Source organism: Bordetella genomosp. 5, from assembly GCF_002261475.1.
GTDB lineage: Bacteria > Pseudomonadota > Gammaproteobacteria > Burkholderiales > Burkholderiaceae_B > Bordetella.
Map to the genome: position 1 here is coordinate 1 of NZ_NEVN01000003.1, position 56,918 is coordinate 56,918.

Below are 56,918 nucleotides of genomic sequence, written 5' to 3' on the forward strand. Positions count from 1 at the left end.
GCCGGCGAGCGCTGGCGCGCCGGGCGCCGACGCGCCGGGCGCCGGCGCGCCGATCGTGGTGCCGCCGGTGGCCGAGGCCGCGCCGGACGCTGCCGCCTCCGTTGCCGTGGCACCCGCGCCCGCCGCTGGCGCCGCGGCGTCCGCTACCGAGCGACCGCGCATTCCCGTGCGCAGCGGTCCGCCGCCCAAACCGGCGCCCGTCGAAGCCAGCTCGAAAGAGGCGGAGCCGACCCCGGCCGAGCGTGCCCGCGAGGTGGCGGCCCGCGCCGGCCGCGCCGACTTCGCCGAGCTCGAAGGTCTGGTGTCCGCCTGCACGGCCTGTGGTCTGTGCGAGGGCCGCAAGCACGCGGTGTTCGGCACCGGCGCTCAGCAGCAGGTGCGCTGGCTCGTGGTGGGCGAAGCCCCGGGCGAACAAGAGGATCGCCAGGGGCTGCCGTTCGTCGGCCGTTCGGGGCAGTTGCTCGATGCGATGCTGGCGTCGGTGGGCATGAGCCGTGAGCAGGACGTGTTCATCGCCAACGTGATCAAGTGCCGTCCGCCCGGCAACCGCAATCCCAAGCCCGAAGAAGTGGCCGCCTGCAGTCCGTACCTGATGCGCCAGATCGCGCTGCTCAAGCCGGAGCGCATCCTGGTGCTGGGCCGCTTCGCCGCGCAGACCCTGCTCGGGACGGAAGCCACCATCGGCAGCCTGCGGGGCCGGGTTCATACCCTCAAGACCGACGAAGGCGTCGAGATCCCGCTGGTGGTGAGTTATCACCCCGCCTATCTGCTGCGCAGTCCGGTCGAGAAGGCGCGCGCCTGGCAGGATCTGCAGCTCGCGGTCCAGCCCTGAGGCAGGGCGGGGGCGGGTCGATGGCCCCGGCCGCTCGCGCCTGACGGCCCGGCCGCCCTGGCCGCCTCGCCCGTTCGCGCCTGCCCCCCGAGCGCCCCGGCGTGACCGCGGGACTGGCCTCGTGTCCGTATCGCGATCGCACGGGCCTGAATGGCATTGGCGGCCCCGAGGGGCCGCCAATGCATTGATTCTGTTGAAGAAAGTGGTGGTTCGCCTGGCGCTCAGTGCCGCACGGAATCGAGCGCCTGGCCGTGGCCTTCCTGGCCGATCTGCTCCTGCAGCTCGGGGTCGCGGGCCAGGTTGCGGCGGCTCCAGCGCATGAAAACCAGCATCAGCACGGTCACCAGCAGGCCGAACACGACGATCACGGCATTGATGGGCATGTTGAGCCAGAGCATCAGCGTGTACATCGCGACCATCAGCAGGATGTTGAGCTGCTCGTTGAAGTTCTGCACGGCGATGGAGTGTCCGGCGGACAGCAGCACATGGCCGCGATGCTGGAGCAGGGCATTCATGGGCACCACGAAGAAGCCGGCCAGGCCGCCCGTGATGAGCAGCAGCAGATAGACGCTCCAGGGCGAATAGACCAGCGGCATCAGCAGCACCACCAGGCCCATGCCCGCGCCCACCGGCAGCACGCTCAGCGCGCGGCGCAGCGGAATACGGCCGGCGAGAATCGAACCGATCACGGTGCCCAGCGCGGCCACGCCCATCAGGATGGAGGCCTGGTCGAGGCGATAGCCCAGGTGGCTGCGGCCCCACTCGATCACGATCAGCTGCAGCGTGGCGCCGGCACCCCAGAAGAGGGTGGTGACGGCCAGGGAGATCTGGCCCAGCTTGTCACGCCACAGCACCCGGACGTAGCCGCCGAACGTGCGGATCAGCTTGATGGGGTTTTTCTGTTGCGGCGGATAGCGCACGTGCGTGTTCGGGATCATCAGATTGCACAGCGCGGCCAGCAGGTAGACCACCGCGATCACCAGGATGGCGGCTTCGGCCGGCGTGTGCACCAGCGTGCCGATCGTCGGATGCGACAGCAGCAGCTGCGACACCTTGGGCGAAATCAGCGCGCCACCCAGCACCGTGCCGATGATGATGGACAGCACGGTCAGGCCTTCGATCCAGCTGTTGCCCTTGACCAGCATATGGGGCGGCAGCATCTCGGTGACGATGCCATATTTGGCCGGCGAGTAAGCGGCCGCGCCGATGCCGACCAGGGCGTAGGCGCCGACGACGAGGTAGATCTGGTATTCGTGGGGCACGCCGATGCTGGCGTACGAGAACATCAGCAGACAGCCGGCGACCTTGAGCGCGTTGGTGACGAACATCACCCGGCCCTTGGGGTAGGAATCCGCGAAGGCGCCGACGAAGGCCGCCAGCACCACGTAGGCGAGCGCGAATGACCATTTCATCATCGGCGCCATCCAGTCGGGTCCACTCAGTTCCAGTATCAACGCGATTGCTGCAATGAACAATGCGTTGTCTGCCATCGACGAGAAGGCCTGAGCGGCCATGACCAGATAAAACCCGCGTTTCAAGAATATCCCCGCTGGTGCCGGTGCCGGCGTTGTATGGATTTGGGACTGATCGCCAAATTTGTCAGGGAGTATAGCGTCCGCTCACGCCCGGTGGAGACGCAATGGCGCTCTCGAGCGCCGTTGGTCATGCCGCCGACGCGGCTGGGGTATCATACGACCCATATCCAGACCGGCCTTTCGAGGCCGGTTTGCCAATTTGCGCGGCAGGTCCGTTCAACGCCTCTTCGTTCAACCTACCCGGTCCGTCACCGTACTGTGCGCCTTACCCAGCTCAAACTCGCCGGCTTCAAGTCCTTCGTCGATCCCACCGTCATCCCCGTGCCCAGCCAGTTGGTGGGGGTCGTGGGGCCGAACGGTTGCGGCAAGTCGAACATCATCGACGCCGTACGCTGGGTGCTGGGCGAGGCCAAGGCCTCCGAGCTGCGCGGCGAATCCATGCAGGACGTCATCTTCAACGGCTCGGGCAACCGCAAGCCGGCGGCCCGGGCGTCGGTCGAGATGGTGTTCGACAACAGCGAAGGCAGGGCGGCCGGGCAGTGGAGCACCTACGCCGAAATCGCCGTGCGCCGCGTCCTGACCCGCGACGGCACCAGCAGCTACTACGTCAACAACCAGCAGGTGCGCCGGCGCGACATCCACGACATCTTCCTGGGCACCGGCCTGGGCGCGCGTGGCTACGCCATCATCGGCCAGGGCATGATCAACCGCCTGATCGAGGCGCGTCCCGAAGAGCTGCGGGTGTTCCTCGAAGAGGCGGCCGGGGTGTCGCGCTATAAAGAGCGCCGCCGCGAGACCGAAAACCGCCTGTCCGACACGCGCGAAAACCTCACCCGCGTCGAAGACATCCTGCGCGAGCTGAACAGCCAGCTCGAGAAGCTCGAGGCCCAGGCCGAGGTGGCGCGCCAGTACCGCGAGCTGCAGGCCGACGGCGAGAAAAAGCAGTTTGCGCTGTGGTTCCTGAAAGAATCCGGCGCGCGCATCGAGCGCGACAAAAAAACCCAGGAGATGGCGCAGGCCCAGAACAATCTGGAAGCCGCCATCGCCGGTCTGCGTTCCGGTGAGGCAGCGCTCGAATCCCGGCGCCAGGCCCACTACGCCGCGAGCGACGCCGTGCATGCGGCCCAGGGCCAGCTCTACGAGGCCAACGCCCAGGTCAGCCGGCTGGAGGCCGAGATCCGCCACGTGGTGGACTCGCGCAACCGCCTGACCGCACGCCGCGAGCAGTTGCTGGCGCAGATCGACGAATGGAACGCGCAGCAGGAACACTGCACCGAACAGATCGCCCAGGCCGAGGACGACCTCGCCACCGGCGCCGCCCGCACCGAAGAGGCGCGCGCGGTGGCCGAAGAGGCGCAGGCCACGCTGCCCGCCATCGAGGCACGGGTGCGCGAGGCCGCCAGCGGCCGCGACGAGATGCGCGCCGCGCTGGCCCGCGTCGAACAAAACCTCGCGCTGGCCGCCCAGACCCAACGCGAGTCCGATCGCCAACTGCAGGTCCTGGAGCAGCGCCGCGAGCGCCTGCAGCAGGATCTGCGTGAACTGCACACGCCCGATCCGCAAAAGCTCGAAGAGCTGGCCGGCGCCCGCTATGCGGGCGAAGAGCAGCTCGAGACGGCTCAGGCCGAGCTCGCCGAGCTCGAAGGCCGTGTGCCCGAAGCCGACGCCGAGCGCAGCCGCGCCCAGTCGTCCGCTCAGCAGGACGCCCAGGCGCTCGCGCGCCTGGAAGCCCGGCTGGCGGCGCTGGTCAAGCTGCAGGAAGACGTCCAGAAGCAGGGCGCGCTCGAGCCCTGGCTCGCCAAGCACGAGCTCGCGGGCCTGGGCCGCCTGTGGCAGAAGCTGCACATCGAACCGGGCTGGGAGCCCGCGCTCGAGGCCGCGCTGCGCGAACGCATGGCGGCGCTCGAGGTTCGCAACCTCGACTGGGCGCGAGCCTTCGCCGACGACGCGCCGCCCGCGCGTCTGGCCTTCTACCAGACCCCGGCCGCGGGTCCGGCGCCGGCCGCGCCGGCGGGCCTGACCCCGCTGGCGAGCCTGCTGCGCATCACCGATCCCGATCTGCGCACGCTGCTCAACGACTGGCTGCGCGGCATCTATACCGCCACCGACGTGACCCAGGCGCTCAACGGACGCTCGACGCTGCCCGAGGGCAGCGCCTATGTGGTGCGCGCGGGCCATCTGATCGACGCGCACAGCGTGCGCTTCTATGCGCCCGATTCCGAGCAGGCGGGCCTGTTGGCACGCCAACAGGAAATCGAAAACCTGCAGCGCGAGATCAAGGCCCAGCAGCTCATCGCCGACCAGGCGCTGGGCAACGTGGCGCGGGCCGAGGCCGCCTGGCAGCAGGTGAGCCAGGCGCTCGCGCCGGCGCGCCAGCGCGTCGCCGAGGTCACCCGCCGCGTGCACGACATCCAGCTCGAGCATTCCCGCCTGCAGCAGCAGGCCGAGCAGTCCGGTGAGCGCGCCACGCGGCTGCGCCAGGACCTCGAAGAGCTGGCCGTCCAGGAAGAAGACCTGCGCGCCACCCGCGAAGACGCCGAGGCGCGTTTCGAAACGCTCGACGCCGAGCTGGCCGAACATCAATCCCGCTTCGCCGACGCCGAAATCGACGGCGAAGGCCTGGCGGCGCAGGCCGAGGCGGCCCGCACCCGCCTGCGCGAGCTCGAACGCGCGGCGCAAGAGGCCGAGTTCGCCGAGCGCGGCGTGCAGGTGCGCATCACCGATCTGCAGCGCAACCGCCAGCTCGCCGCCGATCAAAGCCAGCGCGCCACCGTCGAGCTGCAGCAGCTCGAAGGCGAGCTAGTCGACCTCGATGCGTCCGCGACCCAGGCCGGCCTCCAGGACGCGCTCGAAGCGCGCGCCGAGCGCGAGGAAGCCCTGACGCGCGCGCGCCAGGAGCTCGACAATCTGGCGGCGCTGCTGCGCGGCGCCGACGAAGACCGTCTGGCCCAAGAGCGCAACATCGAACCGCTGCGTGCCCGCATCACCGAGCTGCAGCTGCAGGAACAGGCCGCGCGCCTGGCCGAAGAGCAGTTCACCGAGCAACTGAACGCCCGCGAAGTCGATCGCGACACGCTGGCCCAGGAGCTCTCGACGCTGCCGGACGAATGGCGCCGCGCCAACTGGCTGCAGTCCGAGGTGGGCCGCATCTCGCGCCAGATCGACGCGCTCGGCTCGGTCAACCTGGCCGCGCTCGACGAGCTGAGCACCTCGCGCGAACGCAAGACCTTCCTCGATTCGCAGCAGGAAGACCTGCTCACCGCGATCGAGACGCTCGAAGACGCGATCCGCAAGATCGACCGCGAAACGCGCGAGCTGCTGCAGGAAACCTTCAATACCGTGAACGGCCACTTCGGCGAGCTGTTCCCGAAACTATTTGGCGGCGGCGAAGCCAAACTCACCATGACCGGCGACGAGATCCTCGACGCGGGCGTGCAGGTGATGGCTCAGCCGCCGGGCAAACGCAACAGCACGATTCATCTGCTGTCCGGTGGCGAAAAGGCGCTCACCGCGACCGCGCTGGTGTTCGCGCTGTTCAAGCTCAACCCGGCGCCGTTCTGCCTGCTCGACGAGGTGGACGCGCCGCTGGACGACGCCAATACCGAGCGTTATGCCAATCTGGTGCGCAACATGAGCGACCAGACGCAGTTCCTGTTCATCTCGCACAATAAGATCGCGATGCAGATGGCCAAGCAACTGGTGGGTGTGACGATGCAGGAGCAGGGCGTTTCGCGTATCGTTGCCGTAGACATCGATTCGGCCGTGCAGATGGCCGCCGAAGCCGCATAAACCGACTGAACGAAAGGCGCCCCAACCGGGCGTGGGATTGATACATGAGTGATTTGCAGATCGGGTTGATTGCCCTGGGCGTGCTGCTCATCCTGCTGGTGCTGGGATTCAACTGGTGGCAGGACCGCCGCGTGCGCCGCAAGATGCAGGTGCATTTTCCTTCGACCGAACAGGATCCGCTCCTGGGCGCGGGCGAAACGCCGCCGGCGCGCGCGCACGCCGCGCCCACGCCGGCGCAGCGCCGTGAGCCCGGCATGGGCGTCGGCGAAAGCGCGTCCGCGGCGCCGGGCGGCATGCCCGCCGGCGCGGTGGCGGCGGGCGCCGTGCACGCCAGTGCCGCGCAGGCGGCCGCCGAGCCGGAGCGCGACGACGCGGAAGAACCCGATCCCGCCTGCGAAGTGGTCATCGAGATCCACTTCGCCGAACCCGTGCGCGGCGCCGATCTGCTGCCGTACACCCAGTCCTTGCGCCAGATCGGTCGCAAACCGGTGCGTGTCTTCGCCGGCACGGATCGCGGCCGCCATCGTGCCCGCATCCACGGCGACGAATCCTACGCCTCGCTGCAGCTGGCCGTGCTGCTCGCCAATCGCAGCGGCCCGCTGACCGCCATCGAGTGGTCGCAGGCCTGGGCGCGCGCCCAGGATCTGGCCGAACGCTTCGAGGCGACCATCGAGGGCCCCGATCAGCAACAGGTGGTCGAACAGGCCGGGCGCCTCGACGCCGCCTGCGCCGCGCTGGATACCCAGGTCGGCCTGACGCTGTTGCTCGGCACGGCCCAGCCGGCCGCCGAAGTCATGAACGTCGCGCGTGAGCTGGGCTTTGCCTCGGATGGCCCGCGTCTGGCGTGGCTGACCGATACCGGTGCCGTGCGCTTCACCCTCTCGCGTACCGACGGCGCGCCGTTCGACGCCGGCATGGGCGGCATCGAACGCCTCACGCTGCTGCTCGACGTGCCGTGCAGCCCCGCCGATCCGCGCGCCTTCGGCCGCATGGTCGACGTGGGCCGTGATCTGGCCGCGCGTCTGCGCGCCGAGCTGGTCGACGATTCCGGCCGCGGGTTGATCGAAGGGGCCGACAAGGTCATCGACGAACGCCTGCAGGTGCTGTTCGCGCAGCTCGACGAGGCCGGCCTGCCGGCCGGCAGCGAGCGCTCGCAACGGGTCTTTGCGTAATGAGCAAGGCGTCGTCCCCCCCGCCCGCCGAGGCGGCGGCGCGCCTGCGCGCCGAGATCGAACAGCACAACGTCCGTTATTACGTCCACGACGAGCCCTCGATCACCGACGCCGAGTACGACGCGCTGATGCGCGAGCTGCAGGCGCTCGAAGACGAGCACCCCGAGCTCGTCACGCCGGATTCGCCCACGCAGCGGGTCGGCGCCGCGCCGCTGGCCGAGTTCGGCAGTGTGCGTCATGCCGTGCCCATGCTCTCGCTGGGCAACGCCTTCGCCGAAGACGACGTCACCGATTTCGACAAACGCGTGAGCGACACGCTGCGTGGCGCGGGCCTGCTGGGTCCCGCCGAAGCGCCGCGCTATTTCTGTGAGCTCAAGCTCGACGGCCTGGCCATCAGCCTGCGCTACGAAGACGGCGTGCTGGTGCAGGCCGCGACGCGAGGCGACGGCCAGACCGGCGAAGACGTCACCGCCAACATCCGCACGATCAAGGCCATTCCGCTCAAGCTGAAGGGCGACGTGCCGCGCGTGCTCGAGGTGCGGGGCGAGGTCTTGATGAATCGCGCCGAGTTCGAAAAGCTCAACACCCGGCAGGCGGCGCGCGGCGAGAAGGTCTTCGTGAATCCGCGCAACGCCGCGGCCGGCAGTCTGCGTCAGCTCGATCCGCGCATCACCGCACAGCGGCCGCTGCGCTTCTTCGCCTATAGCTGGGGCGAGGTCCAGGGCCTGGCCCGTACCACCAGCGATCGGTTCGACGAGCCGGTGCCGGGGGCGGCGCGCGAGGTGTCGACGCTGCCGCACGATACCCACGGCGAGATGCTGGACTGGCTGGCGAGCCTGGGGCTGCCGGTCAACGTCAGGTACAACCACAAGGCCGAGGGCGCCGCGGGCCTGATGGCGTTCTACGAACGCATCGGCGCGCTGCGCGCCGATCTGCCCTACGACATCGACGGGGTGGTGTACAAGGTCGATTCGCTGCCGGCCCAGCGCGTGCTCGGCTTCGTCTCGCGCGCGCCACGCTGGGCACTGGCGCACAAGTTTCCGGCCGAAGAGGCCACCACCGAGTTGCTCGACATCGAGGTGCAGGTGGGACGCACGGGCGCCATCACGCCGGTCGCCCGGCTCAAGCCCGTGTTCGTCGGCGGTGTCACGGTCACCAACGCCACGCTGCACAACGAAGACGAGATTCGCCGCAAGGACGTGCGCATCGGCGATACGGTCGTCGTGCGGCGTGCCGGTGATGTGATTCCCGAAGTGGTCGGTCCTGTCCTCGAAAAGCGTCCCGAAGGCGCGGCACATTTCGTGATGCCCAAAGCCTGTCCCGTCTGCGGCTCGGCCATCGAGAAGCTCGAGGACGAGGCCATCGCGCGTTGCACAGGCGGGCTGTTCTGCGGCGCGCAGCGCAAGCAGACCCTGCTGCACGCCGCGGGGCGCAAGGCGCTCGACATCGAAGGGCTGGGCGAGAAGGTCGTCGATCAGCTCGTGGACAACGGCTGGGTCAAGTCGCTTGCCGACCTGTACGGCCTGAATGCCATCAAGCTCGCGACCCTGGACCGCATGGGCCAGAAGTCCGCCGAAAATCTGGTGGCGGCCATCCAGGCCGCGCGCAAGCCGGCGCTCGGCCGCCTGCTGTTCGCGCTGGGCATCCGGCACGTGGGCGAGACCACGGCGCGCGATATCGCGCGGCATTTCGGCGATATCCAACGCATCATGGATGCCGACGAAGAGGCCTTGCTGGCCGTGCCGGACGTCGGCCCGGTCGTGGCGGGTTCGATCCATCGTTTCTTTGCCGAGCCGCACAATCGCGAGATCATCGCGGCGCTGGCCGAGAAGGGCGTGCATCCCGAGGCGGAGGCGGCCGCCGAAGGCACCGAGCTCGCGGGCAAGACCTTCGTCCTGACCGGCACCATGCCGACCTGGACGCGCGAGGAGGCCACGCGTCACATCCAGGCGGCGGGTGGCAAGGTGAGCGGTTCGGTGTCCAAGAAAACGGCCTATGTCGTGGCCGGCGACGACGCGGGCAGCAAGCTCACCAAGGCCCAGGAACTGGGCGTGGCGATCCTCGATGAAGACGGCTTGAAGGCGCTGCTGGGGATGGCCTGATGCATCCGTGATCGGCGGGCCGGGGTGGCTCCGCCGCTCTCACTGCCGCTGAGACATCGGCACCCGAACATGCCGTCCGCACAAACAAAAACGCCCGCGATCCGAAGATCGCGGGCGTTTTTGCGTGAGGGCGAGGGGCTTACTGCACCTTGGCCTTTTCACGCAGTTCTTTCTGGTAGTTGGCCAGGGTTTGCTGGCGCAGCATCTCTTCGATCTGCGGGCGCACCTGATCCATCGGCGGGAACTCGACCGGGCGGGTATCTTCGACCTGGATGACGTGCCAGCCGAACTGGGTTTGCACCGGCTTGTCGACCAGTTGGCCCTTCTTCAGCTTGGTGACCGCTTCGGCGAAGGGGGCGACGTAGTTGGTGGGAGGTGCCCAACCCAGATCGCCGCCGCGCTCGGCGCTGCCGGGATCCTTGGAGTTTTTCTTGGCCAGATCTTCGAACTTGCCCTTCTTGCTCTTCAGCTGAGCCAGCAGGTCGTTGGCGGTCTTTTCGTCTTCGACCAGGATGTGGCGAACCTTGTATTCGTTCTTGCCGGCCTGCTCTTTCTTGACGTTGTCGTACTCGGCCTTGACCTGGGCATCCGTGACCGGGTGCTTTGCCAGGTAGTCGGCCATCAGGGCGCGAACCAGGATGCCCTGACGAGCGAGTTCGATCTCGGTCTTGACGTCGGACTTCTTGGCGATGCCTTGCTGTTCGGCGGCCTGGACGAATACCTGGCGGTTGATCATCTCTTGCTTGACCTGCTCGCGCAGCTGGGGCGAGTCGGTGGCACCCTGGCTCACCAGCAGCTTGACGAATTCGTCGAGGTTTTCCTGCGGGATGGCCTTGCCGTTGACCGTGGCCACGTTTTGGGCAAAAGCGGGCACGGCGATGACGCAGGCCGCGGCCAGCATGACGATGCGTTTCATGTATTTCCTTTGGGGTTTACTTGGAAGAGGGTGCCTGGGCATCGAGTGCCAGCGCATGTATGGGAAAGGGCATGAGATCTTGCAGACGATCATACACCAGCCGATGGCGCGCCACGGGGCGCAAACCGGTGAACTGGTCGGACACGATGACGACGCGATAATGGGCCGCGCCGCCCTTCGCGCCGGCATGACCGGCGTGCAGGTGCGACTCGTCTTCGATGTCCAGCCGCAACGGCGCCAGCGGCGCGAGGCGGGCCCGGATGATCTCGAGTCGGTCGAGCGGATCCAGCGGATCGAGCGGGGTCTGGGAGGTATCGGAGGTCATGGAATCAGCGCGGCTTGTCGTTGTCGATGGCCGGCGTCTGGCCGGCGGTTTCGGCGGGCTCGACCAGGTGCCGGCCGAGCCAGAACGATTGGCCCACGACGAACAGCAAGGTCATGATGAGCAGGCCGAACGCCTTGAAGCTCACCCACTGCTCTTCGGTGAACGCGCCCGAGAAGGCGACGTACAGGTTGAGCGCGCCGGCGACCGCGAAGAACGCCGCCCACATCAGATTGAGCTTGTCCCAGACGTGCGCGGACTTGAGCGTGATCTGCTTGCCCATGAACTTCTCGAGCAGGTTGCGCTTGAGCACGTAACGCGAAAAGAGCAGGGCGCCGCCGAACAGCCAGTACAGGACCGTGGGCTTCCATTTGATGAACGTGTCGCTGTGCAGATAGATGGTCAGGCCGCCGAAGACCGCGATCACGATCAGGCTCACCCAGTTCATCGCGTCGATCGGCTTGCCGCGGATCTTCAGCCACGCGATCTGCAGCACCGAGGCCGCGATCGCGACCTTGGTGGCGAAATAGATGTCGGCATACCGGTACGCAATGAAGAACAGCAGCAGCGGAAACAGGTCGAACAAAAACTTCTTCATTCGTCGCCCTGCGGTTCGAATTTGAGCGAGACCGAGTTGATGCAGTAGCGCAGGCCGGTGGGTTCGGGGCCGTCGGGGAACACATGGCCGAGGTGCGAGTCGCAGATGTTGCACAGCACTTCGGTGCGCACCATGCCGTGCGTCGTGTCGGTTTCTTCGCGCACGCGGGCGGGGTCGATCGGCTCGAAGTAGCTGGGCCAGCCACAGCCGGCGTCGAACTTCGTGTCGGAGGCGAACAGCGGCGTGCCACAGCCGACACAGCGATAGATGCCGGGGGTGAAGGTGTCCCAGTAGCGGCCGGTGAAGGCGCGTTCGGTGCCTTTTTCGCGGGCCACCGCGAATTCCATCGGCGTGAGCTGGACGCGCCATTCGGCGTCGGTTTTGCGGACTTTATCCATAGCTTCTTAGAGTGTCCCCTGTCGATTTGGTTCGATCCGCCGGGGCGCGCCCGTTCGGATTCCGCGAGGGCCTCATCTTAATCGAGATTGAGCGGGCGTCTGAGCACTAGCCCTGGTGCTAACCGGGGTTTCCCCTTAGAGACGTCTTCTGGCGTTACGGTAAGAATTCGCCATTATCGAATGCATTTGCTTGACGGCTGCATCAAAGTGTTAGGGTAGATACTGGGTGAGAGGAGCGCCGTCAATTTGATACTCTTTTAACCCTATAATTCTTTTTTCTGTATAACTTTAAACAGGCTCGCACTCCATCCCCGGAGTTCACACAAGAGCCAACACAGGAGACAAAAATCATGCGCAAGCAATTCGGCTTGTCCGCGGTCGCGGCCGCTCTCGCCCTGGGTCTGTCGTTCGGCGCCCAGGCGCAGGTCAAGGTCGGCGTGACGGTTTCGTCCACCGGCCCGGCTGCCTCGCTCGGTATCCCCGAGCGCAACACCGTGGCGCTGCTGCCCAAGGATGTCGCCGGCCAGAAGATCGACTGGATCGTGCTCGACGACGCCACCGACACCACGCAAGCCGTCAAGAATTCGCGCAAGCTCGTTTCCGATGACAAGGTCGATGTGCTGATCGGCACCTCGGTCACCCCCGGTTCGCTCGCCATGGTCGACGTGGCCGCCGAAGCCAAGGTGCCGATGATCAGCGTGGCCGCCAGCGCCAAGATCGTCGAGCCCGTCGACGAAAAGCGCCGCTGGGTCTTCAAGACGCCGCAAAACGACGCGCTGATGGCCGGCGCGCTGGCCGACGCCATGGTCAAGGCCAACATCAAGACCCTGGGCTTCATCGGCTTTGCCGACGCCTACGGCGATGGCTGGCTCGCGGTGATGCAAGCCGCCGCCGAGAAGGCCGGCATCAAGGTCACCGCCGTCGAGAAGTACGGCCGCACCGACACCAGCGTGACCGGTCAGGTCCTGAAGCTGGTGGGCGCAAAGCCCGACGCCATCCTGATCGCGGGCGCCGGCACGCCGTCGGCCCTGCCGCAGAAGGAACTGCGCGCCCGCAACTACCCGGGCCAGATCTACCAGACGCACGGCGCCGCCAACAACGACGTGCTGCGCGTGTGCGGCAAGGATTGCGACGGCATGCTGCTGCCAGCCGGTCCGCTGCTGGTCGCCGCGCAACTGCCCGACAGCAACCCGGTCAAGAAGTCGGCACTCGCCTACGTCGAAACCTACGAAAAGGCGCACGGCGCCGGCTCGACCAACACGTTCGGTGGCCACATGTGGGATGCCGGCCAACTGGTCGTGGCTGCGCTGCCGGTCGCGCTCAAGTCGGGCGCCAAGCCCGGCACGCCCGAGTTCCGCGCCGCCATGCGTGACGCCCTCGAAGGCGTGAAGGACCTCGCCGTGTCGCAGGGCGTGTTCAACATGAGCCCCACCGACCACGCCGGTTTCGATCAGCGCTCGCGCGTGATCGTGAAGGTCGAGGGCGGCAAGTGGGTGTACCAGCCCGGTCTCTGATCGTCAGGCATTGCGGGACGCGCGGTGCCGTAGCGACGCTTTGATGGCGTAGTATCGCGCTTCCCTGTAGCACCTCGCGCCGGCCTCTCGGGGCCGGTGCGTCGTATTGCCGTGTCCTGGACGGGGTCGGGACACCAAGAACCATAAGGTAGTTGTTCGATGGATTCCACAATTGCGCTGATTCTGCTGCAAGACGGCATCGTCAACGGCGCCATCTATGCCTTGCTGGGCATGGCCTTGGTGCTGGTTTTCGCCGTTACGCGCGTCATCTTCATTCCACAAGGCGAGTTCGTTGCATTCGGCGCGCTGACGCTCGCGATGCTGGTCGACGGCCGCGTGCCGGGCACGGTCTATCTGCTGCCGCTGCTGGGCCTCGTGGTGTTGCTGCTGGAGCTGGTGCGCGGACTGCGCACGGGCATCTGGTCCGGGCTGCCCAAGGTGCTCGCCACCTGTGTCGCGCTGCCGCTCGTGCTGTTGTGGATCACGACTTCGTATGCCGGTCAGGGCACGTCGCTGTGGCTCAACATGCTGCTGACGCTGCTGCTGGTCATCCCGATGGGGCCGATGGTGTATCGCATCGTCTATCAGCCGCTGGCCGAGGCCACCGTGCTGGTGCTGCTCATCGTGTCGGTCGCCGTGCACTTCGCCCTCATGGGCCTCGCGCTGGTGTTCTTCGGCGCCGAAGGCTGGCGCACGCCGGCCTTCGTGGGCGGTCAGATCGATCTGGGCTTTGCCACGTGGTCGGGCCAGAGCCTGTTCGTGGTCGGGACCTGCGCGCTGCTGATCGTGGCGCTGTGGCTGTTCTTCGGCAAGACGCTGTATGGCCGGGCGCTGCGCGCCACCGCCGTCAATCGCCGCGGCGCTCGCCTGGTGGGCATCAGCACCACCATGTCGGGCAGCCTGACCTTCACGCTCGCGGTCGCCATCGGCGCGATGTCGGGCATGTTGATCGCGCCCATCACCACTGTGTACTACGACACGGGCTTCCTGATCGGTCTGAAGGGCTTCGTGGGCGCCATCATCGGCGGTCTCGCGAGCTACCCGGTCGCCGCCGCGGGTGCGCTGCTGGTGGGTGTGCTCGAAGCCTTCTCGTCGTTCTGGGCCAGTGCCTACAAAGAAGTGATCGTGTTCACGCTGATCATTCCCGTGCTCGTGTGGCGTTCGTTCTCCCACCGTCATGTGGACGATGAGGAGTGAGCATCATGAATATGAATCGAATTCTGCCTCTCGTCTTTATCGTCGTGCTCGCGGCGCTGCCCCTGGTGGGCGCGACTCCCGAGTTCTGGATCACCCAGCTCAATTACATCGGTCTGGCCAGCCTCGTGGCGCTCGGTCTGGTGCTGCTCACCGGCGTGGGCGGACTCACCTCGTTCGGGCAGGCCGCCTTCGTGGGCCTGGGCGCCTACACCACGGCCTATCTCACCACGCAATACGGCGCGTCGCCCTGGCTCGCGCTGGTGGTGGGCCTGCTCATCACCGCGGGCGTGGCGTTCTTCCTCGGGCTCATCACGCTGCGTCTCTCGGGGCACTATCTGCCGCTGGGCACGATCGCGTGGGGCCTGTCGCTGTATTACCTGTTCGGCAATCTGGATTTCCTCGGCAAGCATGACGGCATCGCCGGCATCGAGCCGATCAGCGTGTTCGGATTCTCGCTGGCCAGCGGACGCCATATCTATTTCCTGATCTGGATTTTCGTGCTGCTGGCCTTGTGGGCCACGCACAACCTGCTGGATTCGCGGCCCGGCCGTGCGATCCGCGCGCTCAAGAGCGGCGCCGGCATGGCCGAGTCGATGGGCGTGAACACGGGTAGCTACAAGATCATCATCTTCGTGTGGGCGGCGATCCTGGCCTGCGTGTCGGGCTGGCTCTACGCGCACATGCAGCGCGCGGTCAGCCCCAGCCCGTTCGGCCTGAACTACGGTATCGAATACCTGTTCATGGCGGTGGTGGGCGGCGCGAGCCACGTCTGGGGCGCCTTGCTCGGTTCGGCCGTGATCCTGGGTCTCAAGGATCAGCTGCAGAACCTGCTCCCGCTCGTGATCGACACCAACACCAACGTCGAACTCGTTGTGTTCGGCGTGCTGATGATCCTGATGCTGCAATACGCTAGCAACGGACTCTGGCCCATCCTGGCCGGCTGGTGGTCGCGCCTGACCGGTACCGCCGGCTCGCGCCGCAGCCTGGCGCCGCCGCCCGAGGCCCCGGCGCTGCCGCAGCGCACGCGTCCTGCGGCGGGTGAGCTGGTGCTCGAGGTCGACGCGATTCGCAAGGAGTTCGGCGGTCTGGTCGCGGTGAACGACATCACGTTCAAGGTCCGCGCAGGCGAGATCATGGGTCTCATCGGCCCCAACGGCGCCGGCAAGAGCACGACCTTCAACCTCATCAGCGGTGTGCTGCCCGTGACGCGCGGCCAGGTCCGCTTCCTGGGCGAACGCACCGACGGCCGCTCCGCGCGGGCCATCGCGCAGATGGGCGTGGGCCGCACCTTCCAGCACGTGCAGCTGCTGCCGACCATGTCGGTACTCGAAAACGTGGCGCTGGGCGCGCACATGCGCTCCGACGTGGGCGTGCTGTCCGGCGCGCTGCACAGCGACCGTGCCCGCGAGGCCCAGCTGCTGCACGAGGCCGCGCGCCAGCTGCAGCGCGTGGGACTGGGCGATTATCTCTACGAACAGGCCGGCAATCTGGCGCTGGGCCAGCAACGCATCCTGGAGATCGCGCGCGCGCTGGCCTGCGATCCGGTGCTGCTGTTGCTCGACGAGCCGGCGGCGGGGCTGCGCTACAAAGAAAAGCAGGAACTGGCACAGGTGCTGGAGCAATTGCGCGCCGAAGGGCTGAGCATCCTGCTGGTGGAACACGATATGGATTTTGTGATGCGTTTGACCAATCACCTGGTCGTGATGGATTTCGGCACCAAGCTGGCCGAAGGCGTGCCGGCCGAAGTGCAGCAGAACCCGGCCGTGCTCGAGGCCTATCTGGGCGGCATCGACGACGATCTGCCCGAGGCCGATCAGGGCAAGCCCGTGGCCGCCGGAGGTGTGCAATGAGCCAGGCGCCCGTTCTCGAAGTCCGCGATCTGTCGGCCCGCTACGGCAAGGTGGGGGCGCTCACCGGCGCCGCACTGACCGTGCCGGCCGGCAGCATCGTGACGGTCATCGGCGCCAATGGCGCCGGCAAGTCCACCATGCTCAATGCGGTGATGGGTTCGCTGCCCCAGACGGGCCATGCCGCCGGTCAGGTGCAATATGCGGGCAACGACGTCTCCGGCTGGCAGGTCGAGCGTCGCGTGGCCGCGGGCATGTCGCTCGTGCCCGAACGGCGCGAGCTGTTCGGCAGCATGTCGGTCGAAGACAACCTGCTGCTCGGTGGCTTTCGCCGCTACCGCGCACGCGAAAGCGGCTGGCGCACCACGCTCGACGAAGTGTTCGATCTGTTTCCGCGGCTGCGCGAGCGGCGCGCGCAACAGGCCGGCACCTTGTCCGGCGGCGAGCGCCAGATGCTGGCCGTGGGCCGCGCGCTCATGGCCAAGCCCACGTTGCTGATGCTGGACGAGCCCAGCCTCGGTCTGGCCCCGCGCATCGTGCGCGAGATCTTCCACATCATCGCGCGCCTGCGCGAGACCGGCGTGGCCATCCTGCTGGTCGAACAGAATGCGCGCGCGGCCTTGCAGGTAGCCGATTATGGCTACGTGCTCGAGACCGGCGAGATCATTCTGCACGGACCGGCGCGCGAGCTGGCCGGCAATCCGCGCGTGATCGAGAGCTATCTCGGCCTGGGCAAGCACCAGGAAGGCTGAGGCGGGCCGCGGCGCGCTCGAGGCTGGCAAGAAAAAAGGCGAGGATTCGTATCCTCGCCTTTTTTTATGCCTGCTGCGTCACGATGGGGCCGCCCATCGCCGGATCGGAGGTCGAGGGGGCGCCCGTCTCCATGCGCCCGGCGAAGCGCCGGCCCCATTCGGGGCGGTCGACGGCGCTGATGCGCAGGTCGTACCAATGGCCCTGCGCCTTCAGATCGATGGTGATGTCCAGGCGGCTCTGGCCGGCCACCAGCTCGTTGCGCGGCGCCTGCGCGCCATAAACGCTGTCGTCGATCAGGAAGGTATTCGGCACCGTGCCGGGATTGTGCAGCGTGAGCGAGAGCGTGCCCGCCTGCGGTTGATAGCGCAGGCTGACCTCGGGCTGGGCGGGATCCGCGCGGCCACGAAACTGGCGGTGATATCCGTTGGGGCCCAGCAGCCAGAGATCGTAGAGGCCGGCGTCGTCGTTCGTGAGCCATTGGTCGCGAAGCCGCTTGCCGGCCTCGACGGTGTAGCGGCGCGGCACGCGGTCGAGATGCAGACGGTCGTAGACGTGGAATACGGCGCCGGCCGTACCCCGGTTCACGAACGACAGCTCCAGCGTGTCGGCCAGGGCCTGGCCGTGCGTCTCGAGCACGTAGGGCAGCGCGCGCGACGGACGCGTTCCGGCCGGCTGCTCGGCGGGAACGACGTCGAGCGGGCGCAGCGGCAGCGTCGTGCCGGGCAGGCCGGCGGCGCGCGCCGCCTGCAACGTGGTCTCGGGCAGGGTGTCGACCGTGGGGATCGGCGCCTGCGCAAAGTCGAAGGCCGAGGTGAGATCGCCGCACACGGCGCGGCGCCAGGGCGAGATGTTGGACTCGACCACGCCGAAGCGCTGCTCGAGAAAGCGCAGGATCGAGGTGTGATCGAACACCTGCGAGTTGACCCAGCCGCCGCGCGTCCAGGGCGAGATGATGTACATGGGCACGCGCTGGCCCAGACCGTATGCGCCTTGCAGGTATTGCGGCAGGTCGTCGCTCTCGTCGTGGCGCAGCACGCGGTGGTACTCGTCATGCGTGTCGACGGTGGAGCCGCCTGCCAGCACGGCGTTCGCGCCTTCGCCTTCGTACGAGGGCGGCGCCGGCGGGGGCATGTGGTCGAAGAAGCCGTCGTTCTCGTCGAACATCAGCAGCAGGACCGTCTTGCTCCACACGGCGGGATTGGCCGTGAGCGCCTGCAGCACGCGGGCGGTGTAGTCGGCCCCCTGGGCCGGGCTGGACGGACTCGGGTGCTCGGAGCCCGCCTTGGTCGCGCAGATCCACGACACCTGGGGCAGGCGATCCTTTTCCACGTCTTCGCGCAGCCGGGCCAGGCTGTAGGTGGTGAGCGCGTCGCGCGCGAGCTCGGCACGGGCGCCGGCCTCGCCGCGGTGGGCGGCGCGGTACTGGCGGAAGCCGGCCAGGGGATTGAGGGAGTAGTTGTCCTTCATGTCCTGGTAGATGCGCCAGCTCACGCCCGCCGCGCTCAGGCGCTCCGGGTAGGTCGTCCAGGTATAGCCGCCCGCCGGATCGCCGCCCTTGAGCTTGTTATAGGCATTGCCGACCGCGGGGCCATTGCTGCGGCCGTGCGGGTCGTTGGTGCCGGTCCAGGCGAACAGGCGGTTGGTGTTGGTGCCGCCGGTAAACGAGCAGTGATAGGCGTCGCAGATCGTGAAGGCGCGCGCCAGGGCGTATTGGAACGGGATGTCCTGTTCCGTGAAGTACGCCATCGAATGCTCGCGCTTGGCCACGGGCCAGCGGTTCAGCCGGCCCTTGTCCCACGCGTCCTGCGCGTTCGACCAGGTGTGCGGCGTGCCCGCCACGCGCATCAGCTCGAACATGGACTGCGTGTCCAGCGGGAAGGGCGGGACGACGCGCGGGTTCTCCGGATCGATGTCGTTGAGCTGGTGCCACACCGTGGCGCCGCTCAGCCCCGCCTGGTCCTGCACCGGAATCGGAAAGCGATCGCCGAAGCCACGTACGCCTGAGAGCGCGCCGAAGTAATGATCGAACGAGCGATTCTCCTGCATGAAGATCACGACGTGCTCGACGTCGCGCAGCGTGCCGGTGCGGCGATCCGGGGCGATGGCGAGCGCGTCGCGGATGACCGCGGGGAGAAGCGCGAAGGCGCCGCCGGTCAGGGCGGCACCTCGCAGGAAGTCACGGCGAGTGCTCATGGTGTCGGCAGGCGGGAGGGGGCGGCGCGGGTAGGGAAGGGGGGCGGGACGCAGCGAGAGCGGTTCACTGCGCCCCGAAGGGCGTGGCTGGGCGGATCGCTCAGCGCTTGCCGGTCTGTTCGGCGTATTCCATGTACAGGCGGTGCGCGCGCTGCGCGAACGGGCCATACGGCAGGGCTCGGTCTTCGACGCGGTTCACGTGCACCACCTTGCCGTAGTTGCCGGTGGAGAACACTTCGTCGGCCTGCTCGACGTCGGCGCGCGTGATCGAGCGCTCCTCGACCTCGACGCCATCGGCGCGCAGCAGACCCAGCACGCGCTTGCGCGTGATGCCGTTCAGGAAGGTGCCGTTATCGATCGGCGTGACGACCTTGCCGTCTTTGGCGAGCCAGAAGTTGCTGGACGCGAACTCGGCCACATGGCCGGCGCCGTCGAGCATGATGGCGTTGTCGAAGCCCTTGGCGGCGGCTTCGGTGATGGCGCGCTGGCCATTCGGATACAGGCACGAGGCCTTGGCGTCGGTGGGCGCCATGTTGGGCCAGGACCGCACATAGCTCGAGAAACACGCCGAGAAGCCTTGCGTGCCGGGCATCGGCACCTTGAAGACGTGCAGCACGAACTGCGTCTTGTCGGCGTCGGGCAGGAGGAAGCCGTCGGCGCAATAGAACATGGGCTTGATGTACAGCTCGGAGCCCGCCGGGAAGCGCGAGACGGCCTCCAGGCACAGGGCCTGGATCTCGTCGGCCGAGAGTTGCGGCTTCATCAGCATTTTTTCGGCCGAGCGCACGACGCGCTGGCAGTGCAGGTCGAGGTCGGGCGTCAGGCCGCGAAACGCGCGCGCGCCGTCGAAAACCATGCTGGCCATCCAGAACGCGTGATCGGCGGGGCCGAGCAGCTTGGGGTTCTCGGTGGTCCACTGGCCATCGTGCCAGAAGAGGGCATCCATGTGACTTCCTTTGTTTGATCGCCAGGGCGCGCGGCGGCGCGGTGGCAGATGAGGCGCGCCAGGGCGCCGTAATCATCGGGGGCGCGCTGCCGCGCCGGGATAGGGGTCCCCGGTCCGTCGAGCCGGCTTTCCGGAGGAAGGCGCGGCGCGGGCCGGGAACGGGTTCATTGCTTGTCGAGGGCCGCCTGTACGCGCGTGGCGACGTCGGCCGGCACCCAGCCGCGCCAGACCGTGCCGTACTGCCGCAGGAAATACTGCGCCGCCTCTTCGGGCTCCTTGCCTTCGTTTTCGAGCCAGCCCAGGGTCGCGTCGATGGCCTCGTCGGGCACGCTCAGCTTGGTGAAGAACGCGGCCAGTTGCGGCGCCTGTTTGGCGAAGTCGGCATTCAGCCCGGTCACCACCGGGTTGGGCTTGAATTCGGTGGCGACCGGGTTGGCGCATTTCGGGTCGGTCATGCAGGTGTAGGCCTGCTGATCGAAGGCCGGCAGCTCCAGCTTGACCAGATCGAGCGCGCCGACCAGCGCGGTCGGGGTCCAGTAGTAGAAGACGATGTCACGCTTGCGCTTGTAGGCCGACACGATGGCCGCCTTCTGCGCGGCACCCGAGCCGGGCGCGAACATCGTGTAGTCCTTCTCGAGCTTGAGCGCGCGCAGCAGGTTGTCGTTCAGCGTGCCGCAGGCCCAGCCGGCGGGGCAGCCATAGATGCGGCCGCGGTTGGGCTCTTCGGGGTCGGCGAAGACCTCCTTGAAGCGCGCCAGGTCCGCCGCCTGCTTGAGTTCGGGGTGACGCTCCACGGTGTAGCGCGGCACGTACCAGCCTTCACCGGCGTCGTACACATGGCCCACGCCGATCACGCGGCCGCTGTCGGTCGCCTTCTTCCAGGCGCTTTCGATCTGGCCGGGCCAGACCTCGGGGGTGACATCCACGTCGCCCCGCTGCAGCGCGGCCAGCATGGGCAGCGTTTCGCCGATCTCGACCGAGGTCTTGCAGCCATAGCCGTGTTCGACCACGAAGCGCTCGATGCCGGCCAGGACCAGATTCGACTCCCAGTTCAGACCGCTGAAGCGGACCGGGCGGTCGATCTCGCAGGTGGGGGCCGCTTGCGCCGCCGGAGCGGCCAGGGCGTAGGCCAATGCCAGGGCACCGAGGACGGGGACGTACAGTTTTTTGCGCACAGTCGTTACCTGCCGAATGGGATGTCGTCATTGTAAGACGGCGCGGGGCTGTTACGAATCCGCTGCCGTCAAATTTGGCGGCGGATCGGGCCGGTTTCATGCAAACGGGGCAGCCTGTGGCTGCCCCGCGGGGTGTTGCATGTCATGCCGATCGGCGCGGCCCTGGCCGCGGGCCGGCTCAGGCGCGCGCGGCGCGGCGGCGTTCGATAAGCGCGCCGATCTCGCCGACGATGCCGCGGCGGAACGCCAGCACGCACACGACGAAGATCAGGCCGATCACGATCGTGACCGATTCGCCCAGGCGCTGGAACCATTCGACGCCGGTCACGCTGCTCAGGAACTGGCCGAAGTCGCCGACCTTGTTTTCGAGCAGCACCACGATGAAGGCGCCGAGGATCGGGCCGGTGAGCGTGCCCAGGCCGCCGATCAGCGTCATGAGAATTACCAGGCCGGACATCTGCCAGGTGGCGTCGGACAGCGTGGCCGACACGAACACCAGCGTCTTGGTCGCGCCCGCCAGACCGGCGATGCCCGCCGACAACACGAAGGCGAGCAGCTTGAAGCGATCGACGTCATAGCCCAGCGACACCGCGCGCGGTTCGTTTTCGCGGATCGCCTGCAGCACCTGGCCGAACGGCGAGTGCACCGTGCGCCAGATGATGAAGAAGCCGATCACGAAGATCGCCATCACGAGGTAGTAGAGGTTCAGGTCCTTGGACAGATCGATGAAGCCCAGCAGGGTGCCGCGCGGCACGCCTTGCAGGCCGTCTTCGCCGCCCGTGAATCGCGCCTGCAGAAAGAAGAAGTACACCATCTGCGCCAGCGCCAGCGTGATCATCGCGAAGTAGATGCCGCTGCGGCGGATCGCGATGGCGCCCATCAGCAGGCCGAGCGCGCCCGCCACCACCATGCCGAACAGCAGGCCCAGCTCGGTCGGCCAGCCCCATACCTTGAGCGCGTGGCCGGCGGCGTAGGCCGCGCTGCCCAGGAAGGCAGCGTGACCGAACGACAGCAGGCCGGTGTAGCCCAGCAGCAGGTTGAAGGCGCATGCGAACAAGGCGTAGCACATGACCTTCATGGCGAAGATCGGATAGACGCCGGCAAACGGCAGAGCGGCGACCACGACGGCCAATACGACATAGCCCAGCAGTTGACGATTCATTTTTCTTTTCCGAACAGCCCGGCCGGACGCAGCAGGAGCACGATGGCCATGATGATGAACACGACGGTGTTGGAGGCCTCGGGCCAGAACACCTTGGTGAGGCCCTCGATCACGCCCAGGCCCAGCCCGGTGACGATGGCGCCCATGATCGAGCCCATGCCGCCGATCACGACCACGGCGAACACCACGATGATGAGGTTGGACCCCATCAGCGGCGAGATCTGCAACACCGGCGCGGCGAGCACGCCGGCAAAGCCGGCCAGCGCGACACCGAAACCGTAGGTCAGCGTGATCATGCGCGGCACGTTCACGCCGAACGCTTCGACCAGACGCGGGTTCTCGGTGCCTGCGCGCAGCAGCGCGCCCAGCCGTGTGCGCTCGATCACATACCAGGTGGCCAGACAGACCACGATACTGGCCGCCACCACCCAGCCCCGGTAATTGGGCAGGATCATGAAGCCGAGATTGGTGGCGCCGCGCAGGGCCTCGGGCGTGGGATAGGGCTGGCCCGACACGCCGAAGAAGCTGCGGAACACGCCTTCCATGAGCAGCGTGAGACCGAAGGTGAGCAGCAGACCGTAGAGGTGGTCGAGCTTGTACAGGTGGCGCAGCAGCAGCCGTTCGATCACGATGCCGAACAGGCCGACCAGCAGGGGCGCCAGGATCAGCATGACCCAGTAGTTCAGCCCGAGGTAGTTCAACCCCATCCAGGCGAGGAACGCGCCCAGCATGTACAACGCGCCGTGCGCGAAATTGATGACGTTGAGCAGGCCGAAAATCACCGCCAGCCCCAGGGACAGCATGGCGTAGAACGAACCGTTGACGAGACCGAGCAGCAGTTGCCCTAGCAATGCCTGTATCGGGATGCCGAAGATATCAGTCATCTTGAAGAAGTCCTGCGGAACACGGAAGCAGACGTGGCGGACGGCGCGTCCGGATCCGGACGCGCCGCGACGGACTTGCGGGTATTACTTCTTGACCAGCTTGCAGGTGGACTCGGAGAGCTTGGTGTAGACCTCGTCGCCGGGCAGGGTTGCCACGACCTTGTAGTAGTCCCACGGGCCCTTCGACTCGGCCGGCGTCTTGACCTGCATCAGGTACATGTCGTGCACCATGCGGCCGTCTTCGCGCACGTAGCCACCCTGAGCGAAGAAGTCGTTGATCTTGTTCGACTTCATCCACTTCATCATGGCGTCGCCGTCATCGGTGCCGGTGGCCTTCACGCCACTCAGATAGAACGCCACCGAGGAGTAGTCGCCGGCCTGCAGCATGGAGGGCTTGCGGCCGACCTTGGCTTCGAACTTCTTGGACCAGGCGCGCGAAGCGTCGGATTGATCCCAGTACCAGCCATCGGTGAGATACATGCCCTTCGTGGCTTCGAGGCCGAGCGAGTGGATGTCGTTGATGAAGACCAGCAGGCCAGCCATTTTCATGCTGCTGGTGACGCCGAATTCGTTGGCGGCCTTGATCGAGTTGATGGTGTCGCCGCCCGCGTTGGCCAGGCCGAGGATCTGCGCCTTGGAGGCCTGAGCCTGCAGCAGGAACGAGGAGAAGTCGGCCGCGCCCAGCGGTGCGCGGACCTGGCCCTTCACTTCGCCACCCGAGGTCTTGACGACGTTGGCCGTATCGCGCTCCAGCGCATGGCCGAAGGCGTAGTCGGCGGTCAGGAAGAACCAGCTCTTGCCACCGTCTTTCACCACGGCGGAGCCGGTGCCGCGCGCGAGCGCGACGGTGTCGTAGGCATAGTGCACGGTATAGGGCGAGCACTGCGCGTTGGTCAGGTCGGAGGCGCCGGCGCCGATCGCGATGAAGGGCTTTTTCTTTTCGGCGGCCACGGCGGCCATCGCGAGGCTGGTGGCGGAGTTGGTGCCGCCGATCAGCACGTCGATCTTTTGCTGGTCGAACCATTCGCGCGCGCGTGCGGAGGCGACGTCGGCCTTGTTCTGGTGATCGGCCGAAACCAGCTCGATCTTCTTGCCGTTGATATTGCCGCCCGCGTCTTCGATGGCCATGCGGATCGCTTCGACGCCGGCCTTGCCGTCGATGTCGGAGTAGACCCCGGACATGTCGGTGATGAAGCCGATGCGGACGACGTCGTCCGAGATGCCTTGCGCGTGGGCGGGTAGCCCGGCAAATCCCAGGCCGGCCACGGCCAGTGCAGCAGTGATGTGGTGCAACTTCATGGGATGACTCCTCTTCCTGTGTGGAATGCCGGCGGCGCCGGCGGGTGACAGGCTTTTTTTAGACGCCCAGCAATTCGTTGAGCGTGTCCTGCTTCTGTGCGAGCTCGGCGGCGCCGAAGGTTTCGACGATCTGTCCGTGCTCCATCACGTAGAACCGGTCGGCCAGCGGCGCGGCGAAGCGGAAGTTCTGTTCGACCATCACGATGGTGTAGCCGCGCGCCTTGAGGGCCGTGATCATGCGGCCCAGCGCCTGCACGATCACCGGCGCGAGGCCTTCGGAGATCTCGTCGAGCAGCAGCAGATTGGCGCCGGTACGCAGGATGCGCGCCACCGCCAGCATCTGCTGCTCGCCGCCCGAGAGCCGGGTGCCGGGCGAATTGCGGCGCTCGTGCAGATTGGGAAACATGTCGTAGATCTCGGCCAGCGACATGCCGCCGCCGAGCGCGCCGCCGACCGGGGGCGGCAGCAGCAGGTTTTCTTCGCACGACAGGCTGGCGAAGATGCCGCGTTCTTCGGGGCAGTAGCCCACGCCGAGATGCGCGATGCGGAAGGTGGGCAGCTCGATGGCTTCGGTGCCGTGAATACGCACCGACCCCTTGCGGCTGCCCGTGAGGCCGAGGATGGCGCGCAGGGTCGTGGTACGACCCGCGCCGTTGCGACCGAGCAGGGTCACGACTTCGCCTTGCGCCACCTGCATGTTGACGCCATGCAGGATGTGCGATTCCCCGTACCAGGCCTGCAGGCCCGAGATTTCAAGCGCGGGGGTGCTCATGCATGTGCTCCTTGGAGTTCGCCGTCGGTCGTGCCCATGTAGGCCTCCATCACCGCGGGATGGCGCGAGACCTCCGCGTAGGGGCCTTCGGCCAGGACCGCGCCGCGCGCCAGCACCGTGATGGTGTCGGCGATCGACGAGACGACATTCATGTTGTGCTCGACCATGAGGATGGTGCGGCCGCTGCTCACGCGCTTGATGAGCTGCGTGACCCGGTCGACGTCTTCGTGGCCCATGCCCTGCGTGGGCTCGTCGAGCAGCATCAGCTCGGGCTCCATCGCCAGCGTGGTCGCGATCTCAAGCGCGCGCTTGCGGCCGTAGGGCAGGTTGACCGTGAGCTCGTTGGCAAAGCCGCCCAGATCGACTTGCTCGAGCAGATCGAGCGCGGGCCGGTTGAGTCGTTCCAGGCCCTTCTCGCTACGCCAGAAGTGAAACGACATGCCGGTCTTGCGCTGCAATCCGATGCGCACGTTCTCGAGCACGGTCAGGTGCGGGAAGACGGCGGAAATCTGGAACGAACGGATCACGCCGCGGCGCGCGATCTGTGCGGGCCGTTCGCGAGTGATGTCTTTGCCGTTGAAAGTGATCGTGCCCGAGCTGGGCGCGAGGAACTTGGTCAGCAGGTTGAAGCACGTGGTCTTGCCGGCACCATTGGGGCCGATCAATGCATGAATGCTGCCACGCTTGACGCGCAGATTGACCCCATTGACGGCCACAAAGCCGCGGAACTCCTTGGTCAACCCTTTTGTCTCCAGGATCGTATCGTCCATGACGCTGCACCCGCGCTTTTTCTAAGAGTTGCGGCGAGTATGCGCACCTGCCCCCCAAAATGCCATGAGGGTTTTTCATAGGTCTTGCAGTGCGGCATCGCGCTTTGTCGGTTGCCCGACAATCTGCGTGCTTTCATGGGGAAAACCACATGCCGGATGGGGTTTACGCCAACCTTGCGGCGCAACGTAAACGCGGGCGCCGCGGTCGTCCGTTCGCGTTCGCCGCGGCGCTCGGGGGCATATCACGCCGCAAGAAAAACGCCGGCGAGCGGCCGGCGTGTCGAGTGTGCATCGGGCGCCTGAGCGGACGCATGCGGCCGCTCAGGCCGGTGTCTTCGGACGATATTCGCAGAGGTCGGAAATTCCGCACTGTGGGCACTTGGGCTTGCGTGCCACGCAGATGTAGCGGCCATGCAGGATCAGCCAGTGATGCGAGTCCTGTTTGTACTCGGCCGGGATCACTTTCTCGAGCTTGAGCTCGACCTCCAGCACGTTCTTGCCCGGCGCGACGCCGGTGCGATTCGAGACGCGAAAAATGTGCGTGTCGACGGCGATGGTGGGCATGCCGAACGCCGTATTGAGCACGACGTTGGCGGTCTTGCGGCCGACACCCGGCAGCGCCTCGAGCGCCTCGCGGGTGCGCGGCACCTCGCCGCCGTGGCGCTCGATCAGCAGCCGGCAGGTTTCGATCGCGTTCTTGGCTTTGGTGCGGAACAGCCCGATCGTCTTGATGTAATCGGTAAGGCCTTCGACACCGAGCGCCAGCATTTTTTCGGGCGTGCCGAACTGCGGGAAGAACTTGCGCGTGGCGATGTTGACCGACTTGTCGGTCGCCTGTGCCGAGAGCAGCACCGCGATCAACAACTGGAACGGCGTCTCGTACTCGAGCTCGGTGGTGGGGTGCGGATTGGCTGCCTGCAGGCGGGCAAAAATCTCGCGGCGCTTCTGTGCGTTCATCGTCGTGGACCGGGCGTTAGCTGTCGCGTCGGACGCCGTCGCGGCGGGCGCGGGCTCGCGCGAGCGCGCTGGCGATGGCGTCGCGCTTGCGTGCCGCTTCGTCTTCGTCGGGGGCGGCGCTCACCACGGCGGGCGCCTCGGGTTCGGCCATCAGCCCCGCATTGACCGCCGCGGCGCGCTGCTGTCTGGCGGCCCGATGCTGGTGGCGCGACCGCGCCTGTTCGGCGTCCGCCGCGGTCCAGGCGCGGTCGGCCGGCACCATGTCGATACAGTCGACCGGACAGGGGGCCACGCAGAGATCGCAGCCCGTACAGAGGTCGGGCACCACGGTGTGCATGCGTTTGTTGGCGCCCACGATCGCATCCACCGGACAGGCGCGGATGCAGAGGGTACAGCCGATGCAATGGGCCTCGTCGACACGCGCGACCAACAGGGGGCCGGGCAGACCACGGGTGGTGTCCAGCGGCAATTCGGGCTGGTCGAGCAGCTGCGCCAGCGCTGCAACGCCTTCCTGGCCACCGGGCGGACAACGGTTGATCTGCGCCGCGCCGCTGGCCAACGCATCGGCATAGGGCCGGCAACCGTCATAGCCGCATTTCGTGCACTGCGTCTGAGGAAGCAGGGCATCGATACGGTCAGCAAGCGTGGTACAGGACATAAAAATAAAAAGCGGGCCAGAGGCCCGCTTCAGAAAGGGGCGCCCGATCAGGATGCGCGGATGAATGCCGCGATTTTAGGACAGATCAGTTCGCGCCACCGGCGGCCCGAGAAAATGCCGTAATGACCCGCGCCCGTGGCCGTGTAATGCGTCTTGCGCGCGGCGGGAATGCCGGAGCACAGCTTGATGGCGGCGCGTGTCTGGCCCTGGCCGGAGATATCGTCGAGCTCGCCTTCCACGGTGAGCAGCGCGGTCTTGCGGATGTCGGCCGGACGCACGAGCTGACCGCCGATCTCCCAGGTGCCTTCGGGCAGGCGCGACTCCTGGAACACCACGCGGATGGTGTCGAGATAAAACTCGGCCGGCATATCGAGCACGGCGTTGTATTCGTCGTAGAAGCGGCGATGCGCCTCGGCGTCGCTGTCATCGCCACGCAGCAGATCGAGATAGAACTCGTAGTGCGACTTGAGGTGGCGGTCCGGGTTCATCGCCATGAATCCCGCGTGCTGCAGAAAGCCGGGATAGACCTTGCGGCCGGCGCCGGGATATGCGGGCGGCACGGCATGGATCAACTGGCTCTCGAACCAGTCGTACGACTTGGTCGTGGCCAGGCGGTTGACCTGCGTGGGCGATTCGCGCGGATCGATCGGGCCGCCCATCATCACCATGCTGCGAGGCTGCATGGGATCGTTGGCCGAGGCCAGCAGCGAAATCGCGGCCAGCACCGGCACGGTCGGCTGGCACACCGAAATCACGTGCACGTCGGGACCGAGTTCGCGAATGAACTCCTGGATGTACGTGACGTAGTCGTCGAGATGGAACGGGCCGGCCGACAGCGGCACCATCCGGGCATCGACCCAGTCGGTGACATACACGTCGTGCGCGGGCAGCAGCGCGCGCACGGTATCGCGCAGCAGCGTCGCATGGTGTCCGGAGAGCGGCGCCACCAGCAGCACGCGCGGGTCCTTGCGCTTGGCGACCAGGCGCGCATCGCGCTGGAAGTGCACGAGGCGACAGAAGGGCTTGTCGATGGCCACGGCCTCGACCACGCGCACCGGCTTGCCGTCGATCTCGGTCTCGGGCAGTCCCCACGCCGGCTTCTGGTATTCCTTGCCGATGCGGTGCATGAGCTCGTAACCGGCCGCGAGCTGGCGCGACATGGGCATATAGGCGAGCGGGCTGTAGGGGCTCGAGAAGAGCTGCGAGCCGGCGTCGGAGAACGCCACCAGCGGTCGCAGGAACGCCCGCTGCATTTCGTGCAATTGATACAGCATCGTGCCTAAGTCCAGAGATCAGGTCGGCCTATTATTGCGCCGGGTGGGAACGATATTGCGAAATTGTCTGATGGGGCGTCAGAATGGACCGCTCCTCGGACACTTCTTGTTGCGAAAAAGCGACCCGGCGCGAGACGCGAGCGCGTCACCAATAATTTTCGACGGCGAGGTTGCCCGGAATGCCACGCCGGCCCGGTGCGAATCCACGCTCTCCCAGCAATTTGCGTGCGTCGGTCAGCATCTCGGGATTGCCGCAGAGCATGATCTTCGCGCGTTCGGGATCGAGGGTTTCACCGGCCAGGGTTTCGAGGCCGCCATCGGCGATCAGCGTCGTGAGGCGCGCCTGCGGCATGCCCGGGAGCGCCTCGCGCGTGGCGATGGGCAGATACACCAGCTTGCGCGGATCCTCGGCGAAGTACGCCGCGTAGTCGGGATGCGTGCGCCAGCTCTCGATCTCGGCGCGATAGGCCAGCTCCTGTGCGGTTCGCACGCCGTGCACTAGCACGATGCGGTCGAACGCTTTCCAGGTGGCCGGATCGCGCAGGATCGACAGGTAGGCCGACAGGCCCGTGCCCGAGGCCAGCAGCCACAGGGTGCCGCCCGGCGTAAAACGCTCGAGCGTCAGAAAACCGTAGGGCTTTTTCTCGACGTAGAGCGCGTCGCCGGCGCGCAGCTCGGCCATGCGCGGGCTGAATTCGCCCTCGGGCACGACGATCGAATAGAACTCGAGATGGGCTTCGTGCGGCGCCGACACCATCGAATACGCGCGCCAGATCGTGGGCTCGGCATCGGGCGCGTCGGCGGCCGGCAATCCCACGCGGGCGAACTGCCCGGCCTGGAAGGCGAACGCCGGATCCCGGGTGGCGTGCACCGAAAACAGCTTGCCCGGCACCCAGGTGCGGACGTCGATGATGGTCTGGCGCGTGTACTTGGTATCGGTCATGGGCTCGGGCCAGTGGACACGCAAGGAGCCGCGCACGGGCCGGTAATCAGGGGAAAACAGTCACGGCGGCGGGTGGCCGCCGCTCGCGTGCTCAGCGCTCCAGGTGCTGCAGCTTGTCGGCCACGCCGTTCCATTCGTCGGCATCGGGCAGGGGCTTCTTGGCCCGGCTGATGCTGGCGAATTCGGGCGACAGCTCGGCGTTCAGGGCGATGAATTTCATCTGATCCTGGGGCACGTCTTCTTCGGCATAAATCGCGTTGGCCGGGCACTCGGGGATGCAGACCGCGCAGTCGATGCACTCGTCGGGGTCGATTACCAGGAAGTTCGGACCCTCACGAAAACAGTCCACCGGACATACGTCGACGCAGTCGGTGTACTTGCACTTGATACAGTTTTCGGTAACAACGTGGGTCATTCTAAAAAACTCCGGATGCGGGCGGGCGAGCTGATTCTGCGAACGGGTTCGATATCCTTGGGGTCGGATTTTACCCAATGCGCGGCAGGACCGGGATCATAACCCTGGCTGCGGTAGTGGCGGGGCCGGCGGAAGCGGGGGCGGCTGTGCTATGGTTGCCCGAAATTCCACCGCGCGATCATGATAATCACTTCGCTGCTCGACACCGACCTGTACAAATTCAGCATGATGCAGGTCGTTCTGCATCATTTTCCGGCTGCCCAGGTCGAATACCGCTATAAATGCCGAAACACCGGCGTCGATCTGCGGCCCTATCTGGATGAGATCCGCGCCGAGGTGCACGCGCTGTGCCAGCTGCGATTCACCGACGAAGAGCTCGAGTATCTGCGTAGCCTGCGCTTCATCAAGAGCGACTTCGTCGATTTCCTCGGGCTCTTTCATCTGCCCGAGCGCTGCATCACCATCAGCGAAGGCGAGGGCCCGGGTGAGATCGACATCAGCGTGCAGGGGCCGTGGCTGCACACGATCCTGTTCGAGATCCCCGTGCTGGCGATCGTCAACGAGGTCTATTTCCGCAACACGCGCAAGAATCCCGATTGGGCCGAGGGCCGCGAGCGTCTCCAGAAGAAAATGCATCTGGTGCTCGACGATCCCGCGCTCGCCGACTTCCGCGTCGCCGAATACGGCACGCGCCGGCGCTTCTCCAAGCGCTGGCACGAAGAGGTCGTGCAGACCATGAAGAGCCAGATGGGCGTGCACTTCGCCGGCACGAGCAACGTGCTGCTGGCCAAGCAACACGACGTGCTGCCGCTGGGCACGATGGGTCACGAGTATCTGCAGGCCTGCCAGGCGCTGGGGCCGCGGCTGCGTGATTCGCAGGTGTTCGCGCTCGAGGTCTGGGCCAAGGAATATCGCGGCGACCTCGGCATCGCGCTGTCCGATGTCTATGGCATGGATGCCTTTCTGCGCGACTTCGATATGTACTTCTGCAAGCTGTTCGATGGCGCCCGGCACGATTCCGGCGACCCCTTCAAGTGGGGCGAGCGCCTGCTCGAACACTATCGCAAGAACCGCGTCGACCCGCGCACCAAGACGCTGGTATTCTCCGACTCGCTGACCTTCCCGCGCGCGATCGAACTGGCGCGCCAGTTCGCCGGTCGCTGCCGCGTGTCGTTCGGCATCGGCACCAATCTCACCAACGATCTCGGCCACGAGCCGCTTCAGATCGTGATGAAGATGGTCCGATGCAACGGCCAGCCGGTGGCGAAGGTCTCCGACGCGCCCGAAAAAACCATGTGCGACGATCCGGCCTATCTCGCCTATCTGCGCCAGGTTTTCCAGTTGCCGCCGGCGTAAGCCCGGCTTTTCCGATTTGTCTCGACCACCGTTCCATTAGGGGAATCACATGAGCAGTATCAAGCGCTACAACGTGGAAAAGCGCCTGTCCGACATGGCCGTCTATAACGGCGTGGCGTACCTGGCCGGCCAGGTGCCCGACGATGCCACGGCCGACATCACCGGCCAGACGCAGCAGGTGCTGGCGACCATCGATCGTCTGCTGGCCGAGGCCGGTACCGACAAGACCAAGATCCTGATGGCCCAGATTTTCGTGGCCAACATCAAGGAATTCGATGGCATGAACAAGGCCTGGGACGCATGGGTTGCCGCTGGCAATTCGCCCCCCCGCGCCACCGTCGAGGCCCGTCTGGCCAATCCCGACTTCAAGGTCGAGATCGTCGTGACGGCCGCGATCGGCTAAGGCGCCTGGCGCCCACGAAAAAGCCGCGGCGTGCCGCGGCTTTTTTGTGCGCATCTGGCGCCGCTCAGGCCTCGTTCTCTTCGCCCAGCAGCAGCGTGGCGGCCACCAGGCCGCCGAGCTCGTGGCAACGGTCCGCGTCGGCGCTGCCGAGCGTCTTGGGTGCGAGGATCTGTTCCGCGGTCTGGGCGCCGTTGCGCACGACGACGGGGGCGCCGAGGAGGTTCAGCCGCCATCCCGTGCAGATTCTTTCCATCTGCCGCTGCGCGCCCGCGCCGTCGCTTCCCGCCGCGATGGCCAGGCCACACGGGCGGCCCGCCACCTGATCCAGCACCGCGTAATAAGCCTGATCGAAGAACTCCTTCATGGCGCCGGTGAGCGAGCCGAGATTTTCAGGCGCGCAGAAGAGATAGCCGTCGGCGTCCAGGACGTCCCGCGCGTGCGCCTCGGCGGCGGCGAGGCTGCGTACCTCGAGCGCCTGGCCCAGATCCAGCTCGGTCGCCGCCGCGCGGGCGCCCTGCGCCAGCTGCTCGCTCATCTGGCGCGCGCAGCCGGTGCGGCTGTGCCAGACGATCAGCAGGCGTTTCATGCGAGGCGCGCCAGCGTGTCCTGGCGGTAGTAGCTGCGCAGCAGTTCGTACCAGGCGGGCAGGGCGGTCGCGAGCGGCTCGGGGTCGGCGAAGAAGTGCTCCGAGCTGACCGCGAAGAATTCGGCCTCGTCGGTGGCCGCGTAGGCATCCAGCGGCAGCTGCGCATACCAGTAGTCGGCCGCCTCGCTCTCGGGGTCGACATCGGCCGGGATGCTGGCCTCGACCGCGTCGACGGCGGCCTGGAAGCGTTCGAGGCTGTCTTCGAGGATCTCGCGCCACTGGCGCGCCTTCAGTTCGGGGTGCGCATGCAGGCTGGGCATGCCATCGGCGTCGCCCGCCGCCAGATCGAGCTTGTGGGCGAATTCGTGAATCACCACGTTGAAGGCGCCATCGGTATTGCTGACGTCGCTCCAGGACAGCACGACCGGGCCGCCCTCCCAGGCTTCGCCCGCGGCGTCTTCGACGAACTCGTGCACCACGCCGTCGGCGTCCTGCATCGTGCGGGGAATGGCGAACCCGGCCGGGTACACGATGATCTCGTCCCAGCCCTCGTAGAGGGTGGGCGACAGATGCAGGATGGGCAGCGCGGCCTGCGTGGCGATCGCGAGCCGCATCCGGTCGTCGGGCTCCAGACCGCCCGCGCCGTTGATGTTTTTGCTGGCCAGAATCCAGGCCACGCGCTGCTGCAGGGCCTCGCGTTCTTCGGCGCCGAGCGCCGCCACGAAGGGATAGCCCGCGACCACCTCGTCCCACAGCGCCGGCGGAATGCGAGCCTGCATTTCCTGTACTTTTGTATCGGCCGCCCCACGGCCCACCAACCATCTCAGCATTGCTTTGCGTCCTTGTCGGGCGGCCGGTCTGTCGCCCCTCGGCTAGTGTAGAGTGTAGGGAATTCCATCGACCCCTGTTGTCCGCCGTTTCTGCCGCGATGTCCGCCACGCTCGAACCCATCACGCTCGCGCCTTTCGACGCGACCTGGCGCCAGCAGGCTGGCGACGGCCTGGACGCCGCCGCGCAGGCGGGACTCGACCAGGTCGTGGCCTGGGCCTGGCCTCAGATCGATGGCCAGTCCATGCCGACCGGCGAGCCGCTGAGCAATCACGCCGCGGGCGTGGTGCGCATCCTGGCCTCGCTCCAGACCGACGCGGCCACCCGCGCCGCCGCCGTGCTGGCGGTGCTGCCCTCCGATCTCAACGCGCCAGCCCCCGCGCTGCGCAACGATCCCATCGCCACGGCGTTCGGGGCCGAGATCGCCCGGCTGGTGCAGGGCGCCCGCGCGCTGCTGCGCCTGGGCATCGTGGCCCGCCAGGCCAGCGACAGCGCGGCCGGATCGGGCTCGCAAAAAGAAATGCAGCGCAAGATGCTGCTGGCGATGGCCGCCGACCTGCGCATCGTGCTGATGCGCCTCGCGTCGCGCTTGCAGACCCTGCGCTGGTACGCCGAATCCAAGACACCGTGCCCGGCCGAGTTCGCGCGCGAGACCCTCGATCTGTACACCCCGCTCGCCAACCGGCTTGGCATCTGGCAGATCAAATGGGAAATGGAAGACCTCGCCTTCCGTTTCCTGGATGCGGATCGCTACAAACAGATCGCGCGCCTGCTCGAAGAAAAGCGGGTCGAGCGCGAGGCGTTCATCGCCGGCGCGATCGAACGCATGCAGCAGGCGCTGCGGGCGGCCGGCATCAACGCCGAAGTGAGCGGCCGGCCCAAGCACATCTACAGCATCTGGAACAAGATGCGGGTCAAGCGGCTCGACTTCAGCGAGATGTACGACCTGCGCGCCCTGCGCGTCATCGTCGACGACGTGCGCGACTGCTACACCGCGTTGGGCCTGGTCCACGAAATGTGGACGCCGGTCACCGACGAGTTCGACGACTACATCTCGCGGCCCAAGCCCAATGGCTACCGCTCACTGCACACCGTCGTGGCCGACGATGACGGACGCCCGTTCGAGGTGCAGATCCGTACGCACGAGATGCATCAGTTCGCCGAGTACGGCATGGCGGCGCATTGGCGCTACAAAGAAGCGGGCGCCCGCGGCGGTCAGGTTTCCGCGTCGAGCGACTACGATCGGCAGCTGTCCTGGATGCGTCAGCTGCTCGCCTGGAACAGCGATGTCGAGGCGGTCGACGAGGGCGGTGGCGCCGCGCCGGCCAACGCCGGGTCCGCCCCGGCAGCCCCCAAGGCCGCCACGCGTCCCGACGACGACCGGATCTATGTGCTCACGCCGCAGGCCCGCGTGATCGAGCTCCCCACCGGCGCCACGCCGGTCGACTTCGCCTATCACCTGCACACCGATCTGGGGCACCGCTGCCGCGGCGCTCGCGTCGATGGGCAGATGGTCCCGCTGCATACGCAGCTGGCCACCGGCCAGACCGTGGAGATCATTTCCGCCAAGTCGGGCGGTCCCTCGCGCGACTGGCTCAATCCGCAGCTGGGCTACCTGGCGAGCCCGCGGGCGCGCTCCAAGGTGCGCATGTGGTTCAACGCGATCGAGCTGGCGCAGCGCATCACGCAGGGCCAGGCCCTGGTCGAAAAAGAGCTGCAGCGGCTCGGCAAAACCGCCGTCAATCTCGAGCAGCTGGCCCAGAACCTCGGCTTTGCGCGGGCCGACGATCTTTATGTGGCCGCGGCCAAAGAAGAATTCAGCCTGCGCCAGATCGACAGCGTGTTCCAGGCGCCGGCCGCCGCGCCCGCCGAGGCGCCGGTGGCGTTCCGCCATGCACCCAGCAACGAGAGCGCCGAAAAAACCGGCAAGAGCGGCGTGCTGGTGGTGGGCGTGGGATCGTTGCTGACGCAACTGGCGCGCTGCTGCCGTCCGGCGCCGCCCGACCTGATCGCGGGCTTCGTCACGCGGGGGCGGGGTGTGTCGATCCACCGCTCGGATTGCCACAGCTTCAAGGCCCTGGCCGAGCGCGAACCCGAACGCGTCATCGAGGTGGCGTGGGGCGAAACCAAGGATTCCTTCTATCCGGTCGACATCAGCGTGCGGGCGCACGACCGCCCGGGGCTGTTGCGCGATCTCTCCGAAGTGTTCGCGCGGCTGCGGCTCAATGTCGTGGGCGTCAACACGCAGAGCCGTCAGTCGCTCGCGCACATGGTGTTCACGGTCGAGGTGCGCGGGGGCGAGAGTCTCGGCAAGGCGCTCGACGCGCTGGCCGAGGTGCAGGGCGTGTCGTCCGCGGCACGACGCTGATCTGGTCGCATCCGCCGCGCCCAAGAAAAAAGCCATCCCGAGGGATGGCTTTTTTTACGTCAGCGCAATCAATGCGCCTTTTTGTCGTCGATGAAGAACGACGCGATCAGGCCCAGCGTGACGCCGAACATCACGTAGTACGCGGGCGCCATGGGCGACTCGGTCGTCTTGATGAGCCAGGTCACGATGAACTGGGCGAAGCCGCCGAAGATCATCACGGCCACGTTATACGCGAGCGACAGGCCCACCGAACGCACGCGCGGCGGGAACAGCTCCGCCATCACGGTGCTGAACACGCCGAAGAATGCCGACACGAACAGGCAGACCACGAGCTGCACCACCAGCAGGCGCTCGATCGACGGCGCCGACGTCAGCCAGGCATACAGCGGATACAGCACCAGCAGGTAGCCGATCAGCGAACCGATCACGAGCGGGCGGCGGCCGACGCGGTCGGACCAGGCGCCCATGAACGGCGTCAGCAGCACCATCAGCGCGGCGCCGGCCATCTGCACCATGAAGGTCTGCGTCATGGGCAGCATCAGGATCTTGGTCGAGTAGGTGACCAGATACGTGAAGGTGATGTAGATCGACACCGTGGCGGTCACGACCAGGCCCACGCCGATCATCGTTTCGCGGGTGTGCTGGGCGATCATCTGGCCCAGGGTCAGGCGCTCGACGGTGCCGGCGGCCTGCTCGCTCTGCATTTCCTTGAACGCGTCGGTTTCGTCGACGTTGCGGCGGATGTAGATGGCCAGCGGCACGATCGCCAGACCGAAGGCGAACGGCAGGCGCCAGGCCCAGGCTTCGATCTGCTCGGTCGTGAAGACTTCGGTGATCAGGGTGCCGAAGGCGGCGCCGATCAGCAGGGCCAGCATCTGGCCGGCCATCTGCCACGAACCGTAGAAACCGCGGCGGTGCTTGGGCGCCATCTCGATCAGCAGCGCGGTCGAGGTACCGAACTCGCCACCGGCCGAGAAGCCCTGCAGCAGGCGCGCGATCAGGATGAAGATCGGGGCCAGGATGCCGGCGGCGTGATAGGTGGGGGCCACGGTGATCAGCGCGATCGACACGGCCATCAGCGAGGTGACCATCACCATGGCGGCCTTGCGGCCCTTGCGGTCGCCGTACAGGCCGAGCAGGATGCCCCCGACCGGACGCATGAAGAAGCCGACGCCGAAGATGGCGGTGGTCATCAGGATCGAGTTGAGCTCGCTGCCGGGAACGTTGGGGTCCACCGGGAAGAACAGCTTCGCGATGATGGGCGTCATGAACGCGAAGACGAGAAAGTCATACCACTCCAACGCGTTGCCGATGACGGCAGCCACGATGTTGCGGGTGGGTACGGCGCGGTGCTGCACGGGGAATCCCCTTGGGTTGAGTGAAAAAGAAGGGCGGAATTTTAGGCCTAATTTCGAACGCTTTTTGTCCGCGGCGGTCCGGTGGCCTAAACTTATATCTTTACCCCAAGGGTTTTTGAGATGAATACGCGTACCTGGCTAGAGACTCTGGTGGGCTTCGACACCACCAGCCGCAACTCGAATCTGGCGCTGATCGAAACCGCGCGCGACTGGTTGCAGAAGCAGGGCGTGCAGGCCTGGCTGGTGCATAACCCCGAAGGCAACAAGGCCAATCTGTTCGCCACCTTGCCGGGCAGCGAGGGCGAGCAGGGTGGGATCGTGCTGTCGGGTCACACCGACGTCGTGCCGGTCGACGGCCAGGACTGGCGCACCGACCCGTTCAAGCTCACCGAGGCCGATGGCAAGCTGTACGGTCGTGGCGCCTGCGACATGAAGGGCTTCATCGCCGCCTCGCTCGCGCTGGTGCCCGAGTTTCTGGCCATGCCGCGCAAGAAGCCCATCCACCTGGCGTTTTCGTACGACGAAGAGGTCGGCTGCGCCGGCGCGCCGTACATGATCGCCGACCTGCACGATCGCGGGATCCGGCCCGAAGGCTGCGTGGTGGGCGAGCCCACCGGCATGCAGGTCGTGGTGGCGCACAAAGGCATCAACCTGTTCCGCTGCAAGGTGCACGGCAAGGCCGCGCATTCCTCGCTCACCCCGCGCGGCTGCAATGCCATCGAATACGCCGCCCGCCTGATCTGTCACATCCGCGACGTGGCCGATTCGTTCAAGGCCCAGGGTCCGTACGACCAGCACTACGACGTGCCGTTCTCCACGATGACCACCAACCAGATCAAGGGCGGCATCGCGGTCAACACCATCCCCGAGCTGTGCGAGTTCTCCTATGAGTTCCGCAATCTGCCGGGCATGCCGGCCGACGAGATCCAGGCCCGGGTGCAGCGCTACGTCGACGACGAGCTGCTGCCCCGCATGCAGGCCGAGTTCGCCGGCGCGCGGATCGATATCGAGACCGGCGCCGCCGCGCCCGGCCTGGATGCCTCCGAAGAGGCCGCGATCACGCAACTCGTGCGCGCGCTCACCGAGGATCGCGTCACCCGCAAGGTGGCCTACGGCACCGAGGCGGGCCTGTTCCAGGGCATCGGCATTCCGACGGTGGTCTGCGGTCCGGGCCATATCGAGCAGGCCCACAAGCCCGACGAGTTCGTCGCGATCGACCAGATGGCCGATTGCGAGCGATTCCTGCGTCGTCTGGGTCAGTCGCTCTGACGCGACGCCCGTCCGGCCCGGCGGGGTGGGGCAGGAATGCCCCGCCTCGGGTAAAATGACGGGTTGCTGACCGGCAGCCGCCGGTCAGCCTTGCACGGCAAGACCCCCCTGGGCGACTTGATGGCGTTTCCCTTGCCGGAACGCCGCGAAAGCGAGATGTTTGTGAAACCTTACGACCTTCCAGATCCTCAAGGCCACTTCGGCCCCTATGGCGGCGTGTTCGTGGCGGAAACGCTGATGCACGCCCTGGACGAGCTGCGCGCGGCCTATGAGGCCAGCCGCCAGGACCCGGCGTTCCTCGAGACCTTCAACTACGAGCTGAAGCATTTCGTGGGCCGTCCCAGTCCGGTGTATCACGCCCGCCGCTGGTCCGAACGTCTGGGCGGTGCCCAGATCTGGTTCAAGCGCGAGGATCTTAATCACACCGGCGCGCACAAGGTCAATAACTGCATCGGCCAGGCGCTGCTCGCCCGCCGCATGGGCAAGCCGCGCGTGATCGCCGAGACCGGCGCGGGCCAGCACGGCGTGGCCACCGCCACGGTCGCGGCCCGCTACGGCATGGAGTGCGTGGTCTACATGGGCAGCGAAGACGTCCGCCGTCAGGCCTCCAACGTCTATCGCATGAAGCTCCTGGGCGCCACCGTCGTGCCGGTCAACTCCGGCTCGCGCACCCTCAAGGACGCGCTCAACGAAGCGATGCGCGACTGGGTCACCAACATCGAAAACACGTTCTACATCATCGGCACCGTGGCCGGTCCGGACCCGTACCCCCGCATGGTGCGTGACTTCCAGACCGTGATCGGCAACGAATGCCTGGTGCAGATGCCCGAAGCCATTGGCCGCCAGCCCGATTACGTGGTGGCGGCGGTGGGCGGCGGCTCCAACGCCATGGGCATCTTCCACCCCTACATCCCGTACGAAGGCACCGAGCTGATCGGTGTCGAGGCCGCGGGCGAAGGCATGGAAAGCGGCCGTCACGCCGCCTCGCTGGCCGCGGGCCAGGTGGGCGTGCTGCACGGCAACCGCACCTACGTGATGCAGGATGCCGACGGCCAGGTCCAGGAAACCCACTCGGTGTCGGCCGGCCTGGATTATCCCGGCGTGGGCCCCGAGCATGCCTGGCTCAAGGACGCCGGCCGTGCGCGCTACGTCGGTATCACCGACGACGAAGCACTCGCCGCCTTCCACGACTGCTGCCGCATCGAGGGCATCATGCCCGCGCTGGAGTCCGCGCACGCCATCGCTCAAGCCGTGAAGATGGCCCCCACGCTGTCCTCCGATAAGGTGATCCTGGTCAATCTGTCCGGCCGGGGCGACAAAGACATGCACACCGTCGCCGAGCGCGCCGGCATCGAACTCTGATACCCGCGCCATGACTAGCGACAACCAACGCATTTCCGCGGCGTTCGCCCGCGTGTCCGCCGCCGGGCGCGCTTCGGCGCTCATTCCCTATATCGCCGCCGGCGATCCTTCGCCGGCCGCCACGGTGCCGCTGATGCACGCATTGGTGCGCGCGGGCGCCGATGTGATCGAGCTGGGCGTGCCGTTTTCCGATCCGATGGCCGATGGTCCGGTGATCCAGCGCGCCGCCGAGCGCGCGATCGCGCAGGGCGTGGGCCTGACCCGCGTGCTGGAGCTCGTGGCCGAGTTCCGCCGCGACGACACCGAAACGCCGGTCGTGCTGATGGGCTACGCGAATCCGATCGAGCGCATGGGCCAGGAGGCCTTCGCGCAGCGCGCCCACGACGCCGGTGTCGACGGCGTGCTGGTTGTCGACTATCCGCCCGAAGAGGTCGACGCCTTTGCCGTCATGCTCGACCGCGCGGGCGTGGCGCCGATTTTCCTGCTGGCCCCCACGTCCACCGACGCGCGCATCCAGAAAATCGCGCAGGTCGCCCGTGGCTACGTCTACTACGTCTCGCTCAAGGGCGTGACGGGGGCGGGCAGTCTCAATACCGACGATGTGGCGGCGCGGCTCGCGCTGATCCGCCGCCACGTCAGCATTCCGGTGGGCGTGGGCTTCGGCATCCGCGACGCCGAGAGTGCGGCTCGCATCGCCGAACACGCCGACGCGGTCGTGATCGGCAGCAAGCTGATCGAAACCATGGAGCAGGCTGTCGCGCAAGCGCCGGCCGCGCAGCAGGCCGACGCCGCCGTCAAGGCCGCCGGCGACTGGCTCTCCACGATCCGGCAGGCGCTGGATCAAGTCAAACGAATCAACGCGCCGGCCTGACCGGGCGCGTCACCCCACGGGAACCCATAATGAGCTGGATCGAAAAACTCCTGCCGCCTCGCATCAATAAAACCAGCGACAGCGGCCAGCGTCGCGTGCCGGAAGGCCTGTGGGTGAAGTGCCCATCCTGCGAATCGGTGTTGTACAGCGAAGACCTCGCCGCCAACCTGCACGTCTGCCCGAAGTGCGATCACCACATGCGTATCGGATCGCGCGCGCGCATCGATTCGCTGCTCGACGTCGAAGGCCGGGTCGAGATCGGTCAGACCACGCGTTCGGTCGACTCGCTCAAGTTCAAGGACACCCGCAAGTATCCCGAGCGTCTGGCCGAAGCCACCAAGCAAACCGGTGAAACCGACGCGCTGATCGTCATGAGCGGCGCGATTCGCGGCGTGCCCACGGTGCTGGCCTGCTTCGAATTCGAATTCATGGGCGGCTCGATGGGCTCGGTCGTGGGTGAGCGCTTCGCGCGTGGCGTTCAGGCCGCGCTCGAGCACAAAACCCCCTTCATCTGCGTGGCGGCCTCGGGCGGCGCGCGGATGCAGGAGAGCCTGCTGTCGTTGATGCAGATGGCCAAGACCAACGCGATGCTGACCCGCCTTGCGGCCGAGGGCCTGCCGTTCATCAGCGTGCTGACCGATCCGACCATGGGCGGCGTGTCCGCCAGTTTCGCTTTCATGGGCGATGTCGTGATTGCCGAGCCCAAGGCGCTGATCGGTTTTGCCGGTCCGCGCGTGATCGAACAGACCGTGCGCGAGAAGCTGCCCGAGGGCTTCCAGCGCGCCGAGTTCCTGCTGCAGAAGGGCGCGATCGACATGGTGATCGATCGCCGCCAGTTGCGCGAAGAGATCGCGCGTCTGCTGGCCTTGCTGAGCAACCAGTCGGCCGACGTGGTGGCCGCGGCCTGATCGCAGCCCCTCTCGCATGACCCGAACGGGCCGCTTTCGCGGCCCGTTTTCTTTGGGCCTCGAACCGGTTCGCGCGCGCTCGCGGCCGCGGATTATTCCACCCTTGCGGATAATGGATTTGATTGCTCCAGCTACCACACGATTTTGTGTTTGAGGTGTTGCGCGGCGTACACAATCAGACCGTTCCTATGAGCTCTTTTCTGATAATGTCAGTTGTGTTGCTTCCTGATCAGATTGGAGTTCTCTCTCATGCAAGGCAAATACAAGAAAAATGTCCTGGCTGCCGTGATCGGTGCGCTGCTTGCAACGTGTGGCGTGGCCCAGGCTCAACAGCAGGGCACGCAAGGAGGTGTGGGTCTGCACCTCGGCATCGGCGATCACTACAAGCGCCTGACCCTCAACTACGAAACCCCCTCGGTCTGGTCGTACGAGTTTGGCGGCAACTGGGGTCGCCTCGATCTGACGCCCGAACTCGGCGTGTCGTACTGGCAGGCCAACGGCTCGCGCAACCCCGGCCATGTGTGGCAGGCCAACGCGATCCCGATGTTCCGCTGGTGGACCGGCGAGCGCTTCTTCATCGAAGCCGGTATCGGCGCCACGGTGTTCAGCTCGACGCACTTTGCCGACGAGAAGATCAGCACCGCCTTCCAGTTCGGTGATCACATCGGCCTGGGCTTCCTGATCAACAAGAACAACCGCATCGGCCTGCGCTATTCGCATTTCTCGAATGCCGGCATCAAGCGCCCGAACCCGGGCCTGGACGTCGCGCAGCTGACGTACGTGTACCAGTTCTGAAGCCCCGCCGGCCCGTGCGCCGGCGCTTCAGTACCGACCCGCCGCGAGGCGGGTTTTTTATTGGCCGCGCGCCGCGGTGACGCCACGGCGAATTCGGGCGGCCAATGAAAAACCGCCCTCCGAAGAGGGCGGTTTCGCTGCGGCGCTGCCGCGGTGAGAGGCGAGGCGGGAAACCCGCCGTCGCATCAGTGCTGCGTTTCGACCTGAACCAGGGGTTCGTTCGAGACGGCAGCCACCGGCTTGCGCTCACGGCCCAGGCGCACGGGCGTCTGGGTGGCAGCGATGCTTTGCTGCGTTTGTGCGTGGCGTTCCGGGTTGGTCTGGACCCAGGTCAGGCCGGCGGCGTTGACCACGGCGTTCAGCGCCTGCTCGCCGCGAACGACGATCGGGGCGGCAGCCGGGGCAGCCGGGGCAACCTGTGCCGGAGCAGCCGGAGCAGCCGGAGCAGCCGGAGCGACCGGTGCCGCGGCGGCGGGGGCCGCTTCGACCGGCGCCGCGGGCGGCGTCACGGGCGCCGGAGCCGGCGCGGCCGGTTCGGCGGCTGCGCTGCTGGCCGGCTGTGCGGCCAGGGCGTCGGCCGGGGCCTCGACCTTGACCGGCTCGACCGGCGCGGGAGCAACGGGTGCTTCCTCGGCGGCTGCCACCTGGACGGGCGCTTGCGGCGCCGCGGCGGGGGCTTCCTGGACCGGTGCCGAGACCGGGGTCACGGCCTGCGACGGCGCCGGGGTGACCGGTGCGCCTTCGGTGGCTTCGGGGTGTTGCGGCGCCACGAACGGGGCTTCTGCGGCGTCGTCGGCGGCATCGCCGTCTTCGGCCTGACCATCGGCGTTCAGCACGGTACCGTCTTCCTGGCTGCGGCGGCCACGGCGGCTGCGGCGGCGGCGGCGCTTGCGTTCCGGATCCGCACCGGCTTCACCGGTGTCGGTGCCGTCGATCGCATCCACGCCGGTATCGGCATCCGTAGCGGCTTCAGCGGGCTGGGCAGCCGGCGCCACCGGGGCGGCGGCGGGGGTGCTGGCCGGCAGGGCCTGCGCCACGCTTTCCGCCAGGGCGGCGACCATGCTTTCCTGCTCGCTCATCGGCGCGTCGCTGGCGCCTTCTTCGCGACGGTTGCGGCCACGGCCACGGCGGTTGCGGCCGCTGCGTGCCGGCGTGCCGTCTTCGTTGAGCTCGGGCTGAGCCGGGCGGTCGGCGCGTTCGCTGCGGTTCTGCTGGACGGCGGCGGCCTGCTGGGCGTCGCGCTCGGCGCGGCCGTCAGCCTGGCGTTCGCCGCGAGCGGGACGCTCGCCGCGTTCGGCACCGCGTTCGGCGCGTTCTTCACCACGACGGCCACCACGGACCTGATGGCGACCGCCTTCTGCCGCTTCGCCTTCGGCATTGCCGCGACGATTGCGGTTGCGGTCGGAGCCATGACGTTCGCCACGGCGTTCCTGGCCATCATGGGCGCGCTTGCCGCGGCCACCGCTGTTGCGCTTGGCCGGGGTTTCTTCGGCGGCCGGAGCCGGCTTGGCGTCGCCGCCACCGGTCAGCCAGTTGGTCAGGCGCTTGAACCAGCCCAGACCCGAGCCGGCGGCCGGGGCCGGTGCGGCGGTGGCGGGCGTCGGCGTCGACACCGGAGCGGGCTGCGAGGGCGTGATGCCCTTGACCAGCGCTTCCGGACGCGACTTCACTTCGTTTTCGCTGGGCTGCCAAGCGACTTCGGTCGCCGGGGCCTCGGCCAGCTCGAAGCTGGTCTTGGTGTCTTCCAGGCGGGGATCGTCGTGGCGCAGGCGCTCGATGTGGTGATGCGGGGTCTCGAGGTGCTTGTTGGGGATCAGCACCAGATTGACCTTCAGGCGGGCTTCCATCTTGGCGATGTCGGCGCGCTTTTCGTTCAGCAGGAAGGTGGCCACATCGACCGGCACCTGGGCGTGCACCGCCGCGGTGTTTTCCTTCATGGCTTCTTCCTGGAGCAGGCGCAGGACTTGCAGCGCGCTCGATTCGGCATCGCGGATCACGCCGGTGCCGGTGCAGCGCGGGCAGGTGATGTGCGAGCCTTCGTTCAGGGCCGGACGCAGGCGCTGGCGCGACAGTTCCATCAGGCCGAAGCGCGAGATCTTGCCCATCTGGACGCGGGCACGGTCGAAATGCAGGGCATCACGCAGGCGCTGTTCGACGGCGCGCTGGTTCTTGCTGTCCTCCATGTCGATAAAGTCGATCACGATCAGACCGCCCAGGTCGCGCAGGCGCAGCTGGCGGGCCACTTCGTCGGCGGCTTCGAGGTTGGTCCGCAGGGCGGTTTCCTCGATGTCGGCGCCACGGGTGGAACGTGCCGAGTTGACGTCCACCGCCACGAGGGCTTCGGTGTGGTCGATGACGACCGCGCCGCCCGAGGGCAGTTGCACGGTACGGGAGTACGCGGTTTCGATCTGGTGTTCGATCTGGAAGCGCGAGAACAGCGGGATGTCGTCGCGATAGCGCTTCACGCGCTGGACGTTGTCCGGCATCACCACGGCCATGAAGGCGGTGGCCTGATCGGCGATCTCGTCGGTATCGATCAGGATCTCGCCGATTTCGGGCGAGAAGTAGTCGCGGATGGCCCGGATGACCAGGCTGGACTCGAGGTAGATCAGGATCGGGGCGGCGTTGTCGCGGGCGGCGACATCGATGGCGCTCCAGAGCTGCATCAGATAGGACAGGTCCCATTGCAGCTCTTCGACGTTGCGGCCGATGCCTGCCGTGCGCGCGATGATGCTCATGCCCTGGGGCACGTCGAGCTGTTCCATCGTGTCGCGCAGTTCCTGGCGGTCCTCGCCCTCGACGCGGCGCGAAACGCCACCGCCACGGGGGTTGTTGGGCATCAGGACCAGATAACGGCCGGCGAGCGAGATGAAGGTGGTCAGGGCGGCGCCCTTGTTGCCACGTTCTTCTTTTTCGACCTGGACGATCAGCTCCTGGCCTTCGCGCAGGGCGTCCTGGATGCGCGCCGTGCGCACGTCCACGCCTTCCTTGAAGTAGGTGCGGGCGACTTCCTTGAAGGGCAGAAAGCCGTGGCGATCTTCGCCGTAGTTGACGAAGCAGGCTTCGAGACCAGGCTCGATGCGGGTGATGACGCCTTTGTAGATGTTGCCTTTGCGCTGTTCGCGGCCGGCGGTTTCGATGTCGAGGTCGATGAGCTTTTGCCCATCGACGATCGCGACGCGCAGTTCTTCCTGGTGCGTCGCGTTAAACAGCATGCGCTTCATGAGAGGGTTTCTCCGTTGTCATGACGCGCCGATATCGGCGCGTGACCTCGGGTCACTCGGGCTGCGGACTGAAGCGGCAAGAAGAATGCGGACCGTACCTGGGCTGCGCCCAGGCGTATCCGCCGCGGGTCAGGCGGGCACGTCGTGCCGGTGTGCGGCACGGGGTTCTTTCAGCAGGGGGGTCAGCTTCACTGAATTGTGGTTGACGAAAAGATTGCTGTGAACGTCAGGTGCGGCGGGATGTCCTGCGCGCACCTGGTGCGTATAAATATTAGCGACGATTCTTGCGGTGCTTCAGAGCCGCTTGCGACTTGCGACGGTCATACCAGGAAGGCGGGCAAAGCGTGCCACACCACCGTCCGGCAGGACTCGGTCGAGCCGGCGACCAAGAGACCCCGGAGCTGAACGAGCAGGCGGTACAATGTTGGCCTACGCGCCCGACGGAGACGCGTGGATCGCTGGAATTTTTAAAGCTTGAAATGAATTCATTCAAGCGATTCCAAACAACATCCGCATCTCAACGCCAGACGGCTGGTACAGCTCTCGCAGGTCAGCCCCCTCAGTTCAGCCCCTTCAGGCTGTCCCGATTATATGCCGCTTTCCGCAATGCGCAAACAAAGTTCCCCTGCTGTTCCCCAGGTGCGCCTGGTCGAGGTCGACGCCGAGCAGGCCGGCCAGCGGATCGACAATTTCTTGCTGCGTCTGTGCAAGGGTGTCCCCAAAAGTCATATCTACAAAGCCATCCGTGGTGGCGAGGTTCGCGTAAATAAGGGACGTATTCAAGCCGAATACCGGGTCCAGGCGGGCGACATCGTGCGCGTGCCGCCGCTGCGGCTGCCCGACCCCGGCGCGCCCAAGCCTGTTCCTGCTTCAGAGTTTCCGGTCGTGTTCGAAGACGACGCCCTGCTGGTGATCGACAAGCCCGCGGGCGTTGCCGTCCATGGCGGAAGCGGCGTGTCGTTCGGCGTGATCGAGCAGCTGCGCGCGGCGCGCCCGGAGGCCCGCTTTCTGGAACTGGTGCATCGCCTCGACCGCGAGACCTCCGGGCTGCTGATGGTCGCCAAAAAGCGCAGCGCGCTGCTGGCCCTGCACGCCATGCTGCGCGAGGGCAAGGGCAACAAGCACTATTACGCGCTGGTCGAGGGCGATTGGGTCAACGACCGCCAGCACATCAAGCTGGGTCTCACCAAATGGACCACCCAGAGCGGCGAGCGCCGCGTGCGCGTCGACCCCGACGGCCAGTTTGCCCATACGATCGTGAGCCTCAGGCAGCGGTTCGGCGGCTACAGCCTGGTCGACGCCGAACTGCGCACCGGTCGCACCCACCAGATCCGCGTGCATCTGGCCGGCAGCGGCTTTCCGATCGTGGGCGACGATAAATACGGGCCGGATGAAACCCGCGCCCGGTTCGCGCGCATGGGCTTTAACCGCATGTTTCTGCATGCACACCAATTGACGATCGCCCATCCCCTGACGGGCGAAACCCTCAGGTTGACGGCCGAGCTGCCGGCCGCCTGCCAAAAGCTGTTGCAGCAACTGGAGACCGCCTGACATGGCCTATTCCCTCGTGGTGTTCGATTGGGATGGCACGCTGATGGATTCGACCCACAGCATCGTAGCCGCCATCCAGAACGCCTGTCGCGATCTGGACCTGCCCGTGCCCACCGCTTCGGCGGCGAGCTGGGTGATCGGGCTGTCGCTCGAGAGCGCGCTTCGCCGTGCCGTCCCCGAGCTCACCCCGGCCCTACTGCCGCGGTTTCTGGAGCGCTACCGCATTCATTACCTGTTGCGCGACCCCGAGCTGCGTCTGTTCGACGGCGCGCGCGAGCTGCTGACCGACCTGGCCAACCAGAATGTGCGTCTGGCCGTCGCCACCGGCAAGAGCCGGGTGGGCCTGGACCGCGTGCTGGCCGCGACCGGTCTGCGTCATATGTTCGATGCCACCCGCACCGCCGACGAGACCTTCAGCAAGCCGCATCCCGAGATGTTGCACCAGCTGATGCGCGAGCTCGTCGCCGAGCCCGCCGACATGCTTATGATCGGGGATACCTCCCATGATCTTCAGATGGCCGTCAATGCGGGCGTGCACGGGCTGGGCGTCTCGTACGGTGCCCATCCGATCAGCGATCTGGAGGGCTGCGCCCCGCAGGCCGTGGTCGACAGCGTGGCCGCCATGTCGGCCTGGCTCAAGCCCCGGGTCGGCGCGCCGGCATAAGGCCCCCGGGTCGGCGGGCGCCGGCATAGCGCCCCGGATGGGCGCGCCGGCATAGCGCCCCGAGTCGGCGCGTCGACATCAGGCCGTCTCCGCGTTCCCGCCGTGCCGGGAACGCCGCCGTGCCCGTGCTGTCTGAACGTTGCGGGAGAAACGGGAATAAATCGCTGGGCGGTTCCGTCTATCCTGTATTGGATGCTGCGCGGCGCGTCATGTGTCGCGAGCGTCGCGCTCTCGGGAGAAACGCATGTTCGTACGCAAGCCGGGCGATGTCCTGCCCTCCGAAATCACCCCCGAATCCGTCTGGCAGTCCCGCAGAGAGTGGATGCTGCGCACCGGCGCCGCCGCCGCGGCCCTGAGCCTGCCGGCCTGGGCGCGCGCCGAGGGCGACGCCCTGCCGGGCCGGGCGTCGCCCTTCTCGGTGATGGAAAAGCAGACGCCCATCAAGGACGTCACCACCTACAACAACTACTACGAGTTCGGCCTCGACAAGAGCGATCCGGCCGCCAATGCAGGCAAGCTGCAGGTGCGGCCCTGGACGGTCAAGGTCGAGGGCGAGGTCGAGAAGCCGGCGACGTTCGACATCGACACGCTGCTCAAGCTCGCGCCCATGGAAGACCGCGTCTATCGGCTGCGTTGTGTCGAGGGCTGGTCCATGGTGATTCCGTGGGTCGGTTATTCGGTGGCCGAGGTGCTCAAGCAGGTCCAGCCGACCAGCAAGGCCAAATACGTCGAGTTCGTCAGTGTGGTGCAGCGCGAAAACATGCCCGGCGTGCGCTCGGCGGTGCTCGACTGGCCCTATGTCGAGGCGCTGCGCATCGACGAGGCCATGCATCCGCTGACCATGCTGGTGTTCGGCCTGTACGGCAAGGTGCTGCCCAAGCAGAACGGGGCGCCGTTGAGGTTGGCCGTCCCCTGGAAGTACGGCTTCAAGTCGGCCAAGTCCCTGGTGGCGATCCGTCTGGTCGAGAAGCAGCCGGTCAGCTCGTGGATGAAGGCCGCCCCGCAGGAGTACGGCTTCTATGCCAATGTGAACCCCGACGTGCCGCATCCGCGCTGGAGCCAGGCCACGGAGCGGCGCATCGGCGAGGACGGTCTGTTCACGCCCAAGCGCAAGACCCTGGCCTTCAATGGCTACGCGGACCAGGTGGCGTCGCTCTACCAGGGCATGGATCTGAAGGCGAACTACTGATGCTGTTTACCGGAGTACGGGCGTGAGTCGCGCGCCCGCGGCGCCCGCGCCGCATCCCGCCTGGTCGGCGCGCGCCATCGCGCGCTTCAAGCCCGTTCTGTTCCTGCTGGGCCTGCTGCCGTTTCTGCGCTGGATCTGGCTGGGGTTCAACGATGGTCTCACCGCCAATCCCGTCGAGTTCCTGACGCGATCCTCCGGCACCTGGACGCTCGTCTGCCTGCTGGTCACGCTGGCGATCACGCCGCTGCGGCGCCTGCTGGGCCAGCCGGCCCTGGTGCGGCTGCGCCGCATGTGCGGGCTGTTTGCGTTTTTCTATGCGAGCCTGCATTTCTGTACCTGGGTGTGGTGGGATCGCGGGCTGGATCCCGCCGCGATGCTGCAGGACCTCGGGCAGCGGCCGTTCATCGCCGTGGGATTCGCCGCTTTCGTGCTGATGAGCCTGCTTGCGCTCACCTCCACGCAGGCCGCGATGCGGCGCCTCGGCAAGCGCTGGCAGACGCTGCATCGTGCGGTGTACGTGATCGGCCTGCTGGCCATCCTGCACTACTGGTGGCACAAGGCCGGCAAGAACGATCTGCGCGAGCCGCTCATCTACGCCGGCGTGCTCGCCGTGCTGCTGGGCTGGCGCGTCGTCGCGTGGTGGCGGCGCCGGCCGAGCCCGGCCTGAGCGGCCGCGGTGCCGCCGCACCCGTCAGGGCATGGCGAGCATGATGGCCGCGGTTTCGATGTCGGGCTGGCCGTCGTGGGTGGCGGGGCGATAGTGCATCTGAAATGCCGCCAGCACGTTGATGGTCGCCCGGTCGAGCTGGCCGTGCTGCGGCGTGTCGTAGCCCAGGCGCGCCAGTTGTTGCTGGAACCACGCCACGTCGGGCAGGCCCGTCGTCTGCATGCGGGCCAGGTGCTGCGCGGCCCCGGTCTCGTCGAACCAGCGGCCGATGCCGGCTTGCGCGAGTTGGCGCCACGGAAAGAGCGGGCCGGGATCGAGCTTGCGCTGCGGGGCGATGTCGCTGTGGCCCACCACGTTCTCGGGCGCGATGCCATGACGCCGGATGACATCCTGCAGCAGGGTGACGAGTGTCTGGATCTGCCGCGGCTGATATGGATGCCAGACACGCTCGCCGCCCGGCCCCTCGGTGAAGCCGGGGTTCACGACCTCGACGCCTATCGACGTGAAATTCAACGAGCGCTGGGCATACCAGGCGCTGGCGCCCGCGTGCCAGGCCGCTCGATTCTCGTCCACCAGCCGATAGACCTTGCCCGCCGGGGCCTCGGCCACGAGGTAATGCGAGCTGACCTTCGCGGTGGACAGGATGTGCAGCGACCGGGCGTCGTCGGACGTCGTGTAATGCAGGACCACATAGCGTGCGCGGCTGCTCTGGCCTTGCGCGGTGACGGAGGTGTCCAGATCGAGCCCCGCCGGACCCCGGCTGGCGCAGCCCGCCAGGGCCAGGAGGGCGAGCGCCGCCGCGCCGAAGCGTGCCGCGCCCGTCATTTGGCCGCCAGGAACAGAAATAGCGTCGGCTGTTTGTCGAGGTCGGGAGGCGGGCTCTGCTTCCATTGCGCCACGGTGCGGGTTATGACCCATTCCTGGGCGGTGGTCAGGGCGCGCGCCACGCACAGGCGCGTGTCGCCGCGCAGCGCGGAGAGCAGGGTGCCGAACATGGCGGCGTTGCGATAAGGGGTTTCGATCAGCATCTGGGTCTGATCGTTTTTGGCCGAGTGTTGTTCCCATGCGCGCAATTGTTTGGCCCGCTCGGCCGGATCCACGGGGGCGTAGCCGTGGAACGCGAAGCGCTGCCCGTCGAGCCCGCTCGCCATCAGGCCGAGCAGGATCGAGGAGGGGCCGACCCAGGGGCGCACCGGCAGGCCGAGGCGGTGCGCCACGGCCACCACCTTGGCGCCGGGGTCGGCCACCGCGGGGCAGCCCGCCTCCGACACCAGTCCGATATCGCGCCCCTCGCGCAGCGGCTCGAGCCAGCTTTCGATCTGGCGCGCGTCGGCCTTGTCGCTCAGGGTATGGATGGTGATCTCCTGGAGCGGGCGCTCCGTGCCGATCAGCTTCAGGAAGGCGCGCGCCGTCTTGGCGTTTTCGGCGATGTAGAGGTCGAGCTTGCCGGCCAGTGCCCGGGCGTCCGCCGGCAGCCAGCGTTCGACGGGCGACTCGCCCAGGCCCACCGGGATCAGGTGCAGGGCGCCGCTCATGCCTGCCCCGCGCGGTCGAGCGGATCCCAGCCGAAGCCGGCCAGGATGCGGGTGAGGGCAATCAGCGGCAGGCCGATGATGGCGGTCGGGTCGTCGCTCTCGATGCGATCCATCAGGGCGATCCCCAGGCTTTCCGCCTTGGCGCTGCCCGCGGTATCGTAGGGCGCTTCGGCGTGCAGATAAGCGGTGATCGCGGCCGGCGTGAGCACGCGAAAGCGGCAGCGCGTGACGACATCGACACGCTCGGTGCGCGTGCCGTCGGTCACGGCCATCGCACTGTGAAACTCCACCTCGCGGCCCGATAGCTGGGTCAGCTGGGCGTGGGCGCGGGCAAAATCGCCCGGTTTGCCGATCGGGCTGCCGTCGATGGTGGCGACCTGGTCGGATCCGATGACCAGCGCATCGGGGTGCCGGGCTGCAATCACGTGCGCCTTGGCTTCGGACAGGCGCAGTGCCAGCGCCGCGGGCGCTTCGCCCGGTTGTGGCGTTTCGTCCACATCGGGCGAAATGCTCTCGAACGGCAGGCGCAGGCGCGCCAGCAGCTCGCGGCGGTAGCGCGAGCTCGATGCGAGGATCAGGCGGGTTTGGGCGGGAGGCGAATCGGCTGTTGCAGACTGTGTGACGGGCATGCCAAGTTTGACGGTAGGCTGTAAGTCACGGTATTATCTAACGTTTTGCGGCATTTTGCTGTGCGAGGCAGCGGGCAGGCTCCGCTTTTGGGTGCAACCCGGGTAGCAACCTGAGTACCAGCCCGGGTACCAACCTGGGTGCCAACCCGGGTACCAACCTGGGTACCAACCCGGGTACCTTTTCAGGTACCCCCAGGTCCCCCCAGGTGCCAACCCAGCCCCGGCGGATTGTGCGCAAAAATCATCACGCATTCGATGCAGGAAGCTCATGAACGATAAGGCGAATACGGGAAAGTCGAGCGCAATCTCGGATGACCCGCGATTCGATGTGCGCCGCATCGATGCCATCGCCATGGCAAACCAGCGTGGGCACGCGCACGGGGAAGTCCCCATTGTGCGGCTCGACCGGTTTGTCGAGGGTCTGCCCGAGCAGGCCCGGCCGGATGAGAGCGGCGCCGGCATGGTCCGTTGGTCCGTGCAGGGCGAGCAAGGAAAAGGCACCAGCCGTTCTGGCGCGGTGATCGGCGGTCAGCCGCTACTGCAATTGCATGTGCAAGCCGCGCCGATTCTGGTGTGCCAGCGCTGCAATGCACCCTTTGTGTATTCGGTGGATTCCACCGTCGTGCTGCAACTCGTGGCATCCGAGGACGATCTCGAAGACGACCTCGGCGACCTCGATGAGCAGGGCGAAGATTTTGAGGCCGCGGCCAGACTACCCGAAAAGGTGGTGGGTTCGCATCGCTTCGATCTGTTGGCCCAGATCGAGGATGAACTCATCCTGAGCATTCCCTACGTGCCCCGGCACGAGGTCTGCCCAGGGCAGGAGGCCGTTTCGGACGAAGAAGTCGAGTCGCCCGAAGTCAAGCGTCCATCACCGTTTGCGGTGTTGGAACAACTGAAGCGCAAGAATTGAGATCAACTCGTGCCGCATTCGCGTACAATGCGGCCCGTTTCTAGGAGTCATCATGGCTGTTCAACAAAACAAGAAGTCCCCGTCCAAGCGCGGTATGCACCGCTCGCACGATTTCCTGACGAATCCCCCGACGGCCATCGAGCCCAACACGGGCGAATCGCACCTGCGTCACCACATCAGCCCCAACGGCTTCTATCGTGGTCGCAAGGTCCTGAAGACCAAGGCTGACGAATAAGTCACGCGTCGTCTCTCGTAAACCGGTAGACCGTCTCAGCTCGACGCTGATCTGGCACCCGTGATACGCATCGCCATAGACTGCATGGGCGGGGACTTCGGTCTGCCCGTTACGATACCGGCCGCGATCGAGTTCGCCCGGCAGTTCCCGGATACCCGGTTGCTGCTGGTCGGACTGCCCGATGCCATCGAGGCTGCGCTGGCCGAGCAACGCTCGGTGCCGCGCGACCGCCTCGAAATCGTACCGGCCTCCGAGGTCGTCTCGATGGACGACCCGGTCGAGGTCGCGCTACGTCGCAAAAAAGATTCTTCCATGCGCCAGGCGGCTCAGGCCGTCAAGGATGGCCGCGCCGACGCCTGCGTGTCGGCCGGCAATACCGGCGCCTGGATGGCGATTTCGCGCTACGTACTCAAGACGCTGGACGGCATCGACCGCCCGGCGATCGCCACCTCCATTCCCAACCAGACCGGCCGCGCCACCACGGTGCTCGATCTGGGGGCCAACGTCGACTGTACCGCCGAGCACCTGATGCAATTCGCCATCATGGGTGCCGCGCTGGCGCAGGCCGTCGATCACCGCGAGAACCCCACCGTGGGGCTGCTCAACATCGGTGAAGAGGTCATCAAGGGCAACGAAGTGGTCAAGGAAGCGGCCGAGCTGTTGCGCGCGAGTCCGCTGAACTTCCACGGGAACGTGGAAGGCAACGATATTTTCAAGGGCACGGTCGACGTCGTCGTTTGCGATGGCTTTGTCGGCAACGTGGTGCTGAAGTCCGTCGAAGGCCTGGCCAAGATGCTCTCCAGCGTGATCCGCGAAGAATTCAAGCGCAACATCGTGACGCTGCTGGTCGGCGCCGTGGCCACGCCGGTGCTCAACCGCCTGCGTCGCCGCGTCGACAACCGGCGCTACAACGGCGCGGCCTTGCTGGGCCTGCGCGGCGTGGTCATCAAGAGCCACGGCTCGGCCGACGCGTATTCCTATGGTTTCGCGCTGCAACGCGCACGCGAAGCCGTGGTCAGCAAGCTGCTCGAGCGCACGGCTCAGACCGTCGCGCAGATCAATGAGCGCGTGCAGTTGCGTGATGCGGCAGGAGGCAATGCCTGATGGATAAGTCCATGAAATACTCCGTGATCGCGGGCTCGGGTTCGTTTCTGCCCGAACGCGTCGTCTCCAACGATGCCCTGGCCGCCGAGCTGGCCGAGCGTGGCATCGTCACTTCCGATGAGTGGATCGTCGAGCGCACGGGCATCCGCCAGCGCCATCTCGCCGAACGCGGCGTGACGACGAGCCAGCTCGCCACCGAGGCTGCGCGCCGCGCGCTCGCCGACGCCGGCATCGAAGCCGCCGACCTCGACCTCATCATCGTCGCGACCTCCACGCCCGATTTCGTGTTTCCGAGCACGGCCTGCCTGGTGCAGGCCAATCTCGGCGCGAAGGGTGGCGCCGCGTTCGACGTGCAGGCCGTCTGCTCCGGCTTCGTCTACGCGCTGACCACCGCCGACAGCTTCGTGCGTGCCGGTCGTGCGCGCAACGCGCTGGTGATCGGCGCCGAAGTGTTTTCCCGCATCCTCGACTGGAACGACCGCGCCACCTGCGTGTTGTTCGGCGACGGCGCGGGTGCCGTGGTCCTCAAGGCCTCTGACGAACCCGGTATTCTGGCCGCGCATCTGCATGCGGACGGCAGCCAGACCAAGATTCTCTGTGCCGCGGGCAATGTGGCCTACGGCGAAGTCACGGGCGATCCGTTCCTGCGCATGGATGGCCAGGCCGTCTTCAAGCAGGCCGTCACGGTGCTCGATCGTTCGGCACGCGCCGTGTGCGCGGAAGCCGGCATCGGCGTCGACCAGCTCGATTGGCTGGTCCCGCACCAGGCCAACGTGCGCATCCTCAATTTCCTTGCCAAGAAGCTCGAGATCTCCACGGACCGCGTGGTCATCTCGGTCGATCAGCACGCCAATACGTCGGCGGCCAGCGTGCCGCTTGCGCTCGATCTGGCGCGCCGCGATGGCCGCATCAAACCCGGCCAGCACGTGCTGATGCAGGGCGTGGGCGGTGGCTTCACCTGGGGCTCTGTGCTCGCCCGAATGTAGGTTCAGATCGTCCGCGCGAGCGGGGCGCCCGAGCGGTGTCCCGCTGTCCGCCGCAACCGGGCGTCACACGCCCCGATTGAAACGAACATAAATCACGGACATCCATGAAAGTCGCTTTCGTATTTCCCGGTCAGGGTTCCCAAGCGGTCGGCATGCTCGATGCGTGGGCAGGTAACGCCGCCGTCGCCGATGTGCTCGCGCGTGCCAACGCCGCGCTGGGCCAGGACCTCGCCGCGCTGATCCAGCAGGGTCCCGCCGACCAGCTCAATCTCACCACCAACACGCAACCCGCGATGCTGACGGCGGGCATGGCCTGCTTCGCCGCGTGGCGTGCCGCCGGTGGCCCGATGCCGGCGCTGGTCGCCGGCCACAGCCTCGGCGAATACACCGCCTTGACGGCCGCTGGCGCGCTGGCGCTCGAAGACGCCGTGCGCCTGGTGCGCGTGCGCGCCGACGCCATGCAGGCCGCCGTGCCGGTCGGTACCGGCGCCATGGCCGCCATCCTGGGCCTGGACGACGACGCGGTGCGTGCCGCCTGCGCCGAAGCCGCTCAGGGCGAAATCGTGGAAGCCGTGAATTTCAACGCACCGGCTCAGGTCGTGATCGCGGGCCACAAGGCCGCCGTCGAGCGTGCCTGCGAGGCCGCGAAGGCCGCCGGCGCCAAGCGCGCGCTGCTGCTGCCGGTCTCGGCGCCGTTCCACTCCAGCCTGCTGCAGCCCGCCGCCGAGGTGTTGGCCGCCGCGCTCGCCGACATCGACGTCGTGGCCCCGCAGGTGCCCCTCATCAACAACGTGGATGTCGCGACCGTGGATACGCCGGACGCGATCCGGGATGCGCTGGTGCGCCAGGCATGGCATGCTGTGCGTTGGGTCGAAACCCTCCAGGCCATGAAGGCGCAGGGCATCACGCATGTGATCGAATGCGGTCCCGGCAAAGTGCTTACCGGCCTGACCAAGCGCATCGACGGCGAGCTCACGGGCCTGGCCATCACCGATCCCGCCTCCCTGGAAGCCGCCCTCGCGGTGGTGCACGGAAACTGACATGGAAAAACACTCGAACGAACTCGAGGGCAAGATTGCCCTGGTGACCGGCGCGACGCGCGGTATCGGCAAGGCCATCGCCGCCGAGCTGGCGGCACGCGGCGCCACCGTCGTCGGCACGGCCACGTCCGAGGCCGGCGCGCAGACCATCAACGAAGCGCTGGCTCCGCTGGGCGGCCGCGGTGTGGTGCTCGACGTGACCGATACCAAGGCTGCCGAAGCGCTCATCGAGACGCTGGGCAAAGAGGGCGGCGGCCCGCACATCCTCGTCAATAACGCCGGCATCACGCGTGACACGCTCGCCATGCGCATGAAAGACGACGACTGGGACGCCGTGATCGACACCAACCTCGCGGCCGTCTTCCGTCTCTCGCGCGCCGTGCTGCGCGGCATGATGAAGGCCCGCTGGGGCCGCATCATCAACGTGACCTCCGTGGTCGGTGCCAGCGGCAACGCGGGCCAGGCCAACTACGCCGCCGCGAAGGCGGGCGTGGCGGGCATGGCACGTGCTTTGGCTCGTGAGCTGGGTAGCCGCAACATCACGGTCAATTGCGTCGCGCCGGGCTTCATCGACACCGACATGACGCGCGTACTGGGCGAAGACCAGCACGCCGCGCTGTTGCAGCAGATTCCGCTGGGCCGCCTCGGCGACCC

Annotated in this window: 51 protein-coding genes (1 of these 51 running past the window's edge); 26 read left to right on the plus strand and 25 right to left on the minus strand. The window is 66.7% G+C overall.

Annotated elements, in window-relative coordinates; all coding sequences use genetic code 11:
* Positions 1 to 106 precede the first annotated feature (106 nt).
* Complete coding sequence (locus CEK29_RS05875; protein WP_094798890.1) at positions 107 to 832, plus strand: uracil-DNA glycosylase; 726 nt, start codon at positions 107 to 109, stop codon at positions 830 to 832.
* 221 nt (positions 833 to 1,053) lie between these two features.
* On the opposite strand, the gene lplT is transcribed toward CEK29_RS05875, so the two are convergent.
* A complete protein-coding gene (gene lplT, locus CEK29_RS05880; protein ID WP_094798763.1) occupies positions 1,054 to 2,370 on the minus strand; it encodes a lysophospholipid transporter LplT in 1,317 nt (438 codons plus the stop codon).
* Positions 2,371 to 2,625: 255 nt separating this feature from the next.
* On the opposite strand from lplT, the gene smc reads away from it, so the two are divergent.
* Genes smc through ligA form a run of 3 tightly spaced genes read left to right on the plus strand, consistent with a single transcriptional unit; the run spans position 2,626 to position 9,430 of the window.
* Positions 2,626 to 6,156, plus strand: a complete 3,531-nt coding sequence (gene smc / locus CEK29_RS05885) for a chromosome segregation protein SMC (protein WP_094798764.1) — start codon at positions 2,626 to 2,628, stop codon at positions 6,154 to 6,156.
* 44 nt (positions 6,157 to 6,200) lie between these two features.
* Positions 6,201 to 7,328: a cell division protein ZipA C-terminal FtsZ-binding domain-containing protein gene (locus CEK29_RS05890; RefSeq protein ID WP_094857596.1), complete on the plus strand. Its 1,128-nt coding sequence runs from the start codon at positions 6,201 to 6,203 to the stop codon at positions 7,326 to 7,328.
* Complete coding sequence (ligA, locus tag CEK29_RS05895; RefSeq protein ID WP_094857597.1) at positions 7,328 to 9,430, plus strand: NAD-dependent DNA ligase LigA; 2,103 nt, start codon at positions 7,328 to 7,330, stop codon at positions 9,428 to 9,430. Before CEK29_RS05890 ends, ligA begins: the two co-directional genes overlap by 1 nt.
* A 139-nt stretch (positions 9,431 to 9,569) precedes the next feature.
* Here the strand turns inward: ligA and CEK29_RS05900 are convergent, their stop codons facing one another.
* The 4 genes from CEK29_RS05900 to msrB are packed head-to-tail and all read right to left on the minus strand — an operon-like array spanning position 9,570 to position 11,664.
* Positions 9,570 to 10,346: a peptidylprolyl isomerase gene (locus CEK29_RS05900; protein WP_094798767.1), complete on the minus strand. Its 777-nt coding sequence runs from the start codon at positions 10,344 to 10,346 to the stop codon at positions 9,570 to 9,572.
* A gap of 16 nt (positions 10,347 to 10,362) precedes the next feature.
* Entirely contained in the window at positions 10,363 to 10,671 is a 309-nt protein-coding gene (locus CEK29_RS05905) for a BolA family protein (protein WP_094798768.1), read from the minus strand.
* A 4-nt stretch (positions 10,672 to 10,675) separates the two neighbouring features.
* Positions 10,676 to 11,266, minus strand: coding sequence for a septation protein A (locus CEK29_RS05910; RefSeq protein WP_094798769.1), 591 nt, complete (start codon positions 11,264 to 11,266; stop codon positions 10,676 to 10,678).
* A complete protein-coding gene (msrB, locus tag CEK29_RS05915) occupies positions 11,263 to 11,664 on the minus strand; it encodes a peptide-methionine (R)-S-oxide reductase MsrB (protein WP_094798770.1) in 402 nt (133 codons plus the stop codon). The genes CEK29_RS05910 and msrB overlap by 4 nt, the downstream gene beginning before the upstream one ends.
* A 350-nt stretch (positions 11,665 to 12,014) precedes the next feature.
* Between msrB and CEK29_RS05920 the strand changes: the two genes are divergently transcribed.
* The 4 genes from CEK29_RS05920 (at position 12,015) to CEK29_RS05935 (ending at position 16,974) form a co-directional block, all read left to right on the plus strand.
* Positions 12,015 to 13,178 carry an ABC transporter substrate-binding protein gene (locus tag CEK29_RS05920; RefSeq protein WP_094857598.1) on the plus strand — a complete coding sequence of 388 codons (1,164 nt, stop codon included), beginning with the start codon at positions 12,015 to 12,017 and terminating at the stop codon, positions 13,176 to 13,178.
* A gap of 159 nt (positions 13,179 to 13,337) precedes the next feature.
* The gene (locus tag CEK29_RS05925; RefSeq protein WP_094798772.1) at positions 13,338 to 14,375 is read left to right on the plus strand and encodes a branched-chain amino acid ABC transporter permease; all 1,038 of its coding nucleotides are present in this window, start codon (positions 13,338 to 13,340) and stop codon (positions 14,373 to 14,375) included.
* 11 nt (positions 14,376 to 14,386) lie between these two features.
* The gene (locus CEK29_RS05930; RefSeq protein WP_094798891.1) at positions 14,387 to 16,225 is read left to right on the plus strand and encodes a branched-chain amino acid ABC transporter ATP-binding protein/permease; all 1,839 of its coding nucleotides are present in this window, start codon (positions 14,387 to 14,389) and stop codon (positions 16,223 to 16,225) included.
* Positions 16,222 to 16,974: an ABC transporter ATP-binding protein gene (locus CEK29_RS05935; RefSeq protein ID WP_094798773.1), complete on the plus strand. Its 753-nt coding sequence runs from the start codon at positions 16,222 to 16,224 to the stop codon at positions 16,972 to 16,974. Before CEK29_RS05930 ends, CEK29_RS05935 begins: the two co-directional genes overlap by 4 nt.
* A gap of 64 nt (positions 16,975 to 17,038) precedes the next feature.
* Here the strand turns inward: CEK29_RS05935 and CEK29_RS05940 are convergent, their stop codons facing one another.
* The 13 genes from CEK29_RS05940 to fdxA form a co-directional block, all read right to left on the minus strand.
* A complete protein-coding gene (locus CEK29_RS05940) occupies positions 17,039 to 19,168 on the minus strand; it encodes a phosphocholine-specific phospholipase C (RefSeq protein WP_094857599.1) in 2,130 nt (709 codons plus the stop codon).
* Between the two features lie 100 nt (positions 19,169 to 19,268).
* The gene (locus CEK29_RS05945; protein WP_094798775.1) at positions 19,269 to 20,114 is read right to left on the minus strand and encodes a branched-chain amino acid aminotransferase; all 846 of its coding nucleotides are present in this window, start codon (positions 20,112 to 20,114) and stop codon (positions 19,269 to 19,271) included.
* Between the two features lie 164 nt (positions 20,115 to 20,278).
* Positions 20,279 to 21,289, minus strand: coding sequence for an ABC transporter substrate-binding protein (locus CEK29_RS05950; protein WP_255176083.1), 1,011 nt, complete (start codon positions 21,287 to 21,289; stop codon positions 20,279 to 20,281).
* Between the two features lie 178 nt (positions 21,290 to 21,467).
* Positions 21,468 to 22,451, minus strand: coding sequence for a branched-chain amino acid ABC transporter permease (locus CEK29_RS05955; protein WP_094798776.1), 984 nt, complete (start codon positions 22,449 to 22,451; stop codon positions 21,468 to 21,470).
* A complete protein-coding gene (locus tag CEK29_RS05960) occupies positions 22,448 to 23,335 on the minus strand; it encodes a branched-chain amino acid ABC transporter permease (protein WP_094798777.1) in 888 nt (295 codons plus the stop codon). The genes CEK29_RS05955 and CEK29_RS05960 overlap by 4 nt, the downstream gene beginning before the upstream one ends.
* An 84-nt stretch (positions 23,336 to 23,419) precedes the next feature.
* Positions 23,420 to 24,634 (minus strand): ABC transporter substrate-binding protein, encoded by a 1,215-nt coding sequence (locus CEK29_RS05965; RefSeq protein ID WP_094798778.1) that lies wholly within the window; start codon positions 24,632 to 24,634, stop codon positions 23,420 to 23,422.
* Positions 24,635 to 24,692: 58 nt separating this feature from the next.
* On the minus strand, positions 24,693 to 25,406 hold the full coding sequence (locus CEK29_RS05970; RefSeq protein ID WP_094798779.1) for an ABC transporter ATP-binding protein: 714 nt from the start codon (positions 25,404 to 25,406) through the stop codon (positions 24,693 to 24,695).
* The gene (locus CEK29_RS05975) at positions 25,403 to 26,176 is read right to left on the minus strand and encodes an ABC transporter ATP-binding protein (protein ID WP_094798780.1); all 774 of its coding nucleotides are present in this window, start codon (positions 26,174 to 26,176) and stop codon (positions 25,403 to 25,405) included. Before CEK29_RS05975 ends, CEK29_RS05970 begins: the two co-directional genes overlap by 4 nt.
* Positions 26,177 to 26,497: 321 nt before the next feature.
* Complete coding sequence (gene nth, locus CEK29_RS05980) at positions 26,498 to 27,133, minus strand: endonuclease III (RefSeq protein WP_094798781.1); 636 nt, start codon at positions 27,131 to 27,133, stop codon at positions 26,498 to 26,500.
* A gap of 16 nt (positions 27,134 to 27,149) precedes the next feature.
* Positions 27,150 to 27,791 carry an electron transport complex subunit RsxB gene (gene rsxB, locus CEK29_RS05985; RefSeq protein WP_094857600.1) on the minus strand — a complete coding sequence of 214 codons (642 nt, stop codon included), beginning with the start codon at positions 27,789 to 27,791 and terminating at the stop codon, positions 27,150 to 27,152.
* Between the two features lie 47 nt (positions 27,792 to 27,838).
* Entirely contained in the window at positions 27,839 to 29,065 is a 1,227-nt protein-coding gene (locus tag CEK29_RS05990) for a polyhydroxyalkanoate depolymerase (protein ID WP_094857601.1), read from the minus strand.
* A 145-nt stretch (positions 29,066 to 29,210) separates the two neighbouring features.
* Positions 29,211 to 30,008 (minus strand): ferredoxin--NADP reductase, encoded by a 798-nt coding sequence (locus CEK29_RS05995; RefSeq protein ID WP_094798784.1) that lies wholly within the window; start codon positions 30,006 to 30,008, stop codon positions 29,211 to 29,213.
* Between the two features lie 91 nt (positions 30,009 to 30,099).
* Positions 30,100 to 30,423, minus strand: coding sequence for a ferredoxin FdxA (fdxA, locus tag CEK29_RS06000; protein ID WP_094798785.1), 324 nt, complete (start codon positions 30,421 to 30,423; stop codon positions 30,100 to 30,102).
* 180 nt (positions 30,424 to 30,603) lie between these two features.
* On the opposite strand from fdxA, the gene pncB reads away from it, so the two are divergent.
* Positions 30,604 to 31,779 carry a nicotinate phosphoribosyltransferase gene (gene pncB, locus CEK29_RS06005; protein ID WP_094798786.1) on the plus strand — a complete coding sequence of 392 codons (1,176 nt, stop codon included), beginning with the start codon at positions 30,604 to 30,606 and terminating at the stop codon, positions 31,777 to 31,779.
* 49 nt (positions 31,780 to 31,828) lie between these two features.
* A complete protein-coding gene (locus CEK29_RS06010) occupies positions 31,829 to 32,182 on the plus strand; it encodes a RidA family protein (RefSeq protein ID WP_094798787.1) in 354 nt (117 codons plus the stop codon).
* Positions 32,183 to 32,246: 64 nt separating this feature from the next.
* Here CEK29_RS06010 and CEK29_RS06015 read toward each other — a convergent pair whose 3' ends face one another.
* A complete protein-coding gene (locus CEK29_RS06015; RefSeq protein ID WP_094857602.1) occupies positions 32,247 to 32,768 on the minus strand; it encodes a flavodoxin family protein in 522 nt (173 codons plus the stop codon).
* Positions 32,765 to 33,598: a zinc-dependent peptidase gene (locus CEK29_RS06020; protein ID WP_094798789.1), complete on the minus strand. Its 834-nt coding sequence runs from the start codon at positions 33,596 to 33,598 to the stop codon at positions 32,765 to 32,767. The genes CEK29_RS06015 and CEK29_RS06020 overlap by 4 nt, the downstream gene beginning before the upstream one ends.
* A 98-nt stretch (positions 33,599 to 33,696) precedes the next feature.
* Between CEK29_RS06020 and CEK29_RS06025 the strand changes: the two genes are divergently transcribed.
* A complete protein-coding gene (locus CEK29_RS06025) occupies positions 33,697 to 35,964 on the plus strand; it encodes a RelA/SpoT family protein (protein ID WP_094857603.1) in 2,268 nt (755 codons plus the stop codon).
* Between the two features lie 68 nt (positions 35,965 to 36,032).
* On the opposite strand, the gene CEK29_RS06030 is transcribed toward CEK29_RS06025, so the two are convergent.
* On the minus strand, positions 36,033 to 37,322 hold the full coding sequence (locus tag CEK29_RS06030) for an MFS transporter (protein ID WP_094798791.1): 1,290 nt from the start codon (positions 37,320 to 37,322) through the stop codon (positions 36,033 to 36,035).
* Between the two features lie 120 nt (positions 37,323 to 37,442).
* Here CEK29_RS06030 and argE point away from each other — a divergent pair, with 120 nt between their 5' ends.
* The 5 genes from argE to CEK29_RS06055 all read left to right on the plus strand — a co-directional run bounded on the left by argE (position 37,443) and on the right by CEK29_RS06055 (position 42,527).
* A complete protein-coding gene (gene argE, locus CEK29_RS06035; protein WP_094857604.1) occupies positions 37,443 to 38,591 on the plus strand; it encodes an acetylornithine deacetylase in 1,149 nt (382 codons plus the stop codon).
* Positions 38,592 to 38,753: 162 nt separating this feature from the next.
* Positions 38,754 to 39,953 (plus strand): tryptophan synthase subunit beta, encoded by a 1,200-nt coding sequence (gene trpB, locus CEK29_RS06040; RefSeq protein WP_094798893.1) that lies wholly within the window; start codon positions 38,754 to 38,756, stop codon positions 39,951 to 39,953.
* Between the two features lie 10 nt (positions 39,954 to 39,963).
* Positions 39,964 to 40,824 (plus strand): tryptophan synthase subunit alpha, encoded by an 861-nt coding sequence (gene trpA, locus CEK29_RS06045; RefSeq protein ID WP_094798793.1) that lies wholly within the window; start codon positions 39,964 to 39,966, stop codon positions 40,822 to 40,824.
* A 29-nt stretch (positions 40,825 to 40,853) separates the two neighbouring features.
* Complete coding sequence (accD, locus tag CEK29_RS06050) at positions 40,854 to 41,732, plus strand: acetyl-CoA carboxylase, carboxyltransferase subunit beta (protein ID WP_094798794.1); 879 nt, start codon at positions 40,854 to 40,856, stop codon at positions 41,730 to 41,732.
* Between the two features lie 249 nt (positions 41,733 to 41,981).
* The gene (locus CEK29_RS06055; RefSeq protein WP_094798795.1) at positions 41,982 to 42,527 is read left to right on the plus strand and encodes an acyloxyacyl hydrolase; all 546 of its coding nucleotides are present in this window, start codon (positions 41,982 to 41,984) and stop codon (positions 42,525 to 42,527) included.
* A gap of 185 nt (positions 42,528 to 42,712) precedes the next feature.
* Here CEK29_RS06055 and CEK29_RS06060 read toward each other — a convergent pair whose 3' ends face one another.
* Positions 42,713 to 45,751, minus strand: a complete 3,039-nt coding sequence (locus CEK29_RS06060) for an Rne/Rng family ribonuclease (RefSeq protein WP_094857605.1) — start codon at positions 45,749 to 45,751, stop codon at positions 42,713 to 42,715.
* A 591-nt stretch (positions 45,752 to 46,342) separates the two neighbouring features.
* On the opposite strand from CEK29_RS06060, the gene CEK29_RS06065 reads away from it, so the two are divergent.
* The 4 genes from CEK29_RS06065 to msrQ all read left to right on the plus strand — a co-directional run bounded on the left by CEK29_RS06065 (position 46,343) and on the right by msrQ (position 49,822).
* Positions 46,343 to 47,302 (plus strand): RluA family pseudouridine synthase, encoded by a 960-nt coding sequence (locus tag CEK29_RS06065; RefSeq protein ID WP_094857606.1) that lies wholly within the window; start codon positions 46,343 to 46,345, stop codon positions 47,300 to 47,302.
* Between the two features lies 1 nt (position 47,303).
* Positions 47,304 to 47,966, plus strand: coding sequence for an HAD family hydrolase (locus CEK29_RS06070; RefSeq protein WP_094798798.1), 663 nt, complete (start codon positions 47,304 to 47,306; stop codon positions 47,964 to 47,966).
* A gap of 244 nt (positions 47,967 to 48,210) precedes the next feature.
* Entirely contained in the window at positions 48,211 to 49,155 is a 945-nt protein-coding gene (msrP, locus tag CEK29_RS06075; protein ID WP_094798799.1) for a protein-methionine-sulfoxide reductase catalytic subunit MsrP, read from the plus strand.
* A 22-nt stretch (positions 49,156 to 49,177) separates the two neighbouring features.
* Entirely contained in the window at positions 49,178 to 49,822 is a 645-nt protein-coding gene (gene msrQ / locus CEK29_RS06080) for a protein-methionine-sulfoxide reductase heme-binding subunit MsrQ (protein WP_094857607.1), read from the plus strand.
* 24 nt (positions 49,823 to 49,846) lie between these two features.
* On the opposite strand, the gene CEK29_RS06085 is transcribed toward msrQ, so the two are convergent.
* The 3 genes from CEK29_RS06085 to CEK29_RS06095 are packed head-to-tail and all read right to left on the minus strand — an operon-like array spanning position 49,847 to position 51,986.
* Positions 49,847 to 50,647, minus strand: coding sequence for an N-acetylmuramoyl-L-alanine amidase (locus tag CEK29_RS06085; protein WP_094857608.1), 801 nt, complete (start codon positions 50,645 to 50,647; stop codon positions 49,847 to 49,849).
* A complete protein-coding gene (locus tag CEK29_RS06090) occupies positions 50,644 to 51,357 on the minus strand; it encodes an SAM-dependent methyltransferase (RefSeq protein WP_094857609.1) in 714 nt (237 codons plus the stop codon). Before CEK29_RS06090 ends, CEK29_RS06085 begins: the two co-directional genes overlap by 4 nt.
* A complete protein-coding gene (locus CEK29_RS06095; RefSeq protein WP_094857610.1) occupies positions 51,354 to 51,986 on the minus strand; it encodes a Maf family nucleotide pyrophosphatase in 633 nt (210 codons plus the stop codon). The genes CEK29_RS06090 and CEK29_RS06095 overlap by 4 nt, the downstream gene beginning before the upstream one ends.
* A gap of 352 nt (positions 51,987 to 52,338) precedes the next feature.
* On the opposite strand from CEK29_RS06095, the gene CEK29_RS06100 reads away from it, so the two are divergent.
* From CEK29_RS06100 to fabG, 6 genes are all read left to right on the plus strand, one after another.
* Positions 52,339 to 52,899, plus strand: coding sequence for a YceD family protein (locus tag CEK29_RS06100; RefSeq protein WP_255176084.1), 561 nt, complete (start codon positions 52,339 to 52,341; stop codon positions 52,897 to 52,899).
* Between the two features lie 52 nt (positions 52,900 to 52,951).
* Complete coding sequence (gene rpmF / locus CEK29_RS06105) at positions 52,952 to 53,134, plus strand: 50S ribosomal protein L32 (RefSeq protein ID WP_094798805.1); 183 nt, start codon at positions 52,952 to 52,954, stop codon at positions 53,132 to 53,134.
* A 60-nt stretch (positions 53,135 to 53,194) separates the two neighbouring features.
* Entirely contained in the window at positions 53,195 to 54,238 is a 1,044-nt protein-coding gene (plsX, locus tag CEK29_RS06110) for a phosphate acyltransferase PlsX (protein WP_094798806.1), read from the plus strand.
* The gene (locus CEK29_RS06115) at positions 54,238 to 55,224 is read left to right on the plus strand and encodes a beta-ketoacyl-ACP synthase III (RefSeq protein WP_094798807.1); all 987 of its coding nucleotides are present in this window, start codon (positions 54,238 to 54,240) and stop codon (positions 55,222 to 55,224) included. The genes plsX and CEK29_RS06115 overlap by 1 nt, the downstream gene beginning before the upstream one ends.
* 104 nt (positions 55,225 to 55,328) lie before the next feature.
* Complete coding sequence (fabD, locus tag CEK29_RS06120; RefSeq protein ID WP_094798808.1) at positions 55,329 to 56,264, plus strand: ACP S-malonyltransferase; 936 nt, start codon at positions 55,329 to 55,331, stop codon at positions 56,262 to 56,264.
* A gap of 1 nt (position 56,265) precedes the next feature.
* Positions 56,266 to 56,918, plus strand: partial view of a 3-oxoacyl-ACP reductase FabG gene (gene fabG / locus CEK29_RS06125; RefSeq protein ID WP_094798809.1) — the 5' portion only. 100 nt of this gene lie beyond the right edge of the window; only the first 653 of its 753 coding nucleotides appear in the window; its start codon is at positions 56,266 to 56,268; its stop codon lies beyond the right edge, outside the window.

Bases quoted from the DNA above. Each gene is read 5' to 3' on its own strand.
- ligA (WP_094857597.1), top strand. From the start codon at position 7,328: ATGAGCAAGGCGTCGTCCCCCCCGCCCGCCGAGGCGGCGGCGCGCCTG.
- CEK29_RS05925 (WP_094798772.1), top strand. From the start codon at position 13,338: ATGGATTCCACAATTGCGCTGATTCTGCTGCAAGACGGCATCGTCAAC.
- CEK29_RS06065 (WP_094857606.1), top strand. From the start codon at position 46,343: ATGCCGCTTTCCGCAATGCGCAAACAAAGTTCCCCTGCTGTTCCCCAG.
- CEK29_RS05990 (WP_094857601.1), bottom strand. From the start codon at position 29,065: ATGCTGTATCAATTGCACGAAATGCAGCGGGCGTTCCTGCGACCGCTG.
- CEK29_RS06025 (WP_094857603.1), top strand. From the start codon at position 33,697: ATGTCCGCCACGCTCGAACCCATCACGCTCGCGCCTTTCGACGCGACC.
- CEK29_RS05995 (WP_094798784.1), bottom strand. From the start codon at position 30,008: ATGACCGATACCAAGTACACGCGCCAGACCATCATCGACGTCCGCACC.
- CEK29_RS05965 (WP_094798778.1), bottom strand. From the start codon at position 24,634: ATGAAGTTGCACCACATCACTGCTGCACTGGCCGTGGCCGGCCTGGGA.
- CEK29_RS05945 (WP_094798775.1), bottom strand. From the start codon at position 20,114: ATGGATGCCCTCTTCTGGCACGATGGCCAGTGGACCACCGAGAACCCC.
- accD (WP_094798794.1), top strand. From the start codon at position 40,854: ATGAGCTGGATCGAAAAACTCCTGCCGCCTCGCATCAATAAAACCAGC.
- argE (WP_094857604.1), top strand. From the start codon at position 37,443: ATGAATACGCGTACCTGGCTAGAGACTCTGGTGGGCTTCGACACCACC.
- msrB (WP_094798770.1), bottom strand. From the start codon at position 11,664: ATGGATAAAGTCCGCAAAACCGACGCCGAATGGCGCGTCCAGCTCACG.
- CEK29_RS06070 (WP_094798798.1), top strand. From the start codon at position 47,304: ATGGCCTATTCCCTCGTGGTGTTCGATTGGGATGGCACGCTGATGGAT.
- CEK29_RS05890 (WP_094857596.1), top strand. From the start codon at position 6,201: ATGAGTGATTTGCAGATCGGGTTGATTGCCCTGGGCGTGCTGCTCATC.
- CEK29_RS06060 (WP_094857605.1), bottom strand. From the start codon at position 45,751: ATGAAGCGCATGCTGTTTAACGCGACGCACCAGGAAGAACTGCGCGTC.
- rpmF (WP_094798805.1), top strand. From the start codon at position 52,952: ATGGCTGTTCAACAAAACAAGAAGTCCCCGTCCAAGCGCGGTATGCAC.
- CEK29_RS06095 (WP_094857610.1), bottom strand. From the start codon at position 51,986: ATGCCCGTCACACAGTCTGCAACAGCCGATTCGCCTCCCGCCCAAACC.
- CEK29_RS06115 (WP_094798807.1), top strand. From the start codon at position 54,238: ATGGATAAGTCCATGAAATACTCCGTGATCGCGGGCTCGGGTTCGTTT.
- CEK29_RS06010 (WP_094798787.1), top strand. From the start codon at position 31,829: ATGAGCAGTATCAAGCGCTACAACGTGGAAAAGCGCCTGTCCGACATG.
- CEK29_RS05955 (WP_094798776.1), bottom strand. From the start codon at position 22,451: ATGAATCGTCAACTGCTGGGCTATGTCGTATTGGCCGTCGTGGTCGCC.
- CEK29_RS05930 (WP_094798891.1), top strand. From the start codon at position 14,387: ATGAATCGAATTCTGCCTCTCGTCTTTATCGTCGTGCTCGCGGCGCTG.
- CEK29_RS06015 (WP_094857602.1), bottom strand. From the start codon at position 32,768: ATGAAACGCCTGCTGATCGTCTGGCACAGCCGCACCGGCTGCGCGCGC.
- CEK29_RS06020 (WP_094798789.1), bottom strand. From the start codon at position 33,598: ATGCTGAGATGGTTGGTGGGCCGTGGGGCGGCCGATACAAAAGTACAG.
- nth (WP_094798781.1), bottom strand. From the start codon at position 27,133: ATGAACGCACAGAAGCGCCGCGAGATTTTTGCCCGCCTGCAGGCAGCC.
- CEK29_RS05970 (WP_094798779.1), bottom strand. From the start codon at position 25,406: ATGAGCACCCCCGCGCTTGAAATCTCGGGCCTGCAGGCCTGGTACGGG.
- CEK29_RS05960 (WP_094798777.1), bottom strand. From the start codon at position 23,335: ATGACTGATATCTTCGGCATCCCGATACAGGCATTGCTAGGGCAACTG.
- pncB (WP_094798786.1), top strand. From the start codon at position 30,604: ATGATAATCACTTCGCTGCTCGACACCGACCTGTACAAATTCAGCATG.
- fdxA (WP_094798785.1), bottom strand. From the start codon at position 30,423: ATGACCCACGTTGTTACCGAAAACTGTATCAAGTGCAAGTACACCGAC.
- CEK29_RS06100 (WP_255176084.1), top strand. From the start codon at position 52,339: ATGGCAAACCAGCGTGGGCACGCGCACGGGGAAGTCCCCATTGTGCGG.
- CEK29_RS05940 (WP_094857599.1), bottom strand. From the start codon at position 19,168: ATGAGCACTCGCCGTGACTTCCTGCGAGGTGCCGCCCTGACCGGCGGC.
- CEK29_RS05910 (WP_094798769.1), bottom strand. From the start codon at position 11,266: ATGAAGAAGTTTTTGTTCGACCTGTTTCCGCTGCTGCTGTTCTTCATT.
- CEK29_RS05975 (WP_094798780.1), bottom strand. From the start codon at position 26,176: ATGGACGATACGATCCTGGAGACAAAAGGGTTGACCAAGGAGTTCCGC.
- CEK29_RS05935 (WP_094798773.1), top strand. From the start codon at position 16,222: ATGAGCCAGGCGCCCGTTCTCGAAGTCCGCGATCTGTCGGCCCGCTAC.
- rsxB (WP_094857600.1), bottom strand. From the start codon at position 27,791: ATGTCCTGTACCACGCTTGCTGACCGTATCGATGCCCTGCTTCCTCAG.
- CEK29_RS05905 (WP_094798768.1), bottom strand. From the start codon at position 10,671: ATGACCTCCGATACCTCCCAGACCCCGCTCGATCCGCTGGATCCGCTC.
- trpA (WP_094798793.1), top strand. From the start codon at position 39,964: ATGACTAGCGACAACCAACGCATTTCCGCGGCGTTCGCCCGCGTGTCC.
- CEK29_RS06055 (WP_094798795.1), top strand. From the start codon at position 41,982: ATGCAAGGCAAATACAAGAAAAATGTCCTGGCTGCCGTGATCGGTGCG.
- msrP (WP_094798799.1), top strand. From the start codon at position 48,211: ATGTTCGTACGCAAGCCGGGCGATGTCCTGCCCTCCGAAATCACCCCC.
- CEK29_RS05900 (WP_094798767.1), bottom strand. From the start codon at position 10,346: ATGAAACGCATCGTCATGCTGGCCGCGGCCTGCGTCATCGCCGTGCCC.
- CEK29_RS06085 (WP_094857608.1), bottom strand. From the start codon at position 50,647: ATGACGGGCGCGGCACGCTTCGGCGCGGCGGCGCTCGCCCTCCTGGCC.
- CEK29_RS06090 (WP_094857609.1), bottom strand. From the start codon at position 51,357: ATGAGCGGCGCCCTGCACCTGATCCCGGTGGGCCTGGGCGAGTCGCCC.
- fabD (WP_094798808.1), top strand. From the start codon at position 55,329: ATGAAAGTCGCTTTCGTATTTCCCGGTCAGGGTTCCCAAGCGGTCGGC.
- CEK29_RS05920 (WP_094857598.1), top strand. From the start codon at position 12,015: ATGCGCAAGCAATTCGGCTTGTCCGCGGTCGCGGCCGCTCTCGCCCTG.